The sequence below is a fragment of the Pedobacter sp. UBA4863 genome (genome assembly GCF_002399615.1).
In the GTDB taxonomy this organism is placed as follows: Bacteria; Bacteroidota; Bacteroidia; order Sphingobacteriales; family Sphingobacteriaceae; genus Pedobacter.
Map to the genome: position 1 here is coordinate 83,587 of NZ_DHDZ01000038.1, position 57,671 is coordinate 141,257.

57 protein-coding genes are annotated in these 57,671 nt (G+C 37.0%); 35 read left to right on the forward strand and 22 right to left on the reverse strand.

All coding sequences use genetic code 11. The annotated features are described in order from the left end of the window. The first annotated feature begins 334 nt into the window (after positions 1-334). From B3I52_RS09500 to B3I52_RS09540, 9 genes are all read left to right on the forward strand, one after another. Entirely contained in the window at positions 335-2,629 is a 2,295-nt protein-coding gene (locus tag B3I52_RS09500) for an ATP-dependent helicase (protein ID WP_293300686.1), read from the forward strand. Between the two features lie 503 nt (positions 2,630-3,132). Next, entirely contained in the window at positions 3,133-3,804 is a 672-nt protein-coding gene (locus B3I52_RS09505; protein ID WP_293300688.1) for a DUF4290 domain-containing protein, read from the forward strand. A 30-nt stretch (positions 3,805-3,834) separates the two neighbouring features. Beyond that, entirely contained in the window at positions 3,835-5,160 is a 1,326-nt protein-coding gene (gene murA, locus B3I52_RS09510; RefSeq protein WP_293300690.1) for a UDP-N-acetylglucosamine 1-carboxyvinyltransferase, read from the forward strand. A 230-nt stretch (positions 5,161-5,390) separates the two neighbouring features. Next, positions 5,391-6,515: a CofH family radical SAM protein gene (locus B3I52_RS09515; RefSeq protein ID WP_293300692.1), complete on the forward strand. Its 1,125-nt coding sequence runs from the start codon at positions 5,391-5,393 to the stop codon at positions 6,513-6,515. A gap of 73 nt (positions 6,516-6,588) precedes the next feature. Further along, complete coding sequence (locus B3I52_RS09520) at positions 6,589-7,095, forward strand: hypothetical protein (protein WP_293300694.1); 507 nt, start codon at positions 6,589-6,591, stop codon at positions 7,093-7,095. An 81-nt stretch (positions 7,096-7,176) separates the two neighbouring features. Continuing rightward, a complete protein-coding gene (locus B3I52_RS09525; RefSeq protein ID WP_293300696.1) occupies positions 7,177-7,959 on the forward strand; it encodes a LytR/AlgR family response regulator transcription factor in 783 nt (260 codons plus the stop codon). A 25-nt stretch (positions 7,960-7,984) separates the two neighbouring features. Next, on the forward strand, positions 7,985-10,885 hold the full coding sequence (locus tag B3I52_RS09530; RefSeq protein ID WP_293300698.1) for a sensor histidine kinase: 2,901 nt from the start codon (positions 7,985-7,987) through the stop codon (positions 10,883-10,885). A gap of 426 nt (positions 10,886-11,311) precedes the next feature. Further along, a complete protein-coding gene (locus B3I52_RS09535; protein ID WP_293300700.1) occupies positions 11,312-11,521 on the forward strand; it encodes a hypothetical protein in 210 nt (69 codons plus the stop codon). A gap of 67 nt (positions 11,522-11,588) precedes the next feature. Further along, positions 11,589-12,707, forward strand: coding sequence for a GNAT family N-acetyltransferase (locus B3I52_RS09540; RefSeq protein ID WP_293300702.1), 1,119 nt, complete (start codon positions 11,589-11,591; stop codon positions 12,705-12,707). A gap of 117 nt (positions 12,708-12,824) precedes the next feature. Here the strand turns inward: B3I52_RS09540 and B3I52_RS09545 are convergent, their stop codons facing one another. The 8 genes from B3I52_RS09545 to mce form a co-directional block, all read right to left on the reverse strand. Continuing rightward, complete coding sequence (locus B3I52_RS09545) at positions 12,825-13,172, reverse strand: helix-turn-helix domain-containing protein (protein WP_293300704.1); 348 nt, start codon at positions 13,170-13,172, stop codon at positions 12,825-12,827. Positions 13,173-13,179: 7 nt separating this feature from the next. Then, positions 13,180-14,535: a UDP-N-acetylmuramate--L-alanine ligase gene (locus tag B3I52_RS09550; RefSeq protein WP_293300706.1), complete on the reverse strand. Its 1,356-nt coding sequence runs from the start codon at positions 14,533-14,535 to the stop codon at positions 13,180-13,182. A gap of 63 nt (positions 14,536-14,598) precedes the next feature. Next, complete coding sequence (prmA, locus tag B3I52_RS09555; RefSeq protein ID WP_349678677.1) at positions 14,599-15,477, reverse strand: 50S ribosomal protein L11 methyltransferase; 879 nt, start codon at positions 15,475-15,477, stop codon at positions 14,599-14,601. 146 nt (positions 15,478-15,623) lie between these two features. Continuing rightward, positions 15,624-16,385, reverse strand: a complete 762-nt coding sequence (tpiA, locus tag B3I52_RS09560) for a triose-phosphate isomerase (protein WP_293300707.1) — start codon at positions 16,383-16,385, stop codon at positions 15,624-15,626. 85 nt (positions 16,386-16,470) lie between these two features. Then, positions 16,471-17,640 (reverse strand): GlmU family protein, encoded by a 1,170-nt coding sequence (locus B3I52_RS09565; protein WP_293300708.1) that lies wholly within the window; start codon positions 17,638-17,640, stop codon positions 16,471-16,473. Positions 17,641-17,711: 71 nt separating this feature from the next. After that, positions 17,712-17,960, reverse strand: coding sequence for a type B 50S ribosomal protein L31 (locus B3I52_RS09570; RefSeq protein WP_293300709.1), 249 nt, complete (start codon positions 17,958-17,960; stop codon positions 17,712-17,714). Between the two features lie 367 nt (positions 17,961-18,327). Further along, positions 18,328-18,603, reverse strand: coding sequence for a hypothetical protein (locus B3I52_RS09575; protein ID WP_293300710.1), 276 nt, complete (start codon positions 18,601-18,603; stop codon positions 18,328-18,330). Between the two features lie 5 nt (positions 18,604-18,608). Beyond that, positions 18,609-19,010, reverse strand: coding sequence for a methylmalonyl-CoA epimerase (gene mce / locus B3I52_RS09580; protein ID WP_293300712.1), 402 nt, complete (start codon positions 19,008-19,010; stop codon positions 18,609-18,611). 199 nt (positions 19,011-19,209) lie between these two features. Between mce and B3I52_RS09585 the strand changes: the two genes are divergently transcribed. From B3I52_RS09585 to B3I52_RS09615, 7 genes are all read left to right on the forward strand, one after another. After that, a complete protein-coding gene (locus B3I52_RS09585) occupies positions 19,210-20,421 on the forward strand; it encodes an IscS subfamily cysteine desulfurase (RefSeq protein WP_293300714.1) in 1,212 nt (403 codons plus the stop codon). A 123-nt stretch (positions 20,422-20,544) separates the two neighbouring features. After that, positions 20,545-20,958 carry a Fe-S cluster assembly scaffold IscU gene (iscU, locus tag B3I52_RS09590; protein WP_293300715.1) on the forward strand — a complete coding sequence of 138 codons (414 nt, stop codon included), beginning with the start codon at positions 20,545-20,547 and terminating at the stop codon, positions 20,956-20,958. A 75-nt stretch (positions 20,959-21,033) separates the two neighbouring features. Beyond that, a complete protein-coding gene (locus tag B3I52_RS09595) occupies positions 21,034-21,360 on the forward strand; it encodes a HesB/IscA family protein (RefSeq protein WP_293300717.1) in 327 nt (108 codons plus the stop codon). A 279-nt stretch (positions 21,361-21,639) separates the two neighbouring features. After that, positions 21,640-23,550, forward strand: coding sequence for an AMP-dependent synthetase/ligase (locus tag B3I52_RS09600; protein ID WP_293300718.1), 1,911 nt, complete (start codon positions 21,640-21,642; stop codon positions 23,548-23,550). A gap of 253 nt (positions 23,551-23,803) precedes the next feature. Then, positions 23,804-25,513, forward strand: a complete 1,710-nt coding sequence (lysS, locus tag B3I52_RS09605; protein ID WP_293300720.1) for a lysine--tRNA ligase — start codon at positions 23,804-23,806, stop codon at positions 25,511-25,513. A 92-nt stretch (positions 25,514-25,605) separates the two neighbouring features. After that, positions 25,606-25,791 carry an RNA-binding protein gene (locus tag B3I52_RS09610; RefSeq protein ID WP_293300722.1) on the forward strand — a complete coding sequence of 62 codons (186 nt, stop codon included), beginning with the start codon at positions 25,606-25,608 and terminating at the stop codon, positions 25,789-25,791. Between the two features lie 109 nt (positions 25,792-25,900). Next, complete coding sequence (locus tag B3I52_RS09615) at positions 25,901-26,113, forward strand: hypothetical protein (protein WP_293300724.1); 213 nt, start codon at positions 25,901-25,903, stop codon at positions 26,111-26,113. 45 nt (positions 26,114-26,158) lie between these two features. Here the strand turns inward: B3I52_RS09615 and B3I52_RS09620 are convergent, their stop codons facing one another. After that, complete coding sequence (locus B3I52_RS09620) at positions 26,159-26,704, reverse strand: DUF2892 domain-containing protein (RefSeq protein WP_293300726.1); 546 nt, start codon at positions 26,702-26,704, stop codon at positions 26,159-26,161. An 85-nt stretch (positions 26,705-26,789) separates the two neighbouring features. On the opposite strand from B3I52_RS09620, the gene B3I52_RS09625 reads away from it, so the two are divergent. Both B3I52_RS09625 and ung read left to right on the forward strand, forming a co-directional pair. Then, the gene (locus tag B3I52_RS09625; RefSeq protein ID WP_293300728.1) at positions 26,790-27,308 is read left to right on the forward strand and encodes a TlpA family protein disulfide reductase; all 519 of its coding nucleotides are present in this window, start codon (positions 26,790-26,792) and stop codon (positions 27,306-27,308) included. Between the two features lie 42 nt (positions 27,309-27,350). Continuing rightward, positions 27,351-28,025, forward strand: a complete 675-nt coding sequence (gene ung / locus B3I52_RS09630; protein WP_293300730.1) for a uracil-DNA glycosylase — start codon at positions 27,351-27,353, stop codon at positions 28,023-28,025. A 66-nt stretch (positions 28,026-28,091) separates the two neighbouring features. On the opposite strand, the gene B3I52_RS09635 is transcribed toward ung, so the two are convergent. Then, positions 28,092-28,562 (reverse strand): Lrp/AsnC family transcriptional regulator, encoded by a 471-nt coding sequence (locus tag B3I52_RS09635; RefSeq protein ID WP_293300732.1) that lies wholly within the window; start codon positions 28,560-28,562, stop codon positions 28,092-28,094. A 142-nt stretch (positions 28,563-28,704) separates the two neighbouring features. Between B3I52_RS09635 and B3I52_RS09640 the strand changes: the two genes are divergently transcribed. Then, the gene (locus B3I52_RS09640; RefSeq protein WP_293300734.1) at positions 28,705-29,358 is read left to right on the forward strand and encodes a metal-dependent transcriptional regulator; all 654 of its coding nucleotides are present in this window, start codon (positions 28,705-28,707) and stop codon (positions 29,356-29,358) included. After that, entirely contained in the window at positions 29,358-31,220 is a 1,863-nt protein-coding gene (locus B3I52_RS09645) for an Nramp family divalent metal transporter (protein ID WP_293300736.1), read from the forward strand. The genes B3I52_RS09640 and B3I52_RS09645 overlap by 1 nt, the downstream gene beginning before the upstream one ends. Positions 31,221-31,307: 87 nt before the next feature. Here B3I52_RS09645 and B3I52_RS09650 read toward each other — a convergent pair whose 3' ends face one another. Continuing rightward, positions 31,308-33,572 carry a TonB-dependent receptor gene (locus tag B3I52_RS09650; protein WP_293300738.1) on the reverse strand — a complete coding sequence of 755 codons (2,265 nt, stop codon included), beginning with the start codon at positions 33,570-33,572 and terminating at the stop codon, positions 31,308-31,310. A gap of 141 nt (positions 33,573-33,713) precedes the next feature. On the opposite strand from B3I52_RS09650, the gene smpB reads away from it, so the two are divergent. From smpB to B3I52_RS09665, 3 genes are all read left to right on the forward strand, one after another. Then, entirely contained in the window at positions 33,714-34,163 is a 450-nt protein-coding gene (smpB, locus tag B3I52_RS09655) for an SsrA-binding protein SmpB (protein ID WP_293300740.1), read from the forward strand. A 90-nt stretch (positions 34,164-34,253) separates the two neighbouring features. Continuing rightward, positions 34,254-35,162: a methionyl-tRNA formyltransferase gene (gene fmt, locus B3I52_RS09660; protein ID WP_293300742.1), complete on the forward strand. Its 909-nt coding sequence runs from the start codon at positions 34,254-34,256 to the stop codon at positions 35,160-35,162. Positions 35,163-35,189: 27 nt separating this feature from the next. Next, positions 35,190-35,795 carry a hypothetical protein gene (locus tag B3I52_RS09665; protein WP_293300744.1) on the forward strand — a complete coding sequence of 202 codons (606 nt, stop codon included), beginning with the start codon at positions 35,190-35,192 and terminating at the stop codon, positions 35,793-35,795. 240 nt (positions 35,796-36,035) lie between these two features. Here the strand turns inward: B3I52_RS09665 and B3I52_RS09670 are convergent, their stop codons facing one another. Together B3I52_RS09670 and B3I52_RS09675 are read right to left on the reverse strand one after the other, a co-directional pair. Continuing rightward, complete coding sequence (locus tag B3I52_RS09670; RefSeq protein ID WP_293300745.1) at positions 36,036-36,875, reverse strand: aminotransferase class IV; 840 nt, start codon at positions 36,873-36,875, stop codon at positions 36,036-36,038. Beyond that, a complete protein-coding gene (locus tag B3I52_RS09675) occupies positions 36,876-37,898 on the reverse strand; it encodes an RluA family pseudouridine synthase (protein ID WP_293300747.1) in 1,023 nt (340 codons plus the stop codon). A 186-nt stretch (positions 37,899-38,084) separates the two neighbouring features. Between B3I52_RS09675 and B3I52_RS09680 the strand changes: the two genes are divergently transcribed. The 4 genes from B3I52_RS09680 (at position 38,085) to B3I52_RS09695 (ending at position 42,032) form a co-directional block, all read left to right on the forward strand. Beyond that, positions 38,085-39,089: a DUF6588 family protein gene (locus B3I52_RS09680; protein WP_293300749.1), complete on the forward strand. Its 1,005-nt coding sequence runs from the start codon at positions 38,085-38,087 to the stop codon at positions 39,087-39,089. Positions 39,090-39,137: 48 nt separating this feature from the next. Then, complete coding sequence (locus B3I52_RS09685; RefSeq protein WP_293300751.1) at positions 39,138-40,010, forward strand: 1-aminocyclopropane-1-carboxylate deaminase/D-cysteine desulfhydrase; 873 nt, start codon at positions 39,138-39,140, stop codon at positions 40,008-40,010. 160 nt (positions 40,011-40,170) lie between these two features. Further along, positions 40,171-41,502, forward strand: a complete 1,332-nt coding sequence (gene lat / locus B3I52_RS09690; RefSeq protein ID WP_293300753.1) for an L-lysine 6-transaminase — start codon at positions 40,171-40,173, stop codon at positions 41,500-41,502. Positions 41,503-41,639: 137 nt separating this feature from the next. Next, positions 41,640-42,032, forward strand: a complete 393-nt coding sequence (locus tag B3I52_RS09695; protein ID WP_293300755.1) for a hypothetical protein — start codon at positions 41,640-41,642, stop codon at positions 42,030-42,032. A 36-nt stretch (positions 42,033-42,068) separates the two neighbouring features. On the opposite strand, the gene B3I52_RS09700 is transcribed toward B3I52_RS09695, so the two are convergent. From B3I52_RS09700 to B3I52_RS09715, 4 genes are all read right to left on the reverse strand, one after another. Continuing rightward, positions 42,069-43,430, reverse strand: coding sequence for an acyl-CoA dehydrogenase family protein (locus B3I52_RS09700; protein ID WP_293300757.1), 1,362 nt, complete (start codon positions 43,428-43,430; stop codon positions 42,069-42,071). Between the two features lie 108 nt (positions 43,431-43,538). Further along, the gene (gene bshB1, locus B3I52_RS09705; protein WP_293300759.1) at positions 43,539-44,255 is read right to left on the reverse strand and encodes a bacillithiol biosynthesis deacetylase BshB1; all 717 of its coding nucleotides are present in this window, start codon (positions 44,253-44,255) and stop codon (positions 43,539-43,541) included. A gap of 63 nt (positions 44,256-44,318) precedes the next feature. Beyond that, the gene (locus B3I52_RS09710; RefSeq protein WP_293300761.1) at positions 44,319-44,825 is read right to left on the reverse strand and encodes a glutathione peroxidase; all 507 of its coding nucleotides are present in this window, start codon (positions 44,823-44,825) and stop codon (positions 44,319-44,321) included. Between the two features lie 9 nt (positions 44,826-44,834). Continuing rightward, entirely contained in the window at positions 44,835-45,416 is a 582-nt protein-coding gene (locus tag B3I52_RS09715; protein WP_349678678.1) for a DUF4294 domain-containing protein, read from the reverse strand. Positions 45,417-45,563: 147 nt separating this feature from the next. Here B3I52_RS09715 and B3I52_RS09720 point away from each other — a divergent pair, with 147 nt between their 5' ends. The 6 genes from B3I52_RS09720 (at position 45,564) to B3I52_RS09745 (ending at position 51,851) form a co-directional block, all read left to right on the forward strand. After that, positions 45,564-47,774 carry a RelA/SpoT family protein gene (locus B3I52_RS09720; RefSeq protein ID WP_293300785.1) on the forward strand — a complete coding sequence of 737 codons (2,211 nt, stop codon included), beginning with the start codon at positions 45,564-45,566 and terminating at the stop codon, positions 47,772-47,774. Between the two features lie 209 nt (positions 47,775-47,983). Then, complete coding sequence (locus B3I52_RS09725) at positions 47,984-48,160, forward strand: helix-turn-helix domain-containing protein (protein WP_293300786.1); 177 nt, start codon at positions 47,984-47,986, stop codon at positions 48,158-48,160. A gap of 5 nt (positions 48,161-48,165) precedes the next feature. Next, complete coding sequence (locus tag B3I52_RS09730; protein WP_293300788.1) at positions 48,166-48,333, forward strand: hypothetical protein; 168 nt, start codon at positions 48,166-48,168, stop codon at positions 48,331-48,333. A gap of 304 nt (positions 48,334-48,637) precedes the next feature. Then, positions 48,638-49,111, forward strand: a complete 474-nt coding sequence (locus B3I52_RS09735; RefSeq protein ID WP_293300789.1) for a Fur family transcriptional regulator — start codon at positions 48,638-48,640, stop codon at positions 49,109-49,111. Between the two features lie 38 nt (positions 49,112-49,149). After that, positions 49,150-50,427: an adenylosuccinate synthase gene (locus B3I52_RS09740; RefSeq protein ID WP_293300791.1), complete on the forward strand. Its 1,278-nt coding sequence runs from the start codon at positions 49,150-49,152 to the stop codon at positions 50,425-50,427. A gap of 143 nt (positions 50,428-50,570) precedes the next feature. Next, positions 50,571-51,851 carry an anthranilate synthase component I family protein gene (locus B3I52_RS09745; protein ID WP_293300793.1) on the forward strand — a complete coding sequence of 427 codons (1,281 nt, stop codon included), beginning with the start codon at positions 50,571-50,573 and terminating at the stop codon, positions 51,849-51,851. A 70-nt stretch (positions 51,852-51,921) separates the two neighbouring features. Here the strand turns inward: B3I52_RS09745 and B3I52_RS09750 are convergent, their stop codons facing one another. From B3I52_RS09750 to B3I52_RS09765, 4 genes are all read right to left on the reverse strand, one after another. After that, positions 51,922-52,728: a M48 family metallopeptidase gene (locus B3I52_RS09750; protein ID WP_293300795.1), complete on the reverse strand. Its 807-nt coding sequence runs from the start codon at positions 52,726-52,728 to the stop codon at positions 51,922-51,924. Between the two features lie 63 nt (positions 52,729-52,791). Next, a complete protein-coding gene (gene plsY / locus B3I52_RS09755; RefSeq protein WP_293300796.1) occupies positions 52,792-53,439 on the reverse strand; it encodes a glycerol-3-phosphate 1-O-acyltransferase PlsY in 648 nt (215 codons plus the stop codon). Positions 53,440-53,498: 59 nt separating this feature from the next. Next, on the reverse strand, positions 53,499-54,341 hold the full coding sequence (gene nadC / locus B3I52_RS09760) for a carboxylating nicotinate-nucleotide diphosphorylase (RefSeq protein WP_293300798.1): 843 nt from the start codon (positions 54,339-54,341) through the stop codon (positions 53,499-53,501). 50 nt (positions 54,342-54,391) lie between these two features. Then, complete coding sequence (locus B3I52_RS09765; RefSeq protein ID WP_293300800.1) at positions 54,392-54,790, reverse strand: DUF4783 domain-containing protein; 399 nt, start codon at positions 54,788-54,790, stop codon at positions 54,392-54,394. Positions 54,791-54,921: 131 nt separating this feature from the next. Between B3I52_RS09765 and gpmI the strand changes: the two genes are divergently transcribed. Together gpmI and B3I52_RS09775 are read left to right on the forward strand one after the other, a co-directional pair. After that, a complete protein-coding gene (gpmI, locus tag B3I52_RS09770) occupies positions 54,922-56,442 on the forward strand; it encodes a 2,3-bisphosphoglycerate-independent phosphoglycerate mutase (protein WP_293300802.1) in 1,521 nt (506 codons plus the stop codon). After that, positions 56,442-56,969: a hypothetical protein gene (locus B3I52_RS09775; protein WP_293300804.1), complete on the forward strand. Its 528-nt coding sequence runs from the start codon at positions 56,442-56,444 to the stop codon at positions 56,967-56,969. Before gpmI ends, B3I52_RS09775 begins: the two co-directional genes overlap by 1 nt. A gap of 2 nt (positions 56,970-56,971) precedes the next feature. On the opposite strand, the gene B3I52_RS09780 is transcribed toward B3I52_RS09775, so the two are convergent. Continuing rightward, entirely contained in the window at positions 56,972-57,598 is a 627-nt protein-coding gene (locus B3I52_RS09780) for a tetratricopeptide repeat protein (protein ID WP_293300806.1), read from the reverse strand. Positions 57,599-57,671 lie beyond the last annotated feature (73 nt).

Genomic DNA, 57,671 nt, shown 5'->3' on the forward strand with positions numbered 1-57,671 from the left:
GACGCCAGCGTGTGATTTTTCATGGGTTGGCGTCCACGCCAACGCTTTTTTTTCTACCGTTTGGTGTCCTCTCCAAACGGAAAGAACAAAAACTTATTTCGGTGGGTGGGGACACCCACCGATAGACTAATTAGCGCAAAAGTAACCTCGCCATTTCTGCCTTTAATGGAAAAACTATTAACTTCGGCTTTAAGTAATTACCACCAAAAACACTTAACCTGTTGGCGCTAACAAACTCTAGCACCATCTTCAATAACTTTCAACATTGTACTTTTAACTTTAATAAGCGCCTTGCTTTTACTATTTTTGAACCTTTAAAAACAAGGAGAAAGATTTGGATTATTTAGCAGGATTAAACCCACAACAAAGAGCAGCAGTAGAGAATACCGAAGGACCGGTAATGATTGTGGCTGGTGCAGGTTCGGGAAAAACGAGGGTAATTACCTATCGTGTGGCACACTTGATACAAAAAGGCGTTGATCCGTTTAACATTTTGGTGCTCACCTTTACCAACAAAGCCAGTAAGGAGATGCGTGAGCGTATCGAAAAAGTGGTGGGTGCCGAAGCTAAAAGTATTTGGATGGGAACTTTCCACTCGGTTTTTGCTAAAATTTTACGTGTAGAGGCCGAGAAAATTGGCTACCCCAGCAATTTTACCACTTACGATACCGACGATTGTAAAAGCTTGATCCGTACCATTCTTAAAGAAATGCAACTGGATGATAAGCTTTATGCGGCAAACATCGTTTATAACCGTATTTCTCAAGCAAAAAATAATTTAATTTCTGTTGCAGAATATATTAACAACCCTACCATACAAGCAGAAGACATTGGTAATAAAAGGCCTTTATTGGGGCAGATTTACGAAACCTATGCCAAACGTTGCTACAAAGCTGGGGCAATGGATTTTGATGATCTATTGTTCAAAACCAACGTATTGCTCAGAAAACATCCAGAGGTACTGAACAAGTACCAGCACAAGTTTAAATACATCATGGTAGATGAGTATCAGGATACCAACCATTCGCAATACACCATTGTTAAAAAACTAGCTGCAGCACACGAAAATTTATGTGTAGTGGGCGACGATGCGCAAAGTATCTACGCTTTCCGTGGCGCAAACATTCAGAATATCTTAAATGTAGAACGCGATTACCCCGATTTAAAGGTTTACAAATTGGAGCAAAACTATCGTTCTACACAAAATATTGTTGAAGTTGCCAATAGCATCATTGCCAACAACAAAAACCAATTAGAGAAAAAGGTATTCTCGGCCAATGAACAAGGCGATAAAATTAAAATATCAAGAGCTTTTACCGATAACGAAGAAGGTAAATTAGTGGCCGAAGCCATTGTACAAGAACGCACTGGAAATGGTTTAAATTATACCGATTTCGCTATTCTTTACCGTACTAACGCACAAAGCAGGGCTATGGAAGAGGCTTTACGTAAGTTAAATGTTCCCTACAAAATTTACGGCGGACTATCGTTCTATCAACGTAAGGAAATTAAAGATTTAATTGCCTATTTCCGCTTAACGTTTAACCCTGCAGATGAAGAAGCACTGAAACGGATCATCAATTACCCTCGTAGAGGCTTGGGCGATACCACCTTAGAAAAAGTAGCTGTAGCGGCAAACGAACACAACATCACCATGTGGGAAGTGATTTGCACCCCCCACCAATATTTAGGCGGCCGCGTACCCAACCAACTGAATGATTTTGCCATGATGATTAAAGCATTTGCGGCAGAATCTAACAAACTAGATGCCTACGAAACAGCTTTGTACATTGCACAACATTCGGGCATTTTAAAAGAACTGCATAGCGATGATAGTGTAGAAGGCAGAGCTCGTTACGAAAATATCCAAGAGCTACTGAACGGTATTAAGGAATTTGCCGAACGTGAAGATATTGAAGACCGCAGTTTGGCCATTTTTATGCAAGATGTAGCTTTGTTAACCAACGATGATAAAGATAAGGACAAAGATGCCGACACAGTTTCGTTAATGACCATTCACTCGGCCAAAGGCTTAGAGTTTAAAAACGTGTTTGTGGTTGGTTTAGAGGAAAATCTTTTCCCATCGCAAATGTCGTTAACTTCGAGAACTGATTTAGAGGAAGAACGTCGTTTGTTCTACGTAGCCATTACCCGAGCAGAGAAAAAACTGACTTTAACCTATGCTACTTCTCGTTACCGCTGGGGCACCTTAACCTCTTGCGAACCGAGCCGTTTTATTAACGAGATTAATCCTAAATATTTAGAGCTAGATGCAATTAAGGCCGCTAAACCTAGTTTTAGCAGCGGCGGATTTGATACCGAACGTAGAACTTGGAGCCAGCAGAGAGAACTATCGCAAAAAGCAGATGCCCAACAAACTGCGTTTAAACCAAAGCCAAGGCCCACCACTTCTATCCTACCCAAAGCTCACGTACCAAGTGCCGGTTTTATGCCAAGTCCGGCAAACGAGTTTCAAAATGGCATGGAAGTAGAGCATGAGAAATTTGGCTTCGGTAAAATTGTGCAATTAGAAGGACGACTGCCCGATGTAAAGGCCACCGTATTTTTCCAAGGTTTAGGCAATAAGCAATTGTTGTTAAAGTTTGCGAAATTGAGGATTGTGAAGTAAGTGTTCGGTTTTTTGGATGTTTAGTTGGTTAAACTACCAAGCCGTCATTTCGAACGTAGAGAGAAATCTAGCAAGTGATAGCTGTTTTTTTTTGCTATTTGGGAAACTTTTCACCATTCATACGTTCTTTCGACTAAGAATGGAAAGAATTGAAAATAAATCTAACTAAATGTGAACTTAATCATAAAGCTAGATTTATCTTCGTTGTACCTCCTTACCGAAACGACGTAGCATGTACGGGCAATGCAAAAAACTATAACGTTAGTAACGTATCACGTAAAACTTTCCTATATTTGCAACAACAGGCCATTCCGGTGAATTTCATAATTGAAAACATCTTTGGGAGTTTAGGGTTTTCCCTTTGTCTATAACTTCTGTTTCAATTATTTCATAATGGTTTAACCTAAGCTAATTAATTTTACAATTAGTATAATTTGTTTTAACCATTAAGTAATGATATCTTAAGATTTGAATGGTTGAATTATACGTAACATTTAAAGAAAATGAATTTCGATTATAACACCACCAGAAGCGAATTAATTCTGGCCGAATACGGGCGTAATGTACAAAATATGGTAAAGTACATCATTACCTTGCCAACCAAAGAAGAACGCAATAAATATGCACAAGCAGTTATCGATTTAATGGGCTTTTTAAATCCGCACCTACGCGATGTGGCCGATTTTAAGCACAAACTTTGGGATCATTTACACATCATTTCTAACTATCAAATTGATGTAGATAGCCCCTACCCTAAGCCTACGCCAGAAACCAAAGAGGTTAAACCTGCACATATTGGCTACCCTCAACAGAAAATAAAATATAAGCATTATGGCAAAACCGTTGAAAAACTGATTGCCAATGCCATGGAAGAGCAAAATCCGGAGCGTAAAGCAGCAATGGTACAAGGCATTGCTAATTTCATGAAAATGGCCTATGTGCAATGGAATAAAGACAATGTGGCCGACGAAGTAATCCTTAAAAACTTAAGTGAGCTTTCTGGAGGTGCCTTAGCACTGGAAGAAAACGTAAACTTGCAAAAAGTAGAGTTCAGAAACCAGAACAACCGACAAAACAACAATAATCGCGGACGCCAGAACAACAATAAAAACCGTCAGAACAATAACAACAATAACCGTCAGCGCAACAATAATAACAACAAACAAAGACATTAACCTTCCCCATAAGGCAAAAATCAATATAGAATGAATGCATTTGAAATTATAGGCGGTAAAAAGCTAAAGGGCGAAATCATCCCTCAAGGCGCCAAGAACGAAGCTTTACAAATATTATCGGCCGTTTTATTAACGGAAGAAAAAATTACCATCAGCAATATTCCTGATATTAAAGATGTAAATAAATTAATTGAGCTTTTAGGTGACTTAGGCGTAACAGTAGAGCGTTTAAGTAAAGACACTTACACGTTCGAAGCGAAAAACATCAACCTGGATTTCTTCCAATCGGATGTTTTTAAAGCAAAAGGTGGTGGTTTAAGAGGTTCTATCATGATTGTAGGCCCGCTTTTGGCACGTTTTGGCAAAGCTGCTATCCCCAAACCAGGAGGCGATAAAATTGGCCGCCGTAGGTTAGACACGCATTTCTTAGGCTTCGAAAAACTAGGTGCAAAATTTGTTTACGATCAAAAGAAAGAATTTTTTAATGTAGATGCCACCAACTTAAAAGGCACTTACATCTTGCTAGACGAAGCTTCGGTAACAGGTACAGCAAACATTGTAATGGCAGCAGTTTTAGCTAAAGGAACTACCACCATCTATAACGCTGCTTGCGAACCCTACTTACAACAATTATGTAAGATGTTGAACCGTATGGGTGCTAAAATTAGCGGCATTGGCTCTAACTTATTAACCATAGAAGGCGTTAAAAAATTAGGTGGCACCGAACACCGAATGCTGCCAGACATGATTGAAATTGGTTCTTTCATTGGTTTAGCAGCAATGACCGAGTCGGAAATTACCATCAAAGATGTACAGTACGATGAGCTAGGCGTAATTCCTGAAGTTTTCAAGAAATTAGGCATTAAATTAGAGCGTCGTGGCGATGATATATACATCCCCTCTCAAAAACATTATGTAATCGATACTTTTATAGATGGTTCTATTTTAACCATTGCCGATTCGCCTTGGCCTGGTTTTACCCCAGATTTATTGAGTATCGTATTAGTAGTGGCATCGCAAGCGAGAGGTTCTGTTTTAATACACCAAAAAATGTTCGAAAGCCGTTTGTTCTTTGTAGATAAACTGATTGACATGGGCGCACAAATTATCCTTTGCGATCCGCACCGTGCAACCGTAAATGGTATCGACAAAAAATACAAATTGCGTGGTATCAGCATGACTTCGCCAGACATCAGGGCCGGAGTTTCGCTATTAATCGCAGCCCTTTCTGCCGAAGGTAAATCTACCATTTACAACATTGAACAAATTGAGCGTGGCTATCAAGATATCGACACCCGTTTACGTGCCTTAGGTGCGCAAATTAAACGTATAGACGGCGCAGGGCCTAGTCATTAACATTTACGATATTATTAGAAAAACAACACTAACATTCATCGTATCAATAAAAACCACTTTGGCAGCCGTTAAAGTGGTTTTTTTATGCCTATTAAATGAACTGTCTGTACGAAAACCTCCTGAGAGAAAGTTTCAATGGTTTAGCAAATAATTAAGTTAAATTTTGTTAATACAATGTCTTAAAAAAGTCGTCTTTAGGGGATTTAGGGGTTAATAACTATCTTTACTGCATGAACACCGAAGAATTACTACAAAGAGCCTTAAACTTCGACTTTTTAACCAAAGAAGAAGGTATCTTTTTATATCACCACGCTAGTACTGCCGAATTGGCCTATGTAGCAAACGAGTTGAGAAAAATACAGGTTCCGAGTGGTAAAGTTACTTGGCAAATTGACCGTAATGTAAACACTACTAACGTTTGTATTGCCAATTGTAAATTCTGTAATTTCTTCCGCCGCCCCGGGCACGACGAAAGCTACATTACCGATATAGAAACTTACAAAGTTAAAATTGAGGAGACTTTCCGTTACGGTGGCGACCAGTTGTTATTGCAAGGCGGGCATCATCCAGATTTAGGCTTGGCGTTTTACACCAATCTTTTCAAACAACTAAAAGAGCTTTATCCCGATTTAAAATTGCATGCTTTAGGTCCGCCAGAAATTGCCCATGTAGCTAAATTAGAAGGTTTATCGCACACCGAAGTATTAAAAGCTTTAAAAGAAGCTGGTCTAGATTCGCTTCCGGGCGCTGGCGCAGAGATATTAAACGATAGGGTAAGGAGATTAATTTCCAAGGGCAAATGCGGTGGCCAAGAATGGTTAGATGTTATGCGTGCTTGTCACCAATTAGACATTACCACCTCTGCCACCATGATGTTTGGCCATATAGAAACCATTGAAGAGCGTTTTGAACATTTGGTTTGGATACGCGAGGTACAAAGCGAAAAACCTGCCAATGCCAACGGCTTTTTGGCCTTTATTCCTTGGCCTTTCCAAGACGACGGCACTTTATTGAAACGTTTACGTGGAATTAGCAATAACGTAACCGGCGACGAATATGTGCGCATGATAGCTTTAAGCCGTATCATGCTGCCAAACGTAAAAAATACACAAGCAAGTTGGTTAACCGTTGGTAAGGCTGTAGCTCAGCTTTGCTTACATGCTGGCGCTAACGATTTTGGCTCTATCATGATCGAAGAAAACGTAGTTTCTGCTGCCGGTGCACCACATCGTTTTACTGCAAAAGGTATTCAAACCGCTATTAAAGAGGCTGGTTTTGAACCCCAATTGCGTGGGCAAAAATACAACTACAGAGAATTGCCTGCCGAGTTAGAAGATCAAGTAATTACTTATTAAGCTTAAAATGAAAAGGCAAAAGTAAGCAGTGCTTCGCCCTTAAACATAACGCAAATTAAAAACAGACATCACTATGAAAAAAACCACTTTAATTTGCTTAGCGCTACTTATTTCGGCCGTTTCTTTTGCACAAAAGAATTGGGTTAAACAGAAATTAACTAACCGTTTTACGGTATCGTTCCCAGCTGCCCCTTTAAAAACTGCAGGTACTACTTTTGCTTTAAAAGACATCACAAGCAACAACATTTTCACGGCAACTTATAGTTTCATTGCACAAAACCTAAAAATCAATCAAAAAGCATTTAACAAACTGGTTACCACCAACGAGTTTGCAAGCGAATTTTTAAATAGCTTACAAACTACATTGGCAGGCTACAACCTAGAACAGGTAAAAATTAAACAGTATAAAAACTACGTTAGCTATTTAACAGAAGGCAAAAACGAAGAGGAAAAGAAAGCTATTTTTATGCACATCATTTTTGTTGATGGCATTTATTATAGCCTTTCTGTTATAGTTCCTGATGGGCAAAGCTTTCAAAACAAAGAAATCTTTCTAAGCTCATTTCAAATTAGCAAGTAACATTTTTTACTTCTAACCTTTCTATTTCCAATCAATTTTCTCATTTAGTGTATTTTTTGATAAATTGAACCAAACTAAAATATGGTAACACTAAATACAATTATTGTTGACGATGAAGAATTTGCACGTTCTTCATTATATTTTCTGTTACAAGAAAACTGTACCAATATAAACATTTGCGGCATTGCCAAATCTGTTGCCGATGCTAGAACGCTCTTACAAAACCATGAGGTACATTTAATTTTCTTAGATATTGCCATGCCAGGCGAAAACGGTTTTTCATTAATTCCGCAAGCACAAGAAGCTAATGCAACGGTAATTTTTACGACCGCTTACGACCAATATGCACTAAAGGCCATTAAAGCAAATGCCCTAGATTATCTTTTAAAGCCCATTGATATTGAAGAGCTTATTGCTGCCGTAGAGAAAGCAAAAAAACAGCAATTACTTAACCATGCTTTTAATAGGAATAACAACCTTGGAAATTTAGCCGCAGACCTTAAAGAGCAAAAAGGAGTAAACAGATTAACCTTACCCAGTGGTCAAGGTCACCGTTTAGTGGATATAGAAGATATTATTCATATAGAAGCAGACAGTAATTATTCTATCTTCCATTTAAAAAATGCCGAAAAAATCACAGTTTCTAAAGTTTTAAAAGATTATGAAGAAATCTTGCCCGAAGCCCGTTTTGTAAGAATACATAAATCGAGCATTGTAAACTTAAAATATGTGAAAGAATACAACAACAAAAATGGCTTAACACTATTATTATCAAACGGCGAAAACATTGTAGTATCTCGTCGTAGGGCCAGCGATTTTTTTGACAAAATTAAAACCTTTAGTCAATTACAAAGTGAAAAATAGTTTTTCCATAGTGATTACCTTTTTAATGCTGAACATATTTTGGCAACAAAACAGTTGTGCCCAAAATACTTACTTACCTCATTACACTACAAAAAACGGTCTACCAAGCAACAATTGTTTTTATATCTTGCAAGACAAAAAAGGCTTTATATGGGTTGCCACAGACGCTGGGGTTAGCAGATTTGATGGAGCTATATTCGAAAATTTCTCGGTAGATGATGGCCTACCCGACAATCAGATTTTACAGCTCAGGGAAGACAGCAAAGGTAGAATTTGGTTTATGGCACTAAATGGGCAGCTCAGTTATTTTTTAAATGGGAAAATACAAAACAGCAACACAGACCATAAAATCAAAGACTTAAACTTTAATGGTGTAGTGGTATCCTTTCTCGAAGACAGTAAAGGAACCTTATGGTTTGGTACCAATAATAATATCATAGGCAGTTGGGATGGTGTTAAAACCACCAAAATCATCTCTAAAAGTCCAGATCAAAAATTTCAAAATGCCTTTCTTTATGAAGATGAGAAACATAACATTAGAGCAATAACCAGTACGGCCAACTTTATTTTTAAAAACAATGATTTTGCGCCAATAAAAGCCAACATCAGCCCCATTTCTTACAAAACCATTGTACAACAAAATGGCAACATTAAATTTTTAAATAAAGAGGGTTTAAGCACCTTCGAAAACGACAATATCAAACAGCTATTAAAACTAAATCCAAAACTATTAAACTCGGCACTAGGCTATATACATTTTGGTGAAAAAAGGGTATGGATCTGTAACGAAAACGGCATTAGGGGTATAAAATTAGATGGAAGTGGCGAAAAAAAATTCTTAAATGGCATAGCGGTAAACCAAAGCATTAGAGATGATCAAGGAAATTTATGGTTTACCACAAAAAATGGAATTTACAAACTACCAAGAACTAATGACCAGTTTTACACTTTCAACAGTGAAAACGGATTAAACAACCAAGTTATAAAAAGTATAGTTAAAGATAAAAACGGACGGCTTTGGCTAGGTGGAAACAAAGGTACAATTAGCATATTAAATCCCAAAACCAAAAAAATAGAAGAAATAAAACTGCCAGAAGCAGCCAAATTTAGCACCATTAAACAGCTCGTTGCCGACAACAACCACGATAAAATATTTTTCGCCTCAGAGTATGGCTTAGGCTCGGTAAGTAGCGGCTACCCTGCAAAAAAAGATTTCAAATTTTTAAAAGAAACCAACAATAATATTTTCGTGGTTAAAAACTTTGCTATCGATAGTACTGCTAAACTTACGCTATCCATGTCTTCAGGGGTAGTCATCATCAGCGACAGAAACCAACTAGAGTTTTCATCGTTAAAATACAAAGAGCAACAAGATTTCTTTAAAGATCGCTCTTATCGGGTATTCTACGACAAGCAGCAAAACCTCTGGTTTTCCAATATCAGTGGCCTATCAGAGTTTAACCAAGGCAAACTACATAAGCACTACGAAAAAAATCCACTTTTAACCAAAAGAATAAACGACATGCGCCAACTAGCAGATAGCAGTATTGCTATGGCTACAGATGGCTATGGTATTCTTATTTTTAAAAATGGAAAAGTAAACTACACCATTAACTCGCAAAAAGGCCTTAACAGCAATATCATAAACAAACTTTTTGTAAGAGATAGCTCGCTTTGGGCAATTAGCAATACTGGGGTAAACAAAATTTCAATCGCCCGCAACAAAATAAACATTAGCGCTTTTGATAATTTAAATGGCCTCCTGTCTGATGATTTGAACGACCTTTACATTGACAAAGACACTGCATATTTTGCTACCAATAACGGATTGGTTTATTTTGCCTACAACCATGCGCTACAAAATACCGCAGCGCCAAAGGTTTACATTACCGCTATTGCAAGTGGCAAAAAGCTGCTAGACTTACAACAAAACAGCTTTGCATTTAAACCTCATGAGCAAAACCTAATCATTAATTTTAGTGCAATAGATTTTAAAAATAGAAACATTACCTACAGGTATCGGTTAAAAGAAAAAGCCAATTGGATAGAAACAAAAAATAGAAGGCTAGAACTTTTTTCGTTAGAACCTGGAGAATACACCCTAGAAATTAGTGCAAAAAGCCAGAACAGTGAATGGAGCGAACCCGTAAAAATTAAACTTTCGTTAGCAAAAAAAATACACCAACGTTGGTGGTTTATAGGATTACTAGCATTGGCAGGAGGCTACCTAATTTATATCGTAAGTGTGCGCATTACCAAACAGCAAAAAAACAAAGAGCAAGAACAGTTATTGTTAAAAAACAAGGTTTTAATGCTAGAACAACAAGCACTGCAAGCCATGATGAATCCGCATTTTGTATTCAATGTAATGAATTCCGTTCAACATTTCATCAATACCAAAAACAACATATCGGCCAACAAAGTACTTACAGGTTTTGCCAGATTAATTAGAAAAAATCTCGAAATATGCACGCAAAGCTATATTTCTTTAGAAGAAGAAATCAATTACCTTAACCTTTACCTAAGCTTAGAAAAAAACAGGTTTGGCGAGAAGTTTAAATACGAGATTAATATAGATGAGAAAATTGACAAGGAGGAAACCTTTTTGCCTTCAATGCTATTACAACCCTACATAGAGAATGCCATTTGGCACGGCATTATGCCTAAAGAAGAAGGTGGAAAGGTGGAAATAACCATACAAGAAGCAAACCAGGAGACATTATTAATTAGCATAACTGACGATGGTATAGGTATTGAAAACTCATTGGCAAGCAAAAAAGAGGGGCACCAGAGCAAAGGAATGGTTTTAACTAATGAAAGGATTAACCTTTTAAACAAAATTGAAGCAAAACCTATACATTTAAACATTAAACAGAATGGTAAAGCAGGCACAATTATCACCATTGCCATACCAATGAACAGATAAAATACCGTTTACTCAAATATTACTACCATTCACTAAATAAGGATATGTCCTCGCCCTTTTTTGTATTAAACTTGTTGTAAGAAATTAAGCAAGCAATTAACGGCTTGTACTAAGAACGTTCTTATAGGATTGACAAAAGATATTTTTTAACCTAACCTAAAAGTATATCTCAATTCAGGTTTCATTTGTGTGTTAAAAGCGTCCCAATTTACATAATTAGGACGCTTTTTTTGTTTAACAACACAGGTATTCCATTGATTTTCAACACTAGGAAGAAAAATTAAAAAAAATTTTTCAAAAGTGGTTTTTATACTATTTTTGGGACTATTAAAAAAGAGTATAAACCCACTATTTTCCATTAGAAAAGATTTTTGTAACTTTAATTAGCGCATTTAACTTTCTAACTATTTAACTATTTTTTGTGTAATGAAAACGCCAAAAAAACCTATCCAAAACAAGCCAACAGGCAAACCAAATTCGAAGAAAGAAGAATCGGATGAAGAATTAGATGATATCCAAGATGAGAAAAATCTTGATGAGGATGAAGACGATTTTGATATGCCTCTTGATGACATCGATAACTTTGACAGTTATGACGATGACGATGATGACGATGACGATGATGACGATTTTTAATTTATAAAACCATAAAGATTATAGAAGCCCCGAAATTTCGGGGCTTTTTGTTATTTTAGCCACTCACATGAAAGCAATAATAGTTAGCGATAACAAAACACGAAAACAGTTTCTTGATATAGTAGAAGAGCTTTACAGCAATGATAATAACTATATCCGCCCACTAGACCAAGACGTTGAAAAAATATTTAACGTGAACCAAAATCCTTTTTTTAAACATGGCTACTGCGTTAGGTGGATTTTAGTTGACCAGCAGCACAAAGTTATTGGTAGAATTGCAGCTTTTATTAACGAAAAAAAGGCCTACGGTTATGAAGTGCCTACTGGTGGACTTGGATTTTTTGAATGTATTAACGACCAAACCGCAGCTAATTTTTTATTCGACACTGCTAAGAAATGGTTGGTAGAAAAAGGGATGAAAGCAGTAGAGGGACCAATTAACTTTGGCGAGAACGATAGCTTTTGGGGTTTATTGGTAGAAGGTTTTATTCCTCCATCGTACGGCATGAACTACCATATGCCTTATTACCATCAACTATTTAGCTCGTATGGTTTTGAAACTGCTTATGAGCAATTAACCAACATCATAGACTTAACCATTCCTTTTCCTGCCCGTTTTACTAAAATTGCCAACTGGGTAGCTACTAAACCAGGTTATACTTTCGAATATTTCCAAAAAAAGAATGCAGAAAAGTATATCAACGATTTATTAGAGATATATAATGATGGTTGGCAAGATTTCGAGAATTTTGTTCCCATTAAAAAAGAAACTTTGCAAGAAAGTTTTAAGCAAATGGAAGTATTGATGGATGAAAAATTAATTTGGTTTGCTTATATCAACGGCGAACCTGCTTCTTTCATTGTACTTATTCCAGATGCCAACCAAATGATTAAAGGCTTTCACGGAAAGCTTGGCTTATTGCAAAAATTAAAATTTGCGTACAGACGCTGGGTTGGAGTAAATCGTATGAGAGCCATTGTAATGGGCACAAAACAGGCATTCCAAAAACATGGCTTAGAGTCTGCGCTATTTATCAAATTAGGAGAACATGTATTGCCTAAAAACCAATACACAGAATTAGAACTCTCTTGGGTAGGCGATTTCAATGAAAAAATGCTGGCTATCCACGAAGCTACGGGTGCTAAATTTGGAAAAAAACATTTAACGTTAAGGAAGAATTTTTAGAAGCATCAACATGATCACACTGAGGCTATCGAAGTGTTTTTATGATAAAAGGGACTTCGACTACTTGTTCCGATAAATCGGAAAGCTCAACCATTGACAAACAACTTATTTAATCCACTACAACCCCAACCTATCATACAAATCGATTACTTTTTTCTGCAATTTCATCACTTCTGCATCCTTTTGCAATAGCTGTTTTTTTAATTCCGCTATTTCTTCTATCACATTTTGGGAAGTTGATGTTGTTGTTTCTTTAGAGATAATAGAACCTACCGAGACATTAAAATATTTAGCTATTTGAGCTAACCTAGAAAGATTAATATCGGTTTGCCCATTTTCTATTTTAGACAGTGCTGCAACAGAAATTTTCAAAGCATTGGCTACCTCAGTTTGGCCCTTAGCTTGCGCCAAACGTAATCGCTTAATATTAGCTCCAATTTCCGATATCAGCCTCTGATTAACCAAAGCAGAATCATTTTGTTTTTAATTCTCTAGCTAATTTAGGCAAATCTAGGCCTGCATAAGTACCCGAACTCATCATCAGTAAATTAGTACTTTGATAACTTAAACCTTTTAAATAAGCTTCTAATTTCGCCGCATTATCAAAATATAACAAACTATTGTCTTCAAAAGCTAGCTTAATATCTTGCTCAGTTAGTGGCTTCATCTTCTTTTGCTCAAAGGTTTTGGCATCGATGTAAACAATAGCCAAATCCGCATCGCTCATAGCACCTTTGTACTCCTTCAAAAACTCTTTATTTAAGCTACTAAATGTATGCAGTTCCATAAAGGCAACCAGTTTTCTATCGGTAAATTGAGATTTTACCGCATGAATGGTAGCTTTTAGTTTCGATGGCGAATGTGCAAAATCTTTGTAAACATTGGTTTGATCAACAGCGCTAATCAATTCCAATCGTTTGGCTGCACCGGCAAAAGAGCCAATAGCCGCATTAAAACCGTCTTCGTTTATGCCTAATTGCACACAAACCTGTTTAGCTGCATTAAGGTTCATTAAATTATGATCGCCAAATACATTTAAAGCCGTATGTTGTGGCAACAGATAGGTAATGCCGTCTTTTACTTCGTGGGCAGGAATAGCGTAAGGTATTTTTACCACATCGGCACTAGACTGTGCTACAGTTTTCTTCAATTCCTCATCCAACTCACAATAAATTAACTTTCCATTTGGCGTTATGGTATCGATAAATTTGGCAAACTGCACCACATATTCTTCAAAAGTTGGAAATACATTGATATGGTCCCAAGCGATACCGCTAATTACGGCTATGTTGGCATGGTACAAGTGAAATTTTGGTCTTCTATCAATCGGAGACGCTAAGTACTCATCTCCTTCTATCACCATAATTGGTGCGGTATCGGTAATTTTTACCATGGTATCGAAACCTGCCAATTGAGCCCCAACTAAATAGTCGAACTCCTTTTGGTGGTAGTTTAACACATGCAAAATCATCGAAGTAATGGTTGTTTTACCATGACTGCCACCAATTACCACTCTAATTTTCTCTTTCGATTGCTCGTAGATATAAGCGGGGTAAGAATAGATTTTCAGACCTAGCTCTTGTGCTTTTATCAGCTCTGGATTATCCACACGGGCATGCATTCCCAAAATAATAACATCAATAGCTGGAGTAATTCGACTTTCATCCCAACCCATTTGGGCAGGCAATAAACCGTATTTGTCCAACCGGCTTTTTGATGGCTCGTAAACCACATCGTCAGAACCCGTTACATCAAAACCTTTTTTGTGCAAAGCAATGGCCAAATTGTGCATTGCCGCACCGCCAATGGCTATTAAATGAATACGCATATTGTTTAGAATTGGAAAGTTGAAATGTTGTAATGTTTCTCACAACCTTCCAACTTTTTAACATTACAACTTTTTATTTTTTACAAACTTTGCCGCTACCCAACTATCTATTTTCTTATGATTTTGATACGTTAAACCAAACTGCTCACAGTGTGATTTAATGATAGCCAAATCTGGTGTTTCATAAAACCCACTAAAGAAAATTAAACCATCTTGTTTAAGTACCGAAGCATAAGTTTCTATCTGCTCTAAAAGGATATTCCTATTGATATTGGCCAAAATGATATCGAAAGTTTGTTGCGGAATAGCTTCTTTACTTCCGTGGAGGGAAACTAGGTTATCAATATTATTCAGTTTCGCATTTTCAATCGCACTTTCATAGCAAACCTCATCGTAATCTATTGCTACTATTTCCTTTGCACCGCGTTTTGCTGCTAAAATACCCAAAATTGCAGTTCCTGCGCCCATATCTAACACCTGAGTTCCTGTAAAATCTGTTTCTAAGATATATTGCATCATCATTGTTGTAGTTTGATGATGCCCAGTACCGAAAGACATTTTAGGATCAATGACGATTTCGTACCGGTATTGCGGTTGCGCTTCGTGAAAAGTAGCCCTAACGTAGCAATCGTCGCTGATGATTAACGGACTGAAGTTACTTTCCCATTCCTTATTCCAGTTTTCTGTAGCAATTTCTTCTATACCATAATTTGCATTTAGCGATTGATGTTCGGCCAAAACAGCTTGAAGTTTAGCTTCTTCAAACAAGCTTTGTTGCACAAATGCATCAAAACCGTTGTTGGTATCTTCGAAAGTTTCAAAATCAATGTCAGCTAAATCTGCAATGAACAAATCTTTCTGATATTCTTCAATTTCACCAAAGGCAAAACTTACTTTTAGGTAGTCCATATTATAAAAACCATTTAAAAGATATAAGCTCATACAGCATTGCTATTTTCTGCTGTTGGCTTAAAAAATTGAGTTTGGTGAAGACACCAAACTCTAGCTGTAATGTTATAGGCAGGTGTCCCCACCCGCCTATGTATTATTTATTATTCTAACCGTTTTCTTATGAGGTTAAAATTATTTTAAGAATTTAATGCCTTAACGATGTCTGTAAAATCACGAGATTTTAAAGATGCACCACCAATTAAACCACCATCAATATCTGCCTGAGCAAATAATTCGGCAGCATTTTTAGCATTGCAACTGCCACCGTATAAAATGGTGGTATCATCAGCTACGTTAACACCATATTTAGCTTCTACTTTAGATCTTATAAAAGCATGAATATCTTGCGCTTGTTCTGGAGTAGCGGTTAAACCTGTACCAATAGCCCAAACTGGCTCGTAAGCCAATACCACTTTACCAAAATCATTGGCACTTAAACCAAAAATGCCTTCTGCTAACTGGGTTTCAATTACGTTAAAATAGCTGCCGTTATTTCTTTCATCTAAAGTTTCGCCAATGCAAAAAATTGGCGTTAGGTTATTTGCTAATGCAGTAACCGTTTTTTCTGCTAACAATTGGTTGCTTTCTGCAAAATATTGCCTGCGCTCTGAGTGGCCAATAATTACATACTCGGCTCCGGTTGATTTAATCATTTTTGCAGAGGTTTCGCCAGTGTATGCACCACTTTCGTTTTGATGGCAATTTTGCGCACCAATTTTAACGATACCTGATGACAGCTGCGCTAGACTGTTTAAATGAATAGCAGGAGAGCAAATTACGGCAATTTGATCACCTTTTTTCTCGTCTCTAACCATATTTACAATTTCAGAAAACAATGATACTCCCTCATTGTAATCGTTATTCATCTTCCAGTTTCCTGCTACTATTTTTTTTCTCATTTCTATCTTGATTTTATGTTACCATGTTTTAAGGTTGGAAGAAAATTTTTAAATGTTCTTATGTACCAACTTTTCAACTTCTCTCTTAAAAGCGTCTATATTCTTTTGTAAGCTCAAAAATATGAGCTATAATTTTTTGTTCAGTTTTATTTAAGATTAAATCTCTGCGCTCGTAAACTAGGGCTGCAGTTTCTAACATTTTATCTAACGCATAAATATCAAAGCCATGCGCACCGCCCCAAGCAAAATCGGGAATAAAATTACGAGGAAAACCTGCACCAAAAATATTGGCACTTACACCTGCAACAGTACCCGTGTTAAACATGGTATTAATGGCACATTTGGCATGATCAGCCATAATTAGGCCACAAAATTGCAGACCAGTTTTCCTAAAGCTCTCCTTTTCGTAATCCCACAGCTTAACCTCACCGTAGTTATTTTTAAGGTTTGAGTTATTGCTATCGGCACCGATATTGCACCACTGTCCCATTACCGAATTACCTAGATAACCTTCGTGCCCTTTAGAAGAATAGCCCCAAATTACCGTATTGTTTATCTCGCCACCTACTCTGCTAAACGGTCCAATGGTAGTCTTTCCGTAAATCTTAGCACCCATTTTCACTTGCGAGTCGTTACATAGGGCAAACGAACCTCGTATATGACAGCCTTCCCAAACTTGGCTATTCTTACCTAAATAAATAGGCCCTTGTAAAGTATTAAAGGTAGCACACTCTGCCGTTGCCCCTTCTTCTACAAAAATACGATCGCCCAGTACGATATTTGTACCACTTAACCCAGCCGAAACCTTTCCTTTGGTAAGCAGAGCAAAATCTTTTTGTATCTCCACGTCATTGAACCCAAAAATATGCTCGGGATAATCTATTTTAACAAAGCTAGACAAATAAGCTACCCTTTCTAACTTATTTAATGCTTCTTGATAACTTATTTGGACTGTTGTTTTGTAAGCAATCACAATATCGGCTGCGTGTAGCACTTGTCCATCTTTTAATTTTACTACATTTTCTAGCAATTCATCATCTGGACATATAGCACCATTCACAAAAACCGAAGCAGCCAATAAAGGATATTTTTCACTTAGGTATTCCTGTGTTTGATAGCCGCAGCTAGCATTAAGATGTTTTCCCCATTTTTCTGCGATAGTTAAAATACCTACTCGTAAATCGGCTACTGGACGTGTAAAGGTTAAAGGCCTAAGCGAAAACCAAGATTTATCATCAAAAAGATTGATTACCATAAGCAACAAAAATAAAAAAAGCTCACGATTTAAATCGTGAGCTTTTAAAAAAATATGCTTTTAAGCTAAAATTATTTTTTAGCGTAACGGGTTTTGAATTTATCGATACGACCAGCAGTATCTACCAACTTCATTTTACCAGTATAGAAAGGGTGTGAAGTATGAGAAATCTCTAACTTATAAAGAGGGTACTCGTTACCGTCTTCCCATTTAACAGTTTCTTTAGTTTCAACGCAAGATTTAGTTAAAAAAGCATAGTCGTTAGACATGTCTTTAAAAACAACAAATCTGTAGCTCGATGGATGCAAATCTTTTTTCATTTGAATATTATTTAAATTATTTATGTTGAAATTTCCAAGAACCCTATTGCAATTTGCTGGCAACAACGTCTATGTCATTTCTTATTATCTTTTTATACCTCTATTTTAGAGGTTGCAAATATCAGTATTTTATTTATTAGAAACAAGTACCAATTAGAATATTTTCTAAAACCCCTAAGAAACTGTTAAAAGGTGGAATAAATAGTGTACCACGCGAATTTTCTGGCAAAAACCTATCCTGTAGTAAGTTTTGTACGGTCTTTCCCTATCCGTCATAGCTGCATCCTATACGCACGTGAAGCGTCTTAAAGCAAAAAAGCCTAATTCCAACGCATTAATGGTAAAAAACCTTAAAGTAGCTACTTTACTACTTCGAGTATTTATTCCAAATTTCCAATTTCGCTTTTTGTCTGGCGATATAAGCATCGGCTATTACTTCTCCAGAACTTGAATTTTCGGCACTTTCCAATAGTTGTTTTAGCTTATCTTGGTCAACATCGGCACGATAAAGAATTTGCACCAATTTAGAAAAATCGTCTTCTACTAGATATTCAAAAGCCTTTACCAAAACCTCTCGCAATTGATTTTCTGATAAGTCTTCTGATAGTTCAAAGTCTTTGCCTACCATTTTAGCTAACGACATTTTACTCATCTAATTTCCTGACAAAGTTCTACCAATACCCCATTTGTTGTTTTTGGATGCACAAAGCAAATCAACTTATTATCTGCACCTTTTTTTGGCTCTTCGTTTAACAGCACAAAACCTGCTGCCTTCAATCTTTCCATTTCGGCATAAATATCATCTACATCAAAAGCAATATGGTGTATCCCCTCTCCCTTTTTAGCAATGAACTTGGCAATAGCACTGTCATCGGCTGTGCTAGCCAATAATTCTATTTTATTTTCTCCGGTTTTGAAGAAAGCAGTAGCTACGTTTTCACTTTCTACTCGTTCGGTTTTGTAGCAACTTGTGCCCAACAATTGCTCGTACAAAGACGAAGCTTTTTGTAAATCAGCAACTGCTATACCAATATGTTCTATCTTATTCATAGATTTAAGGTTATCAGAATGTAAAAATGCACGTTTTATCTATAGTATCATAGCCATTATTTACAATTGTTCGCAAAGTTTTTTCGTATCTTTGTATCATAAATAAGCATAAAGGCGAAAGCCGAAAGCCGAAAGCATTTAATTCACCTGCTTTAAGCTTTGGTCTTTCAGCTGTCGGCAAATAAAAAAAGATACAAGAATGGAACTTCCTATTTATTTAGATAACAACGCTACCACACCGCTAGACCCAAGAGTATTGGAAGCTATGCTGCCTTATTTCACTAACAAGTTTGGTAATGCCGCTAGCCGTAACCACGCTTTTGGATGGGTTGCAGAAGAAGGTGTAGATTATGCCCGCGAACAAGTTGCAAAATTGATTGGCTGTACAGAAAAAGAGATCATCTTTACTTCTGGCGCTACCGAAGCTGACAACTTGGCTATCAAAGGTGTTTTCGAGATGTATGCTGACAAAGGCAACCATATTATTACTGCTACTACAGAGCACAAAGCTGTGTTAGATACTTGCAAACACTTAGAAAAACAAGGCGCTAAGGTTACTTATCTAAATGTAAAAGAAGATGGTTTAATTGATTTAGCTGAATTGGAAGCTGCAATGACACCAGAAACTATTTTAGTAACCATTATGTACGGAAATAATGAGATTGGGGTAATTCAACCAATTAAAGAAATTTCTGCTATTGCACACAAACATGGTGCTTTATTCATGACGGATGCAACACAAGCAGTGGGTAAAATTCCTGTTGATGTAAATGCTGATGGCATTGACTTAATGGCTTTCAGTGCGCACAAAATGTACGGACCAAAAGGTGTTGGTGCTTTATATGTACGTAGAAAAGGACCAAGAGTTAAAGTAACCGCCCAAATGGACGGTGGTGGCCATGAGCGTGGCATGCGTTCTGGCACATTAAACGTACCCGGTATTGTTGGTTTAGGTAAAGCTTGCGAGCTTTGTCGTTTAGAAATGGACGAAGAAACTAAACGTTTATCAGCTTTACGCGATAAATTGGAAAGTGCTTTAACAGTATTAGAAGAAAGTTATGTAAATGGTAACGTACAACACCGTTTACCTCACGTAGCTAACATTTCTTTCAAATATGTAGAGGGTGAAGGCTTAATGATGGCAATGAAAGATTTAGCAGTTTCTTCGGGCTCTGCTTGTACTTCTGCTTCGTTAGAACCATCTTATGTGTTAAAATCTTTAGGTCTTTCTGATGATTTGGCACACTCTTCGATACGTTTTGGACTAGGAAGATTTACTACTGAAGAAGAAGTTGATTACGCAATAGAAAACACCAAGAAAGCTGTTAACCATTTGAGAGACCTTTCTCCACTTTGGGAAATGTTTAAAGAAGGTATTGACTTGAGCAAAATTGAGTGGGCAGAACACTAAGACGAGTTACGATTGTAGATTTACGAATTACCATTTGAAATACACAATCATTAAATAAATAAAGAATATAACAATTTACGATGGCAGGAAATCTAAAATCGTAAATCTAAAATCTAAAATATCATGGCATATTCAGAAAAAGTGATTGATCACTACACCAACCCTAGAAACGTTGGTACTTTAAATAAAGAAGCTAAAAACGTAGGTACTGGCTTAGTAGGTGCTCCAGAGTGCGGCGACGTAATGCGTTTACAAATAGAAGTTGATGACAACAACGTAATTACTGATGCTAAATTCAAAACTTTTGGATGCGGCTCGGCTATTGCTTCTTCTTCTTTAGCTACAGAATGGTTAAAAGGCAAATCTATTGACCAAGCTTTAGAAATTGACAACATGGATTTAGTAGAAGAATTGGCTTTACCTCCGGTGAAAATTCACTGTTCGGTATTGGCCGAAGATGCCATCAAATCTGCCATTAACGATTATCGCGTTAAAAACGGGTTGGAAGCATTAGCATTACCTAAATCGCACCACTAAAATAGATGTGAAAAAATAGATGTGAGATGTGAGTTTATAATCCGTCTCAAATCTCACGTCTCAAATCTTACTAAAATGATTACTATAACAGATAAAGCAAAAAGCAAAATAGACGACCTAATGCAGGATTCTGAAATGGGTTCTGATTATTTTTTACGTGTTTCTGTAAAAGGAGGTGGTTGTTCCGGATTATCTTATAATTTAGATTTTGATAACGAAGAACAAAAAGGCGATCAATTTTTTGAAGACCGCGGCATTAGAATAGCACTGGATATGAAATCATTTTTATACCTAGCCGGCACGGAATTAGATTTTACTGATGGCTTGAATGGTAAAGGATTCAACTTCGTAAACCCTAACGCTAGTCGTACCTGCGGTTGCGGAGAAAGTTTTTCTGTATAAGATAATCTCGTTCAGGCTGAATTCATTTTACGGCGTAGCTTTCCGCACCGATAAATCGGCACAAGTTTCACCACAGGCCAGCATCGGCTTTTAGTAATATTATAAATAGACTCTAAAACAAATTTAGAGTAACGATAAAACAAAAGGTTCCAATTTATAATTGGAGCCTTTTGTCATTTTAAAAACGCAATTTTTACCAACAATCATTCATTCATTTTGTATTATTAGTCGCAATACTTTATCATTGTTAGTTCAAAATATCACCAAACATAATGTAACATGGTATCATTCAACGAATTTTCTACCGTACCTACGCTTTTACGTAACGTTGTAAAAAACATCCATCAACCAGAAGAAACCTTTCTAATCCATAAAAAAGGAGATAAATGGGAAGAGATTTCTTTTAAAGAAACCTTAGCTAAAGCTGATGCAGTTGCTGCATTTTTTCTAGAAAAAGGTATTGTAAAAGGTGATAGATTAGGTTTGATGATGGAAAATTCGCCAGAATATGTGTATTACGACCAAGGTATTCAACAAATTGGTGTAATCAATGTATCCATCTATCCTACCCTTTCTGAACATGAAGTAGCTTACATTATTAATGATTCGGGCATTAAAGCCATCTTGGTGGGCAATACCTTTTTGTTTAAGAAGATATTGAAAGTTGCCGAAAACTGTCAAGAATTAAAATATATCATTCCAGCATTTGCCGATTTTGGAAAAATAGCAATTCCAGAAGATTTGAATATTGAAATAATTGATTACAACACCATTTTAAATAGACCTGTATCTGCAGAAGAGATTACTGAAATTGATAAACGCAGAGCCGAAGTATTACCAGAAGATGTTTCTTCTTTAATTTACACTTCTGGTACCACCGGAACACCAAAAGGAGTAATGCTTACCCATTACAATTTTGTAAAAAACGTGGAGGTTTGTTTACAGCAAATCCCAGTAATTGATGAAACAGAAACGTTCTTATCTTTCTTGCCTTTGTCGCACGTATTTGAGCGCACGGCCACTTACCATGTATGTTGTGCGCAAGGCTGTAAAATTGCTTTTGCGCAAAGTTTAGAGCTTTTGGCCAAAAACATGAGCGAGGTTAGACCTACGGTAATGTCATGCGTACCTCGTTTGCTAGAGCGTATCCACGATAAAGCCATTAAATCTGGCACGGCAGCAGGTGGTTTAAAAGCAAAAATATTTACCTGGGCCTTAGAAGTTGGCAACAACTATAGAGTTACCAAAGAAGCAGGTAGAAACCCTGGATTGCTATTGAGCGGTAAAAAATCAATCGCCGAGAAATTAGTTTTCAGCAAAATTAAAGAAAAAACTGGCGGACGTTTAAAATTCATGATTTCGGGAGGAGCAGCATTGCCTAAAAATGTTGGGGAGTTCTTTGGCGATTTAGGCATTAAAATATTGGAAGGTTTTGGCTTAACGGAAACTTCTCCGGTAATGTCGGTTACGGAGTACCACAGACAGGTTTATGGTACGGTTGGCCGTGTAATTCCAGGTATTGAGATTGGCATTCAAAATGTTGATACCAAGCAGATGATCAATATCCAAACCTACGATACCTTTAATGAAAACTTTGAGTGCGAAGAAGGCGAAATTATTGTTCGTGGTCACTGCGTGATGAAAGGCTATTTTAACAAACCTGCCGAAACTGCCGAAGCGATTGATAAGGACAAATGGTTCCATACGGGAGATATTGGTCGTTTTTACAAAGGTAACTTGCAAATTACCGACAGGCTGAAAAACATGATTGTAAATGCCTATGGCAAGAATGTGTATCCAACGCCAGTAGAAAACATTTACCTGAAAAGCCCTAAAATTGACCAGTTGTTTTTAATTGGTGATAAAAAGGAATACATCACGGCAATTATCATCCCTAATAAGGAGACTTTACAAGAAACCTTTAATTTAAAAGAAGATTTCTTCCAACGTGAAGGAGATTTTATTGCAGAGAAAGAAATTAACGATTGGATTGGTAAGGATATTAAAAAGATTTCTAACGAACTAGCTAAATTTGAGCGCATCAAACATTTTATCGTAAAGCGTAACCCGTTTAGTATTGAGGAAGGCGAAATTACGCCTACTTTGAAAGTGAAACGTAGAATTGTAGAGAAAAAATATGCTCCTGCAATTGCGGAGATGTATGCGAAGGATAGTGCGGAGGTGGAGTAAACGATTTGGTTGGTAATCACACCAACCAAAGGGAAAATTGCTGTTCGACATTTGTAATGTCGAACTACCTATACGGAATTTTTAATTCCATTTTGTAGCATATAAGCATAACTTTAGTTCGGATTAAAAACCCTATGATATTGCTTCGGAATTACAAATTCCGAAGAGCAAAGTTCATCATGACGGAATATTAGCGGCGGCTACACATCGCAATGACGCAAAAAAATTACTACTTTTGCAAAAAATACCATAAATGAGTATAGGATTATCAGAACAGGAAATACAAAGACGTGATTCGCTAAAACAACTACGCGAATTGGGCATTGACCCTTACCCTGCCGAGGCTTTCGAAATAAATGCCTACGCCGCAGATATTAACGAAAATTACGAAAGAGATAAAACTGCTTATAAGAACATCAGCATTGCTGGACGTATTATGACCCGCCGTATTATGGGTAACGCCTCGTTTGCTGAGTTGCAGGACTCTACCGGTAGAGTGCAACTTTACCTAAAGCGTGATGATTTGTGCCCTGATGAAGATAAGACTTTGTACAACACGGTTTTCAAGAAATTATTAGATCTTGGCGATTATGTTGGCATAAAAGGCTATGTATTTACTACGCAAACTGGCGAGATTTCGGTGCATGTAACTTCGTTAACCGTATTATCGAAATCATTAAAACCACTCCCTGTGGTAAAGCGTGACGATGATGGCAATATATACGACGGCTTTACTGACCCAGAATTGCGCTACAGAATGCGCTATGTGGATTTAACGGTAAATCCTGATTACAAACAAATTTTCATCAACCGTTCTAAGGTTATCAATACCATGCGTAATTACTTCGACAGTCAAGGCTGGATGGAAGTAGAAACGCCAATTTTACAAGCGGTGCATGGTGGGGCGGCGGCTCGTCCGTTTGCGACACACCACAATACGTTAGATATGCCTTTGTTCTTACGTATCGCTAATGAGCTTTACTTAAAAAGGTTAATTGTTGCTGGTTTTGATGGTGTTTACGAGTTCGGTAAAATGTTCCGTAACGAAGGGATGGATAGAACGCACAACCCTGAGTTTACTTCGATGGAAATCTACGTGGCCTACAAAGACTACGTGTGGATGATGGGCATGGTAGAAGAGTGTTTGGAGAAAATTGCCGTAGCTATTCACGGTTCGCCAGTGGTTAAAGTTGGTGAGCATGAAATTGATTTTGCTGGTCCGTATGAGAAGTTAACGATGTACGAATCAATTCAAAAATATACTGGTATTGATGTGTCGGAAATGAGCGAAGCCGAGTTGGTACAAACTTGTAAAGATTTAGGCATTGCAACTGATGATACAATGGGGCGTGGTAAATTGGTGGATGAGCTTTTCAGTGAGAAAGTGGAAGCTAACTTAATTCAGCCTACTTACATTACCGACTACCCCATTGAAATGACGCCTTTGGCCAAGAAACACCGCAGCAAAGAAGGCTTGGTAGAGCGCTTTGAGCTATTTGTAATGGGTAAAGAAATTGGCAACGCTTACTCTGAACTGAATGATCCAATTGACCAAAAAGAGCGTTTCGAAGAACAATTGAAATTAGCCGCCAGAGGCGATGATGAAGCCATGGCAATGGATGATGATTTTGTTCGTGCGTTGGAATATGGCATGCCTCCAACTTCTGGTTTAGGCATTGGTATCGATAGATTGGTGATGTTAATGACTGACCAATCGACCATTCAAGAGGTGTTGTTTTTCCCGCAGATGCGCCCAGAGAAAAAGAAAATTGAGCTTTCTGCTGAAGAAGCTGAATTGTACGCTTTAGTTAAAGAAGGTGAACAACAATTACTCAGCAATATAAAAGCAAAATTATCGGAATGGAGCAACAAAAAGTGGGATACTACCTTGAAAGGCTTAACCGGAAAAAACATCCTTAAAGTAACCAAAACAGACGATGGTTTGTTTTTAGAACATAAATAGATATAATTGCTAAACATCTTAAATCCTCAGTTATTAACTGGGGATTTTTTGTTCAACTTTTCTTAACCTTAATTATTAACCAACTAAGCTTTATGAAAGAAATAGCACTTAAAGATGGCGACTTTTGTCAAGTAATTTTTGGCACACATAAAGGCAAAACGGGCAAAGCCACCGATTTAAACATTAGCAAAACGGGGCATCTCACCATCACCGTTGTGCAAGAAAATGGCACTCGGTTTAAAACGTTAGCCAAGAATGTTAAAGTAACCATGAGCTAACAGTTAGCGTGAAAGCTCCTTAACAAAACCATAACATAAAGTTAAAAGTTTATTGCATTTACAGTAAAAGTTCTTCCCTATTTTAGTGCAGTATTAAAATTTAACTAAAATGAATAGTTCAAGTATCGAAATTACAGAAAACGAATATTGCATTAAACTAAGTAAAGACACTTTTGACTTATCGCTTATTCGTCAGTTAATTAAACGTATCCAAGCTGAAGAGTTGTTTTTCAGCAAAAAGAAAATTGAAGAGGAGGAAGATTTATTGAGCAGGGCAAATGCTGCTTATGAAGAAAGTTTTGATCGCTTGTGCGACAAATAAAAAGAGCTAATTCCATCTCGGCATTAGCTCTGCTCTAAAACTCTTTTATCTATGGCTGTAGCGCACTTGCTGTTGCCTATCTAACATGCCCAACTGATCTTTCATTTGCTTAATCTGATCAGCTAACAGTTTATTTTTATCTGCTTTCTTGGCTTCTGCTAAATACATTTGGGCTTCGCGTTTATTGCGTTTTCCCATGGCAATACCTGCTAAACTTAATTTAGCTAAAGCTACGTTATGATCCATGTGTAAGCCCAAACTTAAAGCTGCTTTGAAATATTTTTCAGATTTCATTGGTGCTTTTCTCGACTCCAACAATCCTAACAAAAGGTTATAATAACCATACTGCATTTTGTTCAATTGCTTTTCGTAGTTAGTAATTCTAGCTAAAGCAACTTCAGCTTTACCCATTTTATCCTTACGCAAATGCCATTGTGCAATTAGCATATTTTCGTTGTAGAAATAGGTTACAAAAACAAATATACTTAGCAAAATAGTAGGAATGCCCCAACCCCAATAACCAAAAACAAAAAGTGCAACCGCAGCAGCAACTAAAACAAAGCCTATAATTAAACGTACTAAATTTGACATAGTTTTTCAATATTTCTGCAAATATCGGTTTTATATAGCAGAAAATAACGATTTAATTTATAATTTCAACAAAAATTAGATAACGATGAAGTACCTACTTGCCATCACCTTCGGATTATTTTTCGTTTCGGCGAAATCTCAAGAAATCAATAAAAAATTAGAAGATCAAATAAAACACAAACAAATCATGTTAAACCAGTGTTCAAGAGAGGGTTTAGTAGAATTCCCTGAATTTAAAGCTAGCTACGATGCCAACTACGAAAACTATAATATAGACTCTACAACTGTACCTCAGTTAATCAAGTTAATGAAGGGTAAAAAAATAAAAGTGGTTTTAGGCACTTGGTGTGGCGATAGTAAGTATCAAGTACCAAACTTTTTAAAGGTAACAGATGCGGCAAAAGTTAAAGAAGATGATGTTTCTTTTATTGCAGTTAATGGCGATAAAAAAGCTGAAAATGGTTTAATAGGCGATCTTGACATTCAACGTGTACCTACGTTTATTGTTACCGATAAGCAAGGGAAAGAAATTGGTCGTATTGTAGAGCACCCTAAAAAAAGCCTAGAACTGGATTTAGTTGATATTTTAACGGCAAAAAAATAAGATATTTACTTCTTTTTAAACTTTATACTTTTAACTTAAAAAATGGCTGTAGATTTAGAACCAAGCTGGTTTAAAATTTTAGAAAGCGAATTTGAAAAACCTTACATGAAAGCCTTAAAAGATTTTCTTCAACAAGAAAAACAGGCAGGCTTTACCATTTACCCAAAGGGATCTGATATTTTCAACGCTTTTAACCATACTCCCTTTGAAAAAGTTAAAGTAGTAATTTTAGGGCAAGACCCTTATCACGGTGTTGGGCAAGCGCATGGCCTGTCTTTCTCTGTACAAAAAGGCGTGGCTACACCTCCTTCGCTTAAAAATATTTATAAGGAACTGGCGGATGAATTTCCTGATTTCAAAGCCCCAAATCATGGCGAACTTACCGCTTGGGCCAACCAAGGCGTTTTATTGTTAAACGCCACATTAACCGTTAGAGCACATACCGCTGGTTCACATCAAAAAAGAGGTTGGGAGCAATTTACAGACAAGGTAATTACCGAATTATCTGAAAAAAGAACAGGTTTAGTTTTTATTTTATGGGGCAACTATGCTAAGCAAAAAGAAGCATTGATAAACAAAAGCAAACATTTTATCATTAGCGCTGCGCATCCATCGCCTTTTTCAGCTTACAATGGTTTCTTTGGCTCAAAGCCATTTTCTAAGACAAACGAGATTTTAAAGCAACAGGGCAAGCAAGAGATTAACTGGACCCCCTAACCCCCTGAAGGGGGAATTGCCAAAGTTGGCGAATATGCAGAAGTCCCCTTTAGGGGATTTAGGGGTTTAATACTCCAACGGCACAATTGGTTCTTTCTTCGTGGTTGACATGATCATCATCGTTTGGAAAGTCTTCACTACAGAAATCTTGCTGATTTTATCCATAATTAAACGCTCGTACGATTTGATGTCGCTTACATAAACCTTCAACAAGAAATCGGCCTGACCAGTTACATGATGACACTCCGTTACTTCCTTAATTTGGTTTACTTCGTCTAAAAAGATTTGAATGGTATTATTTTTATGAAAATCTAATTGAATTTGGATAAAGGTTTTAATACCCAAACCTAGTTTTTCTTCATCAACCAAAGCATGATAGCTTTTAATGTAACCAGACATTTCTAGTTTACGAACACGCTCTAAAGTTGGCGCTGGCGATAAACCTATTTCTTGCGACAAAAGCAAATTGGTAATTCTACCGTTTTCTTGCAATAATCTCAAGATCTTAAAATCAATTTTATCTAACTCTAATGCCATACTTGTTTTTTAATTGAAAGGTGTAAAGGTATAACAGAAAGCTCAACCCGCCAAATTTTATTCTAAAATTAATGTAAAAAATTAACTAATATTTTATTAAAAATTTTTAGATTTGTCTAAATAATGAATTAGAAAAACAAAAATGCAATCTTATACCGAAGAGAATTATTTAAAAATAATTTATCACTTATCAGAAATTAGTCATCCAGTGCTTACTAATGCCATTTCGGAGCGTATTCAAACCAAAGCGGCATCAGTAACGGATATGATTAAAAAACTTTCGGAGAAGGGATTGGTAAATTATGTAAAATATCAGGGCGTAACCTTAACAGATAAAGGCAGATCAACGGCCATCAATATTGTGAGGAAACATCGCCTTTGGGAAGTTTTTTTGGTAGATAAGCTTAATTTTAAATGGGATGAAGTGCATGAGGTTGCCGAAGAACTAGAACACATCCAGTCTAATTTATTAATTGAACGCTTGGACGAGTTTTTAAATTTCCCCCGTGTTGATCCTCATGGAGACCCTATTCCAGACAAACATGGTAATTTTGCAGAACTGGCCCTAGTAAAGTTAAGTAAGTTAAAACCTGGTGACCAAGGAACCATTACTGGCGTAAGTGAGCATTCTTCTGCTTTCCTCAAGCATTTAGAAAAGCTGAGCTTAACACTTGGAAAACAAATACAAATTATCGAAGTATTGGCATTTGATGGTTCGGTAGAATTATTGGTTGAGCAGCAAAAAACAAATATAAGTAGAGAAGTAGCTAAGTACATTTTAATTACCAAAAGCTAATGACCGAGAAACAATCGCTTAGCGAAGTACATCAGAGTGTAAACACCGACCAAAAAAAAGGTTGGCGACGAATATTAGCGTTTTTAGGCCCCGCGTACTTAGTTAGCGTAGGCTATATGGACCCTGGAAACTGGGCTACCGACATCGCTGGCGGCAGTAAGTTTGGCTATCAGCTTATTTGGGTATTGCTCATGTCGAACTTAATTGCGCTGTTACTCCAATCGTTAAGCGCTCGTTTGGGTATTGTAAGAGGACTAGATTTAGCACAAGCTTCGAGAAACACTTATCCTAAATGGGTAAACTTTCCGTTATTTATATTGGCACAAACCGCTATTATTGCTTGCGATTTGGCCGAAATTATTGGGATGGCCATTGGTTTAAACCTACTTTTTGGCTTACCATTAATTTGGGGCATATCTATTACCATTTTCGATACGGTACTATTGCTTTTCTTACTTAACAAAGGGATGCGCAAAATGGAAGCCTTTATTGTTTCCATGGTTTTTATTGTTGGCGTTTCGTTTTTGGTAGAAATGTTTATTGTAGAACCTTCTTTAAAAGAAATTGTAAAAGGTTTTGAGCCTTCGATTCTGGGCGGAGAGGCACTTTATATTGCTATTGGTATTATTGGTGCCACCGTAATGCCACACAATCTTTATCTTCATTCTTCTTTAGTACAAACGAGAAAAATCGAGAGAGATAGCAAGGGAATCAAGGAAGCGATCAAATTTAACTTTATAGATACCGCAGTAGCCTTAAACTTGGCATTTTTTGTTAATGCTGCAATTTTAATTTTAGCCGCGGCAGCTTTCTATAAAAATGGTTTTCACGAAATTGCCGAAATACAGGATGCACACGAATTACTAACACACATCTTTGGAAATGTAGCTCCTGCCCTATTTGCCATCGCATTAATTGCTGCTGGGCAAAGCTCTACGGTTACCGGCACACTTGCCGGACAAATTGTAATGGAAGGACATTTGAACCTGCGCATACAACCTTGGCTACGCCGATTAATTACTCGGCTGTTAGCTATTGTTCCTGCATTTTTTACCATACTTTATTTCGGAGAAGATGCCCTAGGCGGATTGCTAATTTTAAGTCAGGTTGTATTGAGCCTACAATTGGGTTTTGCCATTATTCCTTTAATCCATCTTAACTCAGACAGGAAAGAAATGAAGGAATTTACCATCAAAACTTGGGTAAAAATATTAGCTTGGTTAAGCGCTGGCGTTATTGTAGCACTTAACATTAAATTAGTTATCGAAGAAATTTCTGGTTGGGCAACCGCAACCAACGGAGCTTGGTACATTTATACCATTGTACTACCTATCGCTATGCTGATCGCACTATTGCTAGCCTATATTTTCGTTTATCCTTTCGTGAGCAAAAAACAAAGAATAGGCAATGTTCCGCATGGCGATGCCTTAGCCATTGGTCATATTGAAAAAATCAATTACGAAAAAATTGGTATTACTGTTGATTTTTCGGAGAACGACAGAAAAACTATTCGCCATGCGCTGATACAAGGCGGGAAAGAGGCGCATTACTATTTAATTCATGTAGTAGAAACCGCAGCTGCCCGCTATCATGGCAAAACAGCAATGGATCACGAAACGCAATCAGATACCGATAATCTCAAAAAATATCAAGAAAACCTAGCCGATTTAGGCTACCATGCCACACCTCATATTGGTTTTGGCGGCACAGCACAAGCCATCGCCGAAATCAGTAATGCAAACGGACTAGAACTTTTGGTAATGGGTGCCCACGGACATAAGGGCTTAAAAGATCTGATATTTGGTACCACAGTAGATTCGGTACGGCACAAAGTGGATATTCCCGTTTTAATTGTGAGGTAGGCTGTTGATACCTAGAGGAGGTGCTCTTACAGATTTGTAATCTGGAAGTCTTATCAGCGGATTTGTAATCCGCAACTAAAAAAAAACCTAGCTCAAATTATACCTTAAACCAAAAAAACCTCTTATACCTTGGTTTGGTGCATAAACATAACTGGGGTCAAAAGTTAAACCATAAGGATTATTTGGCATAGCCACTGCATTTCCATTAGGGTCAAATTGCACTTGCTTGTCAAACGGATCGTTAGCTCTAGCAATAATAAATGGGTTATTTCGAGTTGGCTTAAAGTTCAGCAAGTTTTTTACGCCACCATATACTTCCAAGTTCTTAAACCCACGATACGTAAATTGAATATTCTGCAAACTCCAAACTGGCGAATGAGGTTGACGTGGATCTCGTAGCTCATCTAACAATGGTAAACGCATCGGTCCGTAAATATTTCCAGTGTAGTCAATTCCTAAATTTAGTTTGTTAATGAGGTAAGAAACCGACCAAGTTCCCAACCATTTCTCGGTAAGGATTTGTTGCATTTTTATACCGTCTTCTATCAAACCAACATCCTGCAAAGTAATACCTGCATTTAGTTTTAAACCAAAATTTAAAGACACATCTAAATTACCAGTTAAACCCTTACTTACCGCATAACCGTCTAAATTATCGTATATAATCTGGCTAGTATTGGTCTCGTAATCTGCCACAATACGGTTAGTAAAATGCGTATAAAATGCTGAAACATCAAAGGTGAAGATATTACCGTTGGTAGCGTAAAGCTTTTTCAGATAGTTCAAATTTACATTATAAGTTTTCTCTGGCTTTAAATCGTTTTCTATCACTACCTCTCTAGCTCCTGTTAAGGCGGCATGGTCTTCTGTAAAAATATTGACCACCCTAAAACCAGTTCCAGCGTTTAATCTTAAAATACTCGTTTCATTAAAATTGATTTTATAAGCAAAACGAGGTGTAAAAATATTGCCGTGGTTAGAATTATAATCGTAGCGCATTCCCAACAACAACGAATGCTTTTGTGCTAATTTGATTTCATCTTGAGTGAATATGCCTGGCAGGTAAGTATTTTCTGGCTGCGAAAAAGTTGCGACTGTATTATCCTTATAGTAAGTATAACGCAAAGCCGTACCAAAGAGTAAATCGTGGTTACCTAACTTTTTATCCCAAGTAAGTTGCGAAAAGGCAATATTTTGTTGGGCGATGTAAGAGGTTTCTCCATAGCGACTATCCTGATTATGGTTTGTCAACGAAAAAGCGAAGAACATCTTTTCCTTAATTGGCAATTGGTAATTCCCTAACACCTCAAAACGTTTGGTGTAAATACTTTCGCCATAAACTTCATCGCCACCACGATGAGCTTTTGTCCAATTCATCTCACCACCCCATCTATCTTCATATAAGAACCTCCCTGCTAAAGAGAACAAACGATTTTCTTTCCTACTAAAATTCCATTTTTGGAAAACAGAAATACGATCTTGCAGAGTAACGTCAGTAAAATTATCATGGTTTTGGTCTATTTTATTACCATATTTAAAGTAATTTACTCCAGTTAAGACATTCACTTTAGGATGAATTTTGGCTTTAAATCCCAAATCAAGATTATGCTCTAGGTAACTCGTAGTCATAAAATCGGCACTTAAAGAAGGTGCTTTACTTACATCTTTAGTAATGATATTGATTAAACCACCTACAGCTTCGCTACCGTACAGCGAAGATGCAGGGCCTTTAACTACTTCTACCCTTTCTACCAACGAACTTGGAATTCCAGACAGTCCATAAACAGTAGAAAGACTGCTCACAATCGGCATTCCGTCAATCATCACCATCGTATAGGGGCCTTCCAATCCGTTGATATGAATATCGCCGGTATTACAAATATTGCAATTGAGCTGAGGGCGAACACCATTGATGTTCTGCAGTGCATCAAAAATACTTGGGGTAGGGTTTTTCTGAAAAAATTTAGCGGTGTATATCTCTACCGGAACTGGACTTTCTAGCCTATTCACTTCCTTTTGTGTTCCGGTAATTACCACCTCTTTTAAATCTTCCTTTTGTTCTATCAAATTAAAATTCAATACCGTATCCGAAGAAATATCAACCTTATTCAATTGTGTTTTATAGCCCACAGCTGTAATTCTTAGGTGGTAGCTACCTGCCTTTAGTACAACAAAACCAAATTCTCCATCAACATTGGTTTGTGTAGAGCGTTGCATTTCTACCAAACGCACATTGGCTTTAGCAACAACATTACTATTACTTGTTACCTTCCCTTTTATTACCAAATCTTGTGCAAAAGATGTTGTAAACAGGAGTAACAAACTGAAAATAAGTATTAGTCTTCGCAACATATTAGCTCTATTTAAATATATATTTAGACAAATCTAAAAATAAATTTAGAAAAAAAAAACAACAAACAGAATTTTATTAAAAAAACTAATATTTCTAACAAATAGTTACAGGTATCCTTAATAATTGTTGATATTTGTACCATGCCTAACGATATACAGATAAAGAATAAGCGGGCCTACTTTGACTATAATATTTTAGATAAATATGTAGCCGGAATTGCGCTGCTTGGCACCGAAATAAAATCGATAAGACAAGGGAAAGCCAATTTAACCGATGCTTTTTGCACATTTATAGGCAGTAGTCTTTATGTAAGGAACCTTCATATCTCCGAATACAGCCATAGTTCTTTTTATCATCACGATATTAAACGAGACAGGGTTTTATTATTACAAAAGAAAGAGCTAAGAAAAATAAAAATAAAAGGAGAGGAAAAAGGTTTCACCATTGTTCCGCTAAGGATTTTTATTAATGAACGTGGTTTTGCCAAGATGGAGATAGCTTTAGCACAGGGTAAAAAAGAGTTCGACAAACGCGACAGCATTAAAGAAAGGGATAGCAAACGTGAGTTGGACAGGGCAATGAAGTTTTAAGTAGTCCGAAGTCAGATTTCCGAAAGACTGCCGCCAGTTGCTTACCAAGCGCTAGATTAAATCGTAAATCTAAAATCGTAAATCAAGAAGATGAAAATAGTTTTTATGGGTACGCCTGATTTTGCAGTGGCATCGTTAAATGCAATGAAAAATGCAGGCTTTGATATTGTGGGCGTAGTTACAGCGGCGGATAAACCTGCCGGCAGAGGACAAAAGTTAAATGAAAGTGCCGTAAAAAAATATGCCGTAGAAAACGGATTGAAGGTTTTACAGCCTCTAAAGCTAAAAGACCCCGAATTTATTGCCGAATTACAAGCTTTAAACGCAGATTTACAGGTAGTAGTGGCTTTTAGAATGCTGCCAGAAGTAGTTTGGAACATGCCACCAAAGGGAACGATTAACTTGCATGGCTCTTTGTTACCACAATATAGAGGTGCGGCCCCTATTAATCATGCCATTATAAACGGAGAAAAAGAAAGTGGCGTAACTACCTTCTTTTTAAAGCACGAAATTGATACTGGCGATGTAATTTTTTCTACTAGCACCCCAATTACGGAAGAAGATACTGCGGGTACACTTCATGATAAATTGATGAACATTGGTGCAGAATTAATAGTAAAAACGGTAAAAGCCATTGAAGAGGGTAATTACACCGAAGTACCGCAGCCAATGGATACGGAGCTGAAATTTGCCCCTAAAATTTTCAAAGATTTCTGTGAAATTAATTGGAAACAAGACAACAACATAGTATATAACCATATTAGAGGGTTAAGCCCCTATCCTACTGCCTTTACTTTTTTAAATGAAAAAACTTTAAAAGTTTTTAAAGTAGAGAAAGAAGCTACCACACCTAAAACAGCAGCCGGCATATTTGAAACAGATGGTAAAACTTTTTTAAAGTTTGCAACCAACAATGGCTATATTAACTTATTAGAGCTACAGCTAGAAGGCAAAAAACGGATGAAGGTTGATGAGTTTTTGAGGGGAGTTAGATTATAGCTGAATAATTCATTGTAAATTAACAAAATGGATGAGAACCAGCAACAAAACTTAGCAGCCAAGAGAAAACAACTACAACTTCGGATAAAGGTTGATGAATTTATTGATGCGCATTTTTTACATTGGTTAGAGATTTATGACGTTTTTGCAGCTAATAATATTGCGCACGAACTGGTCCAATTGGCTAATGTAACTCCAGACGAGATAAGCTTTTGGGAAAAGCGAATGGCAACCGAGCCTTTTAGCAAGTTTAATTTCGATACAGAGAAGTTAAATACGGATGACGAAAGGAATATTTTTAGCGAGCTTTACAGATCTTTTCCGTCAAACTACCCATTAAGGTTTATGCCCAATGGTAGCTCGCCCGAGTTAATTTCTGACAGTCCTAATGGCATTATACAAGATTTTGCACAGCAACTTGGTGTTAATTTAGATATGGAAGTTTATTTCATGTATTTATATTATACTCCCGTATTAAAACTAAAACTAAGAGCTATTGTTGAGCATGCCGAGCAGCTTTACGATTTTCCGATGGATGACATTGTAATTGCTGCACCTAATTTTGATTGGCTCATCTTCCGGTCGATGGAGGAAGAATGGCGATTTTGCCGAAGTGCCAATACAAGAAGTTAATTAAACCTTATTGTAGCGGAATACTTTTTGTTGTGTCATTTTCGACGAAGAATGAGGAGAAATCTGTTATATAGCCACTCCAATTTTAGATTTCTCACATACGTTCGAAATGACGTAGAACGGAGGACAAAAAGATTATAGCGGGAAGAAGGACTGCTATTGCCAGTAGCGAAAGACATTGTTTTTCACTCCAAAATAAATGATCTGCTTTCTTTTTACTTTTGAATTTCTACTTTTAACTTAGATAGATTGGTTTAACCAACCACTAAATGCCCTTGCTATTTCGTTAAAATAGCGTTTACGACCATAGCCCATAACCCAACGTACACCGTTTACGGCATTCGTTAAAAAAACTTCTTCGGCTTCGTTTAAGATCTGCGGATTAATCTGTGCCTCTATTAATGGCAATTGGTGTTGTTTGGCCAATTGCATAATTACATTGCGCATTACACCGCCCACACAGCCTTCGGAGAGTGCTGGCGTATAAATTTGGTTCTGATAAATTACAAAGAGGTTTGAACTGGTGCTTTCGCACAAAAAACCATTTTGGTTAAGTAACAAAACCTCGTCTAAACGATGCTGTTTTTGATAAATAGCCGCCATTACAAAAGGCAGAGAATTGGTAGTTTTATAATTGGAAAGTTTATTGATGGGTTTAGTAATCTCATCGTAAACATCTATAATAACACCTTTTTTATTAAACTCGTAACCTTGTGTTTCTAATGGTTTTGCCTCTAATAAATAGCCTGCTTTATTGGTTTCGGGCATATAAAGGCCTTCGCCTTGCCTATAAATAGTTAACCGGAAACGGGCATTGCCTTGAGTTTTATTTTTACGTGCTAGTTCTGCGGTTTTTTGCTTCAAAAAATAATCGTCTAACAAATTATAGCCATCCATTTTTAAGGCTTTCATGGTTGCTTTTATTCGGTCGGCGTGTAATTCTGGATATTGTAGTTTTCCGTTGCACATCCGCATACTCTCAAAAAAACCATCCCCAAACTTAAAAGCTCGGTTGCTAACTTTCAAAATAGCGGTATCGTTGGCTAAAAACTGGTCGTTAAATAAAATAAACTGCGACATTTAAGCTATATAATTACGCCATTTAGTTAATACTGATTCAAAATCTGCTGGCATTGGTACCTCAAATTCCATATACTTTTGTGTGGTTGGATGTACAAAGCCCAAGATTTGCGCATGTAAGGCCTGACGCGGCATCAACTCAAAACAGTTGGCAACAAATTGCTTGTATTTAGTAAACGTAGTTCCTTTTAAAATCTTATCGCCGCCATAAGTGGCATCGCTAAATAGTGGATGTCCGATGTGTTTCATGTGTGCCCTAATTTGGTGGGTACGGCCTGTTTCTAGTTGACAGCTTACCAAGGTTACATAGTTTAAACGTTCTAAAACTTTGTAGTTAGTTACCGACCATTTACCCTTTTCTTCATCGTCATATACCTCTTGTATAATTCTATTTTTTAGGCTTCTGCCAATGTAACCTTCTATCCTACCATCATTTTCAATATCGCCCCAGGCTAAAGCTACATATTTTCGGGTAATACTATGGTCGAAGAACTGTTTAGCCAATTTAGTCATGGTAATTTCGTTCTTGCTAATGAGCAACAAGCCCGATGTATCTTTATCTATACGGTGCACCAAACCAGGTCTTCCGTCGTTACCGGGCAAGGTTGGCAATTTTTCGAAATGAAAAGCCAAAGCATTTACCAAAGTGCCGGTATAATTATTAAAACCAGGATGTACCACCATACCTGCAGGCTTATTTACCACCAGCAGGTCATCGTCTTCGTAAACAATATCAATTGCAATATCCTCCGGATAAACTTCGGTATCGCGTGGTGGCTGGGCATAAACAATAGAAATTTCGTCTAATGGCTTTACTTTATAGCTAGCTTTAATTTGCTGCTTGTTTACCAGTACATTTCCGGCATCAATGGCGTTTTGTATTCTATTTCTTGATGCATTTTCTATCCGGTGCATCAAAAACTTGTCAATACGCAATAACGATTGTCCTTTATCTACAACAATATTAAAATGCTCAAATAAATCCTGTTCTTCATCTTCTTGCCCTATTGCGAAATTTTCCATGCTACAAAAGTAATTTATCAAAATGATATTCCTTTAAAACAATTTGGCTTATTTATTGTAGTGTGGGTAGCGAGTTAATGATGTGCGTATGAAAAAATTATCCGAAAACTTCAGAATAATAATCAATTTTTTTCCTTATTTGATTAGAAAGATTTATTTTCGTATCTGATAATCAAACAAATAAACATGAAAAATAGATTTAGAGCGCTAAAGAATATGGTATTATTTAGCGCTTTTTTGTTGCCTTTAAATTTAATGGCACAAGATGAGGTTGGAGATTTAATAATAGGATCGCCGGCTGATGCAACCAAATTAATTAACGCCTATGCCGCTCCTGCTTTTAAAGGGTTTGGCCTAGGGTTAAACTCGGGTTGGGCAAACTCTGCAAAAAGTATTGGTGCGTTTCGTTTTGATTTAAGAGTAACGGTTACCGCAGCAATGTCTCCAAAAAAAGACCAAAGTTTTGATGTAAGTACTTTAGGGCTACAAACCTTAAAACCTACCAATCCTTCAAAAACTATTTCTCCTACAGTTACGGGAGACGATGTAGAAGGTGTAGAGATGATTTCTACTACAGCATCGAGCCCGCAACCATTCAAATTACCCAAAGGTATGGGTTTTAACTATATCCCTTCTCCACAAGTACAACTTACCGTAGGCTTGCCTAAAAACATAGATGTTTCTTTACGATACTCACCAACCATTGACCTCAATGAAAATGGAAAATTTAGTTTATTTGGCATTGGAGCTAAAGTAGAGGTACTCCCTTTAATACTTGGCAAAACAGGCAAATTACTTCCTTTTGATTTGGCTGTAGCTGGTGGTTATACCAAACTAAAATACGAGCTGCCTTTAGATGTTAATAGCGGAAAGTACAACGATCAAGTTCTTAAAACAGAATTTGGCGGTTTTAGTGCAGAGGCAATTATTTCTAAAAAACTAGCCATCTTTACGCCATTTGCCAGTTTAGGATATAACACCGCACAACATAAAATTAATGCACTAGGCACTTATGACATGGATACAAATGGTATAAAAAATCCAATTAGCATTGACGACAAAAGCATTAATGCCGTAAAAGCTAGTGCAGGTTTTCAATTAAAACTAGCCGTATTAAAGTTATATGCGTCTTATACGCTTTCAGAATATAACTACGTGAACGCAGGTATTGGCTTAGGCATAGGAAAATAAAATTTTAAAAACCGATTTAAAAAGCTTCTCTTTGGAGAAGCTTTTTTTATGCAGTTACCTAGCCCACTACATCAAATTCTCTACAATAGCGCATCATTTTTTATCAAGAGAGATGACCTGATAGATCCTTTCGTATCGGGCAATAAATGGCGTAAACTTAAATACATCCTATTAGATGCGGCTGCTAAAAACAAAAATCATTTAGTAACATTTGGCGGTGCTTATTCTAATCATTTATTGGCCGCCGCAGCAGCAGCAGCCAAGCATCATCTACAAGTAACCGCATTTGTTAGAGGCGAGGAAGTAAACAACCCAATGCTATCGCTTTGTAAGATATTTGGTATGCAATTATACTTTGTTGATAGGGAAAGTTACAAAAACAAGCCTAGATTATATGAATTGCACTTTGGAAGCAACAAAGCTGCCTATTTTATTGATGAAGGTGGTGCAAGTGAGGAAGCAACCATTGGTTGCACTGAAATTATTGACGAGCTAACTGAACAATTCGACTATATCTTCTGTGCAGCAGGAACAGGCACAACGGCAGCAGGTTTATTAAAAGGCATCAATCAGCTAGCCTTAGCTACTCAATTGCATATAGTTCCTGTTTTAAAGGGTGGCGATTTCATCAAAGATGAGATTTTCAAATATGAAAAAAACTTGACGAAATTACATTTACATACTGATTATCATTTTGGTGGCTATGCAAAAACTACCCCTGAGTTAATTTCATTTATTAAAGATTTTACTTCAAAAACTGGCGTATTAATAGACCCCGTTTACACTGGAAAAATGTTTTATGCCATAAACGATTTAATAGAAAGCAAGCAGATCTCAAAAGATGCTAAAATATTAGCGATCCACACCGGTGGATTGTTCGGAATTCTCGGAATGATTGACGAGTTTTCGAAGATTTCCTGAAAACATTTTTTCCACATTTTTCAACTACCGTGAAAGTTGCCATCAAAATCTAACTTTAAACTGTTTAAACCTAGTTTTTGAACTCGGGGTTCAAAAACCGCCTAGATTTGATTTTTAGACACATTTATATAAATTTGAGTTATACCAAAAACCTAAATCTATGTATCAATTAAGTGTAGCTCCAAACCAAGTTAAATCAACACTGAAAAAACATATCCTTGCCGACGGGTACGACCTTACCTACGATATGGAAAAAAGTAACGGTGCTTATATTTACGACTCTAAATATAACCGAAAGCTCCTCGATTTTTTCACCTGCTTTGCTTCAGTTCCGCTCGGTTATAATCATCCAAAAATGGTTAATGACGAGGCTTTTAAACATAACCTACTGCTTGCTGCGCTATCAAACCCATCTAACTCCGATGTTTATACCCAACAATATGCAGAGTTTGTAAACACCTTTTCTCGTGTGGGCATTCCTAATTATTTGCCCCATGCCTTTTTTATTGCAGGCGGCGCTTTGGCCATAGAAAATGCACTTAAAGTAGCCATGGACTGGAAAGTGCAAAAAAACTTCGTAAAAGGTTATAAAGAGGAAAAAGGCTTTAAGGTAATCCATTTTGAAAAAGCTTTTCACGGAAGAAGCGGATATACTTTAAGTTTAACCAATACCTTACCCGATAAAACTAAGTGGTTTGCGAAATTCGATTGGCCAAGGGTAAGTACACCACAGCTTAAGTTTCCTTTAAATGAAGATAACTTAAGAACCGCCGAAGAAACCGAAGCTATTTCCATTGCACAAATTAAGCAAGCTTTTGCCGACAACAAAGATGACATTTGCGCCATCATTATCGAGCCAATACAATCTGAGGGAGGAGACAACCATATCAGGGAAGAATTTTTAATTAAATTACGCCAACTGGCCGATGAAAATGAAGCAATGCTAATCTATGATGAAGTACAAACTGGCGTAGGTTTAACCGGCAAGTTTTGGTGCCATCAACATTTTAGCGAGAAAGCCAGACCAGATATTATCGCCTTTGGCAAAAAAATGCAGATATGTGGCATTTTGGTTGGCAATAAAGTTGATGAAATTGAAGGAAATGTTTTTAATGTGCCTTCTCGAATTAATTCTACTTGGGGTGGTAATTTGGTTGATATGGTACGTTCTACCCAAATTTTAAATATTGTGGAAGAAGACCAACTTTGTGAAAATGCAGCTCATGTAGGCGCATACCTAAAAAACCAACTGCACGAGCTTGCTAACAAATACGACAAAATGAGTAATATTAGAGGCAGAGGATTATTATGTTCTTTTGATTTTCCTGATAAGGACATGAGGAACAAGTTTATTGAAAAAGGAATGGAAAACAATGTTATGTTTCTGGGATGTGGCAACCAAACTATCCGCTTTAGGCCCGCACTTTGCATAGAGGAACAACATATTGACGAGGGAATAGCAGTAATGCATAAAATATTACCGACTTTGTAAAATTTACGCAGCTATTTTGGTTGCTACTTTCTTTTTATAAACCATTAAGAGTGCTCTAAACTGAGCTTCTTAATGGTTTATATATTTCATGACTTACTTTCTACAAACCAAAAGTCAATTTCTATTAAATTCGAAACATGAAAAAAATCGGACTTCTATTGTTTGTTTTAGCTCTTATTGGTTGGATGCTAAAAGACACTTTTACACAATCGGGGATAGAAGATTTAAAGGGAGGCTTTGCCGAAGTAGGGAGCTACAGAAATGAAAACAACACTGGCCCAGTACAGCGTATTTACTCGGTAACTGTTAAAGATACAACACAAGCGCAACTAAAAGAATATGGTGATTTGATGCCCCACAACAAATACGGCAATACCAAAGTTTATTACTTTTTAGAGGGTAAAGAAGTACCGTCAAAACTTTCGCCTGGCGATATCAATTTTGACAACAAATTCAATAACAATTGTTTTGCCTTATACGAAAAAAGTGCCATGGGCAATGTAGGCTTAGTAAGGTGGCCATTTCGTTAAACTGTACTTGTTAGCCCGAGCCAGACACTGCAAACCTCAAATAAAGGCAGAATGACCCGTAATAGCACGACCAACAATTAAAGTATTGATTTCTTTGGTTCCTTCGTACGAGTAAATAGCCTCAGCATCTGCTACAAACCGAGCTACATCGTATTCTAGTAAAATACCATTTCCGCCCATTACTTCTCTGGCACGGCTTACTACATCGCGAGTTCGCATAGAGCAAAAAACTTTGGCTAAAGAAGCGTGCTCATCAGTTAATAAATTTTGATCCTGCAATTGCGACAACCTAAAGCATAGCGTTTGCATGGCAGTTAAATTAGACAACATTTCTACCAAATGATTTTGGATTAACTGAAAGGAGGAAATAGGTTTACCAAACTGCTTACGTTTTTGTGTATAAGCCAGCGCTGCTTCGTAAGCTCCTCTGGCACATCCCACCGCCTGCCATGCTACTCCTGCCCTAGTCATCTGCAATACTTTGGCCGTATCTTTAAAAGAATTTGCATTTTGCAACCTATCTGCCTCATCTACCTCACAGTTTTTCAGGGTAATTAAACCATTTTGAACAATACGCAGTGCCATTTTATCTTGCATTTTCTCTACTGAAAATCCTGGTGTACCTTTTCTAACCAAAAACCCCTTTACCTGGTTATCATCTAAATCTCTGGCCCAGATGATGGTAATATCTGAAAATGTAGCATTACCAATCCACTTCTTTTGTCCATTGATAATCCATTTATCTCCACTTCTTTTTACGGTAGTTGTCAATCCTCCTGCCGCTCCAGAGCCCACCTCGGGTTCGCTTAAGCCAAATGCGCCAATGGTTTTAAACTGTTGCATAGAAGGTAACCATTGTTGTTTTTGTTCTTCAGAGCCGAGCAAATAAATACTGCCCATAGCCAAACCACTTTGAACACCAAAATATGTCGAAATAGAAGTATCGATCCTAGCTAATTCCATAGCTAAAATCCCTTCCATTAAGTTAGATTTACCGGCACAACCGTAACCTTTATAAGTTAAGCCACAAATGTTTAATTCGGCAATTTTTGGAATTAACTCATACGGAAATTCGGCCCGTAACCAATAATCGTTCACTATTGGCTTTACTTCCCTTTCTAAGAAAGTCCTCACTTTTAATTGTAAAGCCCTATCCTCTTCGTTTAACGCTTCTTCCCCTAGTTGATAAAAATCTCCCTCGATATGTGGTAATGCTCTCTTTCGAGAACTTCCGCCCATCATTTTCATCATACCTTGTAATTGTTTTTCATCGAGATTAGCGATCGCTTCCACCATTTTCGGTAAATCAACTTTTTTGGAGAGTACATCCAATTGCTGAAAATCTATACTTCTAAATAATTGATAAGCGTTTTTTAAAGAGGAAAATAGATTGGCCATTAGTTAGTATAAGTAAATAGTTAAAATTTAAAACCATTCATACAGTTTTGCTCACTTCTACTTTAAACAACAACAAACAACCGAAATTGTTGGCCTCTGGATAATTACTTACTTCAAATTAAACAAGCTATCAACCCCCAAAAGTTTTCTTGAAGTAAAACCTTCGCCATATTCTGCGCCTATATTTTTACCCATTTCTCTGGCTCTGGCAATTACCGACTGTAAGAAAGCTGGCGTAGAAATATAGGTTTGCGGCTCGTCTTCACCGGGACTATTGAATTGAGTTTTAAATGCTTTTATCGCTTCAATTTTCTGTTCCATTTGTGCAGAAATATCAATAATTATATCGGGCTTAATGTAAGTATCTTGAATATACTGTAATGTTAGCCGTGGTCGCCAAGGCTGTTGCGAAATTCCGTCTATCGAAGTTTCTATTTTCCTCAAGCCAGATAGAAAAATGGCATCATTTGCCAAATCGGAGGCCCTTCCATGATCTGGATGGCGATCATATAAAGCATTGGTTAAAACAATCTCGGGCTGGTATTTACGAATCATCTTAATCAATTTTAGTTGATGTTCTTCATCGTTTTTAAAGAAACCATCCCTAATTCCTATGTTTTCCCTAACGTGTATGCCCATAATTGCAGTGGCATTTTTAGATTCTTCTGTTCTCGTTTCGGCCGTTCCTCTTGTACCAAGTTCGCCTTTGGTAAAATCTATTATACCTACTTTTTTCCCTTGTGTAATATGTTTAATAATGGTACCCGAACATCCCAGTTCTGCATCATCTGGATGAACGGCCAAAACCAATAAATCTAATTTCATAAAATTAATTTTGAATACTTGAATTAATGAATACCGAATAATCTTTTAACATCGGTTTCTAGTTCAGTAATTTTCCAATAGCAATCGTTGTATTTTCTTCTTTACTTTTGATGAAGTTGGTTTGGTAAAAGGATAAAAATACTCTACCACCTCTCCTTTTTTATTGACCAAATACTTATGAAAATTCCAACGAGGGGTAGATGTTAAATTTCCATTTAGTTTTTTATCGGCCAAAAACTTAAATAGCGGATGAGCTTCTTTGCCCCTAATCATCACCTTATCGAACACCGGAAATTGCACCCCATAATTTACTTCGCAAAACTCGCCAATGGCCTTACCTTCTAAGGGCTCCTGCTTACCAAAATCATTAGAAGGAAAGCCTAAAACCTCAAAATCATCTGCAGAAAATTCTTCTCTAATTTGTTGTAATTCTTTTAACTGGGGCGTAAAACCACAACCCGAAGCCGTATTCACAATCAACAATACTTTACCTTTGTAATCGACCAAGTTTTTTTCTTTTCCATCAACAAGACGAGCTTTAAATGGATATACCGTTGGTTTTAAATTCATATCTTAAATTCACTGATAGTAGCCAGAGCTTCTAATGATCGATTCGATATCTCTATCTTCCTGCATACTATAAGTACTTTTTAGGTTATGGCCTACAACTCTTGCTACCAATTGGTAAGAAAACGCCGCAAATTTACCTTTTGTTTCCTTCACAATGTCATAAGTTGTTCGTCCAACCTCTCTATCAATTAATTTAGTTAATATTTGTCCTTGTGTAATGGTTAATTCCTTTATTTCGGTATTAAACATTTTTTTTATTTCCTGATCGCACTCCTTTACCAAATGCTTTTGTATTTTTTTGTCGGACACTAAAGCCAAATCACGTTCTAATTGTTCGTATCTGCGTTTGGCAAAAAGCGCATAGGGAATTACTTTTAGTACATTGTACCTCAATCTATTATAGGCAGCTTGTTCTTGTGGCGATTTCCAAACTCGTTGTCCAAAAATCACAACCTCTTTTAATCCTATCCAAGGTATCATCAAACCACCATCGTTGGTAGCAGCTACACGAATAGTATCATTTTTACCTAATTTTGGCCAAATAGCATTCGATGTGCTATCTTGCGCCTTTGCCCCAAGAGTAGCAATCATGACAATTGAAAGTGCAAAAAAACGATAAAATTTCATAAATTTATGCCTATTCAAAGTTAAAGCTATTTTTATACATTAGTTTTAACCACAATCTAATATAGTACATTATAGTTTAAAAATCATCATAAATTTACCTACAAAAAACAAATGAAGAACACGCTAGTTATAGATTTAGAAGCTGAAAAAAAAGAGATACTTAAAAGATATAGGGCTTTGTTGCGTGCCTGTAAATCCACTTTACAGCGTGGAGATAAAAAAGAAATACGCAAAGCGTTTGACATGGCGCTGGAAAGCCATAAAGACATGCGCCGCAAATCTGGCGAACCTTACATATACCACCCTATTGCGGTAGCACAAATTGCTGCCGAAGAAATTGGATTAGGAACAACCTCTATTGTTTGTGCCTTATTGCACGACGTGGTAGAAGATACCAATATTACCCTAGAAGATATTGAGCGTGAGTTTGGTAAGAAAACCGCTAAAATTATTGATGGTTTGACCAAAATAGCTGGCGTTTTTGACACGAACAGTTCGTTACAGGCAGAAAATTTTAGAAAAATGTTGCTTACTCTTGCCGATGATGTAAGGGTAATTTTAATTAAACTGGCAGACAGGTTGCATAATATGCGTACCATGGATTTCATGCCTCGCCAAAAGCAACTGAAAATAGCTTCGGAAACAATCTATTTATATGCTCCCTTAGCCCACAGACTGGGCTTGTATGCCATAAAATCGGAACTGGAAGATTTGGCAATGAAATATTTAGAGCCCGACACCTATAAATTTATCGCTACCCAACTTAATGAGAAAAAAGCCGAAAGAAATGCCTTTATTAAAAGTTTTGTAGAACCTATTAACGATATTTTAGCAGAGCAAGGTTTAGTTGCCAATGTTTACGGGCGGCCAAAGTCTATCCATTCGATATGGAATAAAATGAAGAAAAAAAATATTCCTTTTGAAGAGGTTTATGATTTGTTTGCCATTAGAATTATATTAGATAGTGCACCAGAAACTGAAAAAGCAGACTGTTGGAAAGCTTACTCTATTGTTACCGACCTCTACCGTCCAAACCCCGATCGTTTACGCGACTGGGTGTCATCGCCCAAAGGAAATGGCTACGAATCCTTACACACTACGGTAATGGGTCCAAAAGGACAATGGGTTGAAGTGCAAATAAGAACACGACGCATGAACGAAATTGCAGAAAAAGGTTTTGCGGCACACTGGAAATATAAAGAATCTAACAACGATAATGGCCTAGACCAATGGATACAAAAGGTACGTGAGATGCTGAGCAACCCGGAATCTAACGCTTTAGACTTCTTGGATGATTTTAAAATGAACCTATTTTCTGATGAGATTTTTATTTTCACGCCAAAAGGGGCCTTACTACAACTGCCTTTGGGTGCAACGGCGTTAGATTTTGCCTTCGAAATACATACCGATATTGGCGCTAAGTGTATTGGGGCAAAAGTGAACCACAAATTAGTACCACTTTCGTATAAACTGCAAAATGGCGATCAAGTAGAAATTATTACTTCGAGCAAGCAAACACCCAAAGAAGATTGGCTTAACATTGTGATGACGGCTAAGGCCAAATCTAAAATTAAATCATCCTTAAAAGAAGAAAAACGTAAAATTGCAGAAGAAGGTAAAGAATTATTGGAACGCAAACTGAAATCGTTAAAGATTACCTACAACACCGATAACCTTAACAAATTAAGCTATTTCTTTAAACTTCAATCTACCCAAGACCTGTTTATAGCTGTAGCTACCGGAAAAATAGAGCTAAAAGACCTTAGAGAATACGTTGCAAGCGAGAAAGAAATTGAGAACAGGGGAAATGAAAAAGTAAGCGACAACGAACGTATTGATGCTTTGCTAAAAAAGGTAAAAGGTCCAGAATCTGATGTATTATTAATTGGCGAAGACTTACAAAAAATAGACTACACTTTAGCAGCTTGTTGCAACCCAATACCTGGCGATGATGTTTTTGGCTTTGTAACCGTTAACGAAGGCATAAAAATACATCGTACCAATTGCCCCAATGCGGCACAACTAATGGCTAACTACGGTTATAGAATAGTAAAAGCCAAATGGAACAGGCAACAAGAATTAAGCTTTTTAACCGGTTTACGTATTGTAGGAATTGATGATGTGGGCTTGATCAATAGTTTAACAAAGGTAATATCTAACGATTTTCATGTAAACATTAGATCTATTACAGTTGACACCAACGATGGTATTTTTGACGGCACCATTAAAGTTTTTGTAAACGACAAAGAACATTTAGATAATTTGATTAAAAATTTACTGGATGTAAAAGGGATAACTGGTGTTACAAGGTTTGATGCGTAAATTTTATTCAAGACATGTTCATTTGCTATCGAGTAAAATCATTACATGACACAGAATTAGCATTTGAACAAATCGATGAATTATAAAGGAAAAGAATAATTATCAAAAAAGTTCCCAAATCAAGAACATCGTACTGTATTTGTAATAAGTTATTAAAAAAACATTACCCAATTGAAGCTCCAGACCCAATAGAGACTATAAAAATAAGGATGGAAGAAATGCATTTAAAACAGGTTGATTTGACTGAAGAAATTGGAAGTAAAAGTAGGGTTCTTGAAATTTTAAACCGTAAACGTAAATTGACCGTTGAAATGATTCGGAATCTAAATAAGCGACTAAATTTATCGCCATCACTTTTAATAAATAATTATCAGCTAACAAGATAAGGGTGATGAAAAATATCGCCATCATATTCATCCTCTTGCTGGCAACCACCAAACTATATGCACAGCCTGGTGGTGGTGGTTTAAGAATTACCAATCTGTACAACCAAATCGGCGAGAAAATCAATATCTATTCCGATTCGTCTATTAAAATACGCTCCTTTAGCTTACAGTAAGACATTACCATCCACCTACCCCAAACCGTAGCGCTATTATGTTTCCGCAAAAACGGTATCGAGTTTGAAGTTGAAGCAACCGATAAAAATTATAAAAAATACAAATCAGAACATGGGCGCTACTATCAGTTCAATTCATCAATAACAATTCCATACAATTTGGTAAAGCCATTTTTAAATACCAAGCTGGCTATTTAAACAAATCGTCAAAACAATTTAACAATAGCGCAATTTATCAACATAAATCTGTATAATCCTTTAATCTCTGTAATCTATTGATTACCTTTGAATGGAGTTTAAAACTATGTCTGAACAGAATACAAACGAGTTGGTTAGAAAGATATTCGAAGCCTATCTCGAAAATAAAAACTTAAGAAAAACCCCTGAGCGTTTTGCCATTTTAGAAGAAATCTACTCAAGAGACGATCATTTTGATGTAGAGACTCTTTATATACACATGAAAAACCAAAAATACCGTGTAAGTAGAGCCACGGTTTACAATACATTAGAGCTATTGGTTTCTTGTGATTTGGTGACTAAACACCAATTTGGCAAAAACATGGCACAGTTTGAAAAGTCTTACGGCTATCATCAACACGATCACGTAATTTGTATAGACTGCGGCAAGGTAGTAGAATTCTGCGACCCTCGTATTGGCCAAATCCAAAACATGGTTGGCGAGCTATTAAAATTCGACATCAAACATCACTCTTTAAATCTTTATGGCGTATGTTTCGATTGTGGCGCAGCCGCCGCTGTTAAAAATAAAGCACACTAATTATACAATAACAAATATTATTCTCTTAATTTATTATAATGACGCAAGTAGATGTACTACTAGGCCTACAATGGGGCGATGAAGGTAAAGGAAAAATCGTTGATGTTCTCAGCCCGCAATATGATTTAATAGCTCGTTTCCAAGGCGGCCCAAATGCAGGGCACACCTTAGAATTTGATGGCAAAAAATTTGTATTAAACACCATTCCTTCGGGTATTTTCAATGAAAAAACCATGAACCTTATTGGTAACGGTGTAGTAATTGACCCTATCATTTTAAAAAGGGAGTTAGATAATTTGAGAGCCGCTGGGCATGACCCAGTGGGTAAAGGAAAATTAGTTTTAGCACGTAAAGCACACCTAATTTTACCAACTCACCAGTTATTAGATGCTGCTAACGAGCAAAAAATGGGTGCCGGCAAAATTGGCTCTACGTTAAAGGGTATTGGCCCAACCTATATGGACAAAACCGGCCGAAATGGTATCCGCGTTGGCGACACTACCCTGCCAGACTTTAAAGAAAGATACGAGAAACTTGTACAAAAGCACAAAGAAATTCTTTCTCATTACGAATTTGAATATGACTTGGCAGAAAAAGAAGCCAAATTTTTCGAAGCCATTGAGTTTATCAAATCAATTCCGCATGTAGATAGCGAGCACTTTGTAAACGGTTATTTAAAAGAAGGTAAAAAAGTATTGGCAGAAGGTGCTCAAGGTGCATTACTAGATGTTGATTTTGGTTCGTATCCGTTTGTCACCTCTTCTAACACTACTACCGCTGGCGCTTGCACTGGTTTAGGTATTGCCCCTAATAAAGTGGGCGATGTTTATGGGATTTTCAAAGCATACTGCACCAGAGTTGGTGGCGGCCCTTTCCCTACCGAATTGTTCGACGAAACTGGCGAAACTTTACGTGCCGTAGGTCATGAGTTTGGCGCTACAACAGGTAGAGCTCGCCGTTGCGGATGGATTGATTTGCCCGCATTAAGATATGCCATCATGTTAAACGGTGTTACCGAGTTAATTATGATGAAAGCTGACGTACTGGATGGCTTTGATACCATTTACGCCTGTACACACTACGAGCACGATGGGCAAACTATCGATTACATGCCTTACGATATTATTACTGTACAGCCTAAACCTGTATTAAAAGCAATTGAAGGCTGGAAAACAGATTTAACCGGCATTACTTCAACAGCTCAAATTCCGGCTCAATTAAATGCTTACATTGAGTTCTTGGAAAAAGAATTAGAAGTTCCAATCAAGTTTTTATCGGTTGGGCCGGATAGAAAACAGACATTAACACTAAAGTAGTTTCTTTAGATAAAGAGAATCCCTCGGTAGTTTATCGGGGGATTTTTATTTAGAAAATATTCATTTTTGAGCTAATACATTCTATTTTTGCTTGCTGCCTATCGTTAGGTGCTACTCAAACTCGTATAGTACGAAAAAGACCGATGACTGCTGAGGAAATTTCTAATTTTAAACAAAAAGCACTTCAATACGCATCAAACTTTGATGTTTGTTGTTACCTGGATTCGCATAATTACCCAGACAAATATGGTAATTACGATTGCTTAATTGCTTTCGGTGTAGAAAAAGAACTAACTACTTCGGTTGGCAATGCTTTTTCATCCTTAAAAAATTTTGTTGATGAAAACAAGGCGTGGATGTTTGGCCTGCTCAGTTACGAGCTAAAAAATGAAACCGAAGAACTTCAACATCAAACTAGTGATAATTTAAGCTTCCCAGATTTGTACTTTTTTATTCCAACACATTTAATTGCTATCAAGGATAACAATATACAAGTCCTTAAAGGTGAAAAAAGCATCATAGAAAAAATTAACAACCTAGCATTTCATAAAACTGAACCTGCAAACAACCGTTTAAATATTCAGCGTAGATTTACCAAAACAGCGTACCTAAGTAGTTTAGAAAAGATTAAACAGCACCTTAAACGAGGGGATGTTTACGAAATAAATTTTTGCCAGGAATTTTTCGCCGAAAATGCAACCATAGATCCGCTATACACCTACAACAGGTTAAAAGAAATCTCTCCAACTCCTTTCTCTGGTTTCTTTAAAATAAAGGATAAATACATCCTATCGGCAACGCCAGAACGCTTTTTATCAAAACGAGGCCACACGCTTACTTCGCAACCCATTAAAGGCACAGCCAAAAGAAGCACCAATGCAAAAGAAGACCTACACATAAAAACCACCTTAAAAAACAGCCAAAAAGAACAGGCAGAAAATGTAATGATTGTAGATTTAGTTAGAAATGACCTGACTAAAAGTGCTGTAAAAGGAAGCGTTAAAGTTGATGAATTGTTCGGGATATACAGCTTTCCACAAGTACACCAGATGATCTCTAGCATTAGTTGCGAACTTTCTCCAAATATTCATTTTGTAGATGCCCTTAAAAATACTTTCCCAATGGGATCGATGACGGGAGCACCTAAATTGCGTGCCATGCAATTGATCGATAAATATGAAAGGAGTAAAAGGGGCGCCTATTCTGGTTCTTTTGGCTATATTACTCCAAATGGCGATTTTGATTTTAACGTAGTAATTAGAAGCATCCTATACAACGCAGCGGCACAATACCTATCTTTTCAGGTTGGCGGAGCAATTACCTATGCATCTGAACCAGAAAAAGAATACGAAGAGTGCTTGTTGAAAGCATCTGCCATAATGAGTGTATTAACCCCAATTCCTAAAGAGGCTTCCAAAACCTAAAATCAAAAATGCTTTGCAAAAAATCTTGCAAAACATTTTCAAAAAACTCCCCTTTAGCGGTTGGGGACTACTATTTCCCTTTATAATATTTCATTGCCTCTGGCAAATCTTTTTGTATTTGTGCAATACGAGCGGCATCAGACGGGTGGGTACTTAAAAAAGCAGGTGGTTTTTGAGAACCAGAACTAGCTTGCGCCATTCTTTGCCAAAAGTCAACCGCATTGGTTGGGTTATAGCCAGCCATTGCCATAAATGCCAACCCCATTTTATCTGCTTCTAACTCTTGGTTTCTACCATAACTTAAAATAGTTAACTGCCCGCCAATACCATAAGCTGCATTAATATAATCAGCATATTTTGAGTTAGCACTTGCTACGCCCACTACTGTTCCTAAACCTTGCGCTACTGTCATTTGCGATGCCCTTTCTGCCGAGTGTTGTGCAATAGCGTGGGCAACTTCGTGTCCCATTACCGTGGCCAGGCCAGCTTCGTCTTTAGTTACTGGCAAAATTCCTGTATAAACAGCTATTTTGCCACCTGGCATACACCAAGCATTTATTTCTTTACTGTCAATTAGGTTATATTCCCATTTGTAGTTAGCAATTTGATCGCCATAACCATTCTGGTTCATATACTGTGTAACGGCAGCAGCAATTTTTTGTCCTACACGTTTTACCATTTGGGCGTTTGCCGAAGTAGTTGATACCACCTTAGTTTGCGGATTGCTCATTAACTGTGCATAACCAATAGCGGCTTGTTGCTGCAATTGAGTATCATCTACCAAACTTAATCTGCTACGTCCGGTTAATGGCACCGTAGAGCACGAGGACATGGCCAATATTGCTGTTGCCATTCCTAAAAATATAACCTTCTTCATGATTTTAAAATTATTGCCTAAACAAATAACTCTTTAAAGTAAATTTTGTTTGTAGCTTTTGGCCTAGGCTTGTTTTTTTTTAAATAGATACACTTTAGATTCTTTTCCTTTAAGTAAACGCTCTATATTTTTCTGATGTGTTACCAAAATAAGCACACACACACAGATGCTATACAGCACTTCTGATTTTACCGATGACTGGAAAACAAAAACCGTACCTAAAGGAAAAGCAAAACCTGCACAAATAGAACTTAAAGAAACGTATTTTGAGGTTAATAGCACCACAATAAACACGCTTACACAAAGCAGGGCGGCCCACGGGTTTACCGCTAAAATCATCCCAAATAGCGTTGCTACACCTTTACCGCCTCTAAAACCTGCAAAAATTGGAAACAAATGTCCCATTACCGCAATTACACCAAGGGCCAATTCGTAATTAACAAATTGTGCAGAGTATTGCGGCCCTGTTACCGAAAGTCCAATTAAATAAGCGAGCTTAGTTGCTGTAAAGCCTTTCATGATATCAATGGTCATTACCACAATACCCGGTTTTTTCCCTAAAACTCTAAAAGTATTTGTAGCTCCCGCATTTCCACTGCCATATTCGCGTACGTCGATACCATAAAAGGCCTGCCCTAACCAAACCGCCGTAGGTATAGACCCCAAAAGGTAGGCAGCAATAAGTGCAGAAATAGAATAGATTGAAATCATCAGCCTACAATGATAATAAAAAAAATGTTCTCGAAAAGATTAGAAATCTGCTGCCCATATTAAAAAGCCTTCAAACTCAAATCCAAGCTTTTTACAGAATGGGTCAATGCCCCCATCGAGATAAAATCAACACCGCACGCGGCATAATCAATTACGTTTTCTTCTAAAATTCCACCAGAAGCTTCAGTTAAAAACCTGCCATCAATTAGCTCTACAGCTTGTTTCAACAAGGGCAGCTCAAAATTATCGAGCATAATTCTATCTACCTTACCAATGGCCAGTACTTGCTTCAGTTCTTCCAAATTTCTAACCTCTATTTCTATTTGAAGTTGCTTTCCAGTATCTTTTAAATAGGCGTTTGACTGATTAATGGCATTTGCAATACTACCAGCGTAATCTACATGATTATCTTTAATCAAAATCATATCGTATAGCCCCATACGATGATTTACGCCACCACCAATTCTTACCGCCCATTTTTCCAAGTAACGTAACCCTGGTGTTGTTTTTCTTGTATCTAATACTTTTGTCTTGTAACCTTCCAAACGTTTTACAATGCGATTTGTTTGCGTAGCAATGCCACTCATGCGCTGCATACAATTAAGCACTAAACGTTCGGCCAGTAATATGGCGTGTGTACTGCCATGAACGGTAAAAGCTATATCGCCCAGATTTACCTCATCACCATCTTTCAAGAAAGTTTCCACTTTTAGTGAAGAATCTATTTGGTTAAAGATGGCCAATGCAAGCTCAACACCCGCTAAAATTCCTTTTTCCTTAACAATAAGTTTGGCTTTACCTTGCGTACCTAGAGGTATTGAAGCTAAAGAGGTGTGGTCACCATCTCCAATATCTTCAGCAATTGCATTTTTTATAAACAGATCAATAAGTTTCTTATCCAAAACGATATAATTTTGCCACAAAAATAGCAAAATGCATATTAATTATAGAACTAGCTATCCTGTTCTATACGTAACTCTGTGATTAAAAAACTATTAGAAACTTTTTTCATGGTAATAGTTACCCTAAATTTCTCGGTTTTAGAAGTAAGGGAAAGAATAGTTAACCTATAATTGGGGTTATTGGTAAGCTTATGGATAATACTCGTTTTATTGGGCGGATTTTTAAGAAAAAAATCTTTAAGAATCTGTTCAGCTTGTGCTTTATTATATACATCTTCTTGATCAATAATGATCAATTCTATAGACGTAGCAAAACTTTTCGCAATTTCTTTAGAGTTACCTTGCCTAAATTTTACAGCTAACTCATCAGCAATATCTGCCTGCATGACCATTTGAGGCTGAAAGTTCAAAAACATTAGCATAAACGCAAGCGCAGACTTAAACATCATCTTATAAAACTAAAACGAACTTACCGCCAAAACTATGCCATTTATCTACATTTAAGCTCACAATTATTGGATTCGGGGCTTATTTCAGTGTATATTTGTACTACAATCTTTTACTAATAACAATTAACATAATGCAAACTAAAAAACTGGTACTTTTAATTCTTGACGGATGGGGATATGGAAAAAAAGATAAATCTGATGCAGCCTATGCTGCAAAAACGCCTTTTTTCGATTCGTTACTTCTAAATTACCCCAACTCAAAGCTAGAAGCTTCTGGAGAGGCGGTTGGCCTACCGGCTGGCCAAATGGGAAATTCGGAAGTAGGCCACATGAATTTAGGTGCCGGACGTGTAGTTTACCAAGAACTGGGGCGCATTAACAAAGCTATCGCCGACCGTACCTTACACCATAACCCAACCTTATTAAACGCATTTTCGTACGCGAAAGAGAACAATAAACCCGTACATTTTATAGGCCTTGTTTCTGATGGTGGCGTACATGCACACCTAAACCATTTAATGGCCCTTTGTGATGCAGCCCAAGAAAACGGCTTGCAAGATGTATTTATCCACGCATTTTTAGATGGTAGAGATACAGCCCCTAATGGTGGCTTAAACTATATTAGCACTTTAGATAAACATTTAGCAAATGCTACTGGTAAGATTGCTAGCATAGTAGGCAGGTATTACGCCATGGACAGAGACAATAGATGGGAACGTGTAAAATTAGCTTATGATGTAATGGTAAACGGGATTGGCGAAAAGTTTTCTAGTCCAGAATTAGCCATACAGCACTCTTATGCCGAAGGAATTACAGATGAATTTACCAAACCAATGGTAATGGTAGATGAAAATGAAAATCCGATAGCGACAATAAAAGAAGGCGATGTTGTAATTTGTTTTAACTATAGAACAGATAGAGGTAGAGAAATTACCCAAGCACTTTCTCAAAAAGATTTTCCAGCGCAAAATATGCACAAACTACCATTGTATTATGTTACCATGACTACTTACGATGAAAGTTTTGAAAATGTGAACGTAATTTTTACAAAAGACGACTTAAACAACACCTTGGGCGAGGTTTTAGAAGCCAACCATAAAAATCAAATCAGAATAGCCGAGACTGAAAAATACCCTCACGTTACCTTCTTCTTTTCTGGCGGGAGAGAAAAGGAATTTGCAAATGAAAAACGCATTTTAGTGCCTTCGCCAAAAGTAGCAACCTACGATTTGCAGCCCGAAATGAGTGCAGCAGGAATTACCGAAGCAATTACTAAGGAATTGCAAAGCCAATGGCCTGATTTTGTTTGCTTAAACTTTGCCAATCCGGATATGGTTGGCCATACTGGCGTATTCGATGCTGTAGTTAAAGCTGTAGAAACGGTTGATGCCTGCACCAAAACTGTGGTAGAAACTGGAATTGCAAATGGCTACTCCTTTATTATTTTGGCCGACCACGGCAATGCAGAGTTTATGTTAAACCCAGATGGCTCCGTAAATACGGCACACACCACCAACTTAGTGCCTTGCATATTAATTGATAAGGACTACAAAGCCATTGCAGATGGAAAATTGGGAGACATTGGCCCAACCATATTAAAAATAATGGAAATAGAAGCTCCTTCAATTATGACAGGAAACTGTTTAGTATAATGAAACAATTAATTTTAGGCGTATTTGTTTTATCGTTGTTTTCTTGTAACCAACAAGAAGATAAAAAAACAAGTACGCCCAATTATTTTGATGTAGCTGGATATTTTAAGCAGGAAGCTGTGCGTTTACAAAAATTTAATCCTACCATACACAAAATCGTAAGTGCAAATGGCAAAAATGAGCAAAAAAATACTCACATAACCAACTGGGAAACAGAATTAACTAGTTTCAGCAGTGCTGATATTAACAAAGCTTCATGGAAAGGAGAATTTACCGAAACGTTAAAGAATGATAACAGCTTAAGCTACACCACTAACAATCCAAAAATACCCATTAAAAAAATTGAGATTATAAAAAATCATCATCAAATTAAGGGCATTAAAATATTTAAGCTAACCAACAACTACCTTTATACTTCTACAGATACCTTACTATATTATCCCGATAGTTTATATTTCATTCGTAGTGAGCAAAAAATTAAACTGCTTAGCAAAAAGATATATCAAATTAAGGGAGAATGGAAGTAAGCTTATTTTAAACTCGCAATTTGAGCCTTTACATAATCAATCATAGCTATCACATCCTTTTTTAAGGGCTGCATGGTTAGTATCTTCTGGAAATCGGCTATAGAACTATTAAACAAAGCAATACAAGCATTTTTTTCTGCTGTTTTCTTTGACTTATACGATCTAAATATACCATAATCTTTATAGGCCACTCCCCTATTCTGTAAAATTTGGATATCTTCTTCTCCACTAATTTCCATTGCTTTAGAAAAATCCTTAATTGCAGCCGTATAAAAGTCTTCCCGCATCTGGTTAAGGGCCTCCTTAGGTGCATTAGCTATGTTCAGCCTTGCTTTTCCTCTATAGTAATACGCAGAATAATCTGTTGGTTTTTGCGCTATTAAACGGGTATAAGCAGCTATGGCATTTTCAAAATCGGCATTTTGGAAATAAGAATAGCCCAACATTTTTAACACATTGGTATTATTAGGATTTTTAGCTTCTGCTTTCTCCAACGATACCACAGCCGCTTTAAAATCGCCCTTCATCCAAGCCTGTGCACCCTGTTTTTCGAAAACACTCTGTGCCTGAACTTTAAACCCAAATATGGCAGTTGCCAATAGTAAACAAGACTTTACAATAAGTTTCATTAAAATATTTTTATAATAAGCGCACATTTATAAACCAAACGTGAGTTGCTAATTTACTTTTTGATATACAATT

Bases quoted from the DNA above. Each gene is read 5' to 3' on its own strand.
- B3I52_RS09600 (WP_293300718.1), top strand. From the start codon at position 21,640: ATGGTATCATTCAACGAATTTTCTACCGTACCTACGCTTTTACGTAAC.
- iscU (WP_293300715.1), top strand. From the start codon at position 20,545: ATGGCATATTCAGAAAAAGTGATTGATCACTACACCAACCCTAGAAAC.
- B3I52_RS09710 (WP_293300761.1), bottom strand. From the start codon at position 44,825: ATGAATTTAAAACCAACGGTATATCCATTTAAAGCTCGTCTTGTTGAT.
- B3I52_RS09680 (WP_293300749.1), top strand. From the start codon at position 38,085: ATGAAAAATAGATTTAGAGCGCTAAAGAATATGGTATTATTTAGCGCT.
- tpiA (WP_293300707.1), bottom strand. From the start codon at position 16,385: ATGAGAAAAAAAATAGTAGCAGGAAACTGGAAGATGAATAACGATTAC.
- B3I52_RS09740 (WP_293300791.1), top strand. From the start codon at position 49,150: ATGACGCAAGTAGATGTACTACTAGGCCTACAATGGGGCGATGAAGGT.
- ung (WP_293300730.1), top strand. From the start codon at position 27,351: ATGGCTGTAGATTTAGAACCAAGCTGGTTTAAAATTTTAGAAAGCGAA.
- B3I52_RS09725 (WP_293300786.1), top strand. From the start codon at position 47,984: ATGGAAGAAATGCATTTAAAACAGGTTGATTTGACTGAAGAAATTGGA.
- B3I52_RS09650 (WP_293300738.1), bottom strand. From the start codon at position 33,572: ATGTTGCGAAGACTAATACTTATTTTCAGTTTGTTACTCCTGTTTACA.
- B3I52_RS09585 (WP_293300714.1), top strand. From the start codon at position 19,210: ATGGAACTTCCTATTTATTTAGATAACAACGCTACCACACCGCTAGAC.
- B3I52_RS09670 (WP_293300745.1), bottom strand. From the start codon at position 36,875: ATGTCGCAGTTTATTTTATTTAACGACCAGTTTTTAGCCAACGATACC.
- B3I52_RS09620 (WP_293300726.1), bottom strand. From the start codon at position 26,704: ATGTCAAATTTAGTACGTTTAATTATAGGCTTTGTTTTAGTTGCTGCT.
- plsY (WP_293300796.1), bottom strand. From the start codon at position 53,439: ATGATTTCAATCTATTCTATTTCTGCACTTATTGCTGCCTACCTTTTG.
- B3I52_RS09540 (WP_293300702.1), top strand. From the start codon at position 11,589: ATGAAAGCAATAATAGTTAGCGATAACAAAACACGAAAACAGTTTCTT.
- B3I52_RS09700 (WP_293300757.1), bottom strand. From the start codon at position 43,430: ATGGCCAATCTATTTTCCTCTTTAAAAAACGCTTATCAATTATTTAGA.
- B3I52_RS09625 (WP_293300728.1), top strand. From the start codon at position 26,790: ATGAAGTACCTACTTGCCATCACCTTCGGATTATTTTTCGTTTCGGCG.
- B3I52_RS09550 (WP_293300706.1), bottom strand. From the start codon at position 14,535: ATGCGTATTCATTTAATAGCCATTGGCGGTGCGGCAATGCACAATTTG.
- B3I52_RS09615 (WP_293300724.1), top strand. From the start codon at position 25,901: ATGAATAGTTCAAGTATCGAAATTACAGAAAACGAATATTGCATTAAA.
- B3I52_RS09595 (WP_293300717.1), top strand. From the start codon at position 21,034: ATGATTACTATAACAGATAAAGCAAAAAGCAAAATAGACGACCTAATG.
- B3I52_RS09780 (WP_293300806.1), bottom strand. From the start codon at position 57,598: ATGAAACTTATTGTAAAGTCTTGTTTACTATTGGCAACTGCCATATTT.
- B3I52_RS09610 (WP_293300722.1), top strand. From the start codon at position 25,606: ATGAAAGAAATAGCACTTAAAGATGGCGACTTTTGTCAAGTAATTTTT.
- B3I52_RS09505 (WP_293300688.1), top strand. From the start codon at position 3,133: ATGAATTTCGATTATAACACCACCAGAAGCGAATTAATTCTGGCCGAA.
- B3I52_RS09520 (WP_293300694.1), top strand. From the start codon at position 6,589: ATGAAAAAAACCACTTTAATTTGCTTAGCGCTACTTATTTCGGCCGTT.
- lysS (WP_293300720.1), top strand. From the start codon at position 23,804: ATGAGTATAGGATTATCAGAACAGGAAATACAAAGACGTGATTCGCTA.
- murA (WP_293300690.1), top strand. From the start codon at position 3,835: ATGAATGCATTTGAAATTATAGGCGGTAAAAAGCTAAAGGGCGAAATC.
- prmA (WP_349678677.1), bottom strand. From the start codon at position 15,477: ATGAGCTTATATCTTTTAAATGGTTTTTATAATATGGACTACCTAAAA.
- B3I52_RS09535 (WP_293300700.1), top strand. From the start codon at position 11,312: ATGAAAACGCCAAAAAAACCTATCCAAAACAAGCCAACAGGCAAACCA.
- B3I52_RS09730 (WP_293300788.1), top strand. From the start codon at position 48,166: ATGAAAAATATCGCCATCATATTCATCCTCTTGCTGGCAACCACCAAA.
- B3I52_RS09530 (WP_293300698.1), top strand. From the start codon at position 7,985: ATGCTGAACATATTTTGGCAACAAAACAGTTGTGCCCAAAATACTTAC.
- mce (WP_293300712.1), bottom strand. From the start codon at position 19,010: ATGAATAAGATAGAACATATTGGTATAGCAGTTGCTGATTTACAAAAA.
- B3I52_RS09635 (WP_293300732.1), bottom strand. From the start codon at position 28,562: ATGGCATTAGAGTTAGATAAAATTGATTTTAAGATCTTGAGATTATTG.
- B3I52_RS09645 (WP_293300736.1), top strand. From the start codon at position 29,358: ATGACCGAGAAACAATCGCTTAGCGAAGTACATCAGAGTGTAAACACC.
- B3I52_RS09695 (WP_293300755.1), top strand. From the start codon at position 41,640: ATGAAAAAAATCGGACTTCTATTGTTTGTTTTAGCTCTTATTGGTTGG.
- B3I52_RS09715 (WP_349678678.1), bottom strand. From the start codon at position 45,416: ATGATTGCTACTCTTGGGGCAAAGGCGCAAGATAGCACATCGAATGCT.
- B3I52_RS09765 (WP_293300800.1), bottom strand. From the start codon at position 54,790: ATGATGTTTAAGTCTGCGCTTGCGTTTATGCTAATGTTTTTGAACTTT.
- smpB (WP_293300740.1), top strand. From the start codon at position 33,714: ATGCCTAACGATATACAGATAAAGAATAAGCGGGCCTACTTTGACTAT.
- bshB1 (WP_293300759.1), bottom strand. From the start codon at position 44,255: ATGAAATTAGATTTATTGGTTTTGGCCGTTCATCCAGATGATGCAGAA.
- fmt (WP_293300742.1), top strand. From the start codon at position 34,254: ATGAAAATAGTTTTTATGGGTACGCCTGATTTTGCAGTGGCATCGTTA.
- B3I52_RS09525 (WP_293300696.1), top strand. From the start codon at position 7,177: ATGGTAACACTAAATACAATTATTGTTGACGATGAAGAATTTGCACGT.
- B3I52_RS09575 (WP_293300710.1), bottom strand. From the start codon at position 18,603: ATGTCGTTAGCTAAAATGGTAGGCAAAGACTTTGAACTATCAGAAGAC.
- B3I52_RS09735 (WP_293300789.1), top strand. From the start codon at position 48,638: ATGTCTGAACAGAATACAAACGAGTTGGTTAGAAAGATATTCGAAGCC.
- B3I52_RS09685 (WP_293300751.1), top strand. From the start codon at position 39,138: ATGCAGTTACCTAGCCCACTACATCAAATTCTCTACAATAGCGCATCA.
- B3I52_RS09675 (WP_293300747.1), bottom strand. From the start codon at position 37,898: ATGGAAAATTTCGCAATAGGGCAAGAAGATGAAGAACAGGATTTATTT.
- B3I52_RS09775 (WP_293300804.1), top strand. From the start codon at position 56,442: ATGAAACAATTAATTTTAGGCGTATTTGTTTTATCGTTGTTTTCTTGT.
- B3I52_RS09750 (WP_293300795.1), bottom strand. From the start codon at position 52,728: ATGAAGAAGGTTATATTTTTAGGAATGGCAACAGCAATATTGGCCATG.
- B3I52_RS09515 (WP_293300692.1), top strand. From the start codon at position 5,391: ATGAACACCGAAGAATTACTACAAAGAGCCTTAAACTTCGACTTTTTA.
- B3I52_RS09640 (WP_293300734.1), top strand. From the start codon at position 28,705: ATGCAATCTTATACCGAAGAGAATTATTTAAAAATAATTTATCACTTA.
- B3I52_RS09745 (WP_293300793.1), top strand. From the start codon at position 50,571: ATGACTGCTGAGGAAATTTCTAATTTTAAACAAAAAGCACTTCAATAC.
- B3I52_RS09720 (WP_293300785.1), top strand. From the start codon at position 45,564: ATGAAGAACACGCTAGTTATAGATTTAGAAGCTGAAAAAAAAGAGATA.
- B3I52_RS09570 (WP_293300709.1), bottom strand. From the start codon at position 17,960: ATGAAAAAAGATTTGCATCCATCGAGCTACAGATTTGTTGTTTTTAAA.
- B3I52_RS09565 (WP_293300708.1), bottom strand. From the start codon at position 17,640: ATGGTAATCAATCTTTTTGATGATAAATCTTGGTTTTCGCTTAGGCCT.
- lat (WP_293300753.1), top strand. From the start codon at position 40,171: ATGTATCAATTAAGTGTAGCTCCAAACCAAGTTAAATCAACACTGAAA.
- gpmI (WP_293300802.1), top strand. From the start codon at position 54,922: ATGCAAACTAAAAAACTGGTACTTTTAATTCTTGACGGATGGGGATAT.
- B3I52_RS09665 (WP_293300744.1), top strand. From the start codon at position 35,190: ATGGATGAGAACCAGCAACAAAACTTAGCAGCCAAGAGAAAACAACTA.